The organism is Arthrobacter sp. Y3223166, assembly GCF_059090935.1.
Window position 1 is genome coordinate 1 of sequence record NZ_JBNHGE010000008.1, and the last position, 57,012, is coordinate 57,012.

A 57,012-nucleotide genomic window follows, 5' to 3' on the forward strand; every position below is an offset into this window, starting at 1 on the left:
CGGCCGCCGCGGCGAGCGCGTCCCGCTGTTCGGTGGACGGTTCGGCGTCGGCCGGGGCATCCTCGGCGGCCTGTGCCGCGGCCAGCCGCGCGGTGATGTCGGCCAGCTTCTGCTGTTCGGTGACGATGTTGGCCTCGGCGGCCTGCACCAGTTTGGCCAGCCGTTCGCTCTCCCCGGTGGCGGAGCGCAGCGCCGAGCCCAGCTGCCCCAGGCGTTCGGCGACCGCGGCCAGCCGGGCGTCGGACTCGTGCAGCTGCTCAAGGGCGGCCTCTGCCCGCAGCCTGGCCTCGTCGCGGCGCGAGGTGGCGCCGGCGATCGCGAACTTGGCCCGCTCGGCCCGGGCCGTGGCGGCTTCGAGCCTGTGCATGGTCTCGTCCACCGCTGCCTGGACCTCCAGCAGGCTGGGGCCGCCGGCGGACCCGCCGCGCGCCGAGCAGGCGGTAAAAATATCCCCGTCCCGGGTGACGGCGGTCAGCGCCGGGTCGGCCGCGATGACCCCTGCCGCCATCGGGAGGTCCGCCACGACGACGGCGGAGCCCAGCAGTGTGCGCACCGTTCCTTCGACGCCCCGCTTGGCCTGGACCAGGCCGGCCGCGGGGATCGCCCCGTCCGGGAGTTCCGCCCTGCCGCCGGCGCTTCCGCCCGCCGGCACCGGGGCGCCGGCGATGAGGAGGTCCACCTGGCCGGCGTCGTCGGCCTTCATCAGTTCCAGCGCCCGGACGGCGGCGTCGGGGTCCGCGACGGCGACGGCTTCGGCCAGCGGCCCCAGGGCGGCCGCAATCGCCGCCTCATAGCCGGGCTCCACCGTGATCAGGTCCGCCAGCGGGGCCAGCACGCCCTCGGTTCCGGAGGCCAGCAGCAGCTCACTGCCGTCCCGCCGGTTCAGCCCGACTTCCAGCGCCTCCTTGCGCGCGGCGAGGGCGTCGCGTTCGCGTTCGGCCTCGCGTTCGTCGGCCCGCAGCTGCTCCAGCTCCGCCTCAATGACGGCGAGCTCGTCGCTGGCGTCCTCGTACGCGGCGTCCAGGCCCTCTTCGCCCTGTTCCACCCCGGCCACCTGCGACTCCAGCGCGGCGAATTCGGCCTGCGCCTGGCGCCGACGTTCCTCGCCCTCGCCGATCGAGGCGCGGAGCCGGCCCAGCTCGGCCTCGGCGGACTCCACCCGGGACCTGGCTGCCCCCACCTGGCCGGCCAGCCTGGCCAGTCCCTCGCGCCGGTCCGCGGCGGCGCGCAGGATGCCGGTCAGCCGCTTTTCCTCGTCCTCGGCAGCCCGTTCGGCGGCGGCGCGGCCTTCGATCGCGTCGTCGAGGGCGGCCCGGCGGTCCTCGAGCTCGAACTCCAGCTCGGCCTGCTCCTCGCGGACCTCGGCCGCCTGCTGTTCCAGGACCTCCGGGTCCCGCCCGCCCTCCGGTTCCCGGTCCGCGGAGCCGAGCAGCCGCCGTCGTTCATTGGCCAGGCCGGCGAGGGCGCGGAAGCGTTCGCGGGTGGACGAGAGCTGGTAGCAGCGCTCGCGCGCGGCGTTGAGCTCCGGGGTGGCTTCGGCCGCCAGCCGCTCCAGCTCGGCCAGGCGCCGGCGCCCGGACTCCAGGGTCTTCTCCACCTCGGCCTGCCGGGTCTTCAGCGCGGCCTCGTCCGCCACTTCCTGGGCCAGGGAGGTGCTCAGCTCCACCAGCTCGTCGGCGAGCAGCCGGGCCCGGGCATCGCGGACCTCGAACTGGACCTGCTGGGCCCGGCGGGCCACCTCGGCCTGCTTGCCCAGCGGCGTCAGCTGCCGGCGGATCTCGCCGGTGAGGTCGGTCAGCCGCTGCAGGTTGGCCTGCATGGACTCCAGCTTCCGCACCGTTTTTTCCTTGCGGCGCCGGTGCTTGAGAATGCCGGCGGCTTCCTCCACGAAGCCCCGGCGGTCCTCCGGCGTCGCGTGCAGCACCTTGTCCAGCTGGCCCTGGCCGACGATCACGTGCATCTCCCGGCCCAGCCCGGAGTCCGAGAGCAGTTCCTGGATGTCCAGCAGCCGGCAGCTGCTGCCGTTGATGGCGTATTCGGAGCCGCCCGTGCGGAACAGGGTGCGGGAGATGGTGACTTCGGAGTATTCGATCGGCAGGGCGCCGTCGGCATTGTCGATGGTCAGCGACACGTGCGCCCGGCCCAGCGGCGGGCGGCCCGCCGTGCCGGCGAAGATGACGTCCTCCATCTTGCCGCCGCGCAGCGTCTTGGCGCCCTGCTCCCCCATCACCCAGGCGAGGGCGTCCACCACGTTGGACTTTCCCGACCCGTTCGGACCGACCACGGCGGTGACGCCGGGCTCGAAGTCGAAGGTCGTCGCCGACGCAAAAGACTTAAAGCCCCGCACAGTCAGAGATTTAAGATGCACGTTGTGTCTCCCGCGGCGGACGTTTTCCTTGCCTCAATCTACCGTGCCCGCCGCGGATACACGGGCACGACGGGCTTGTCGCGGTGGACAAACGTGTGGAGCGGCCGGCGTGTGCAGGTGCGCGCATCCCGGCGGGCGGGGTGGCAACCTTGTGTAAGGGCCACGGAGAACTACCCTGAAGGCCAGTCCACGTCCGGTGAGGAGTGCTTTCGCCAGTGTCAGATCCAGCCCGTCATCCAGGGCAGCGCATTGCCGCCATTGTCCCCTGCCACAACGAAGAACAGACAGTCGCCACCGTCATCCGGGATCTGGAGCTCGCCGTCCCGGGGATAACGGTCTATGTCTACGACAACAACAGTTCCGACCGGACCGCCGAGCTGGCGCGGGCCGCCGGCGCCATCGTCCGGACGGAAACGCGCAAGGGCAAGGGCAACGTCATCCGGCGGGCGTTTGCCGATATTGACGCCGATATCTACGTCACGATCGACGGCGACGACACGTACGAGGCAGCGGACCTGCCACGCCTGATCGACGCCCTGTTGGACGGCCCCTACGATCATGTGCTCGGCGTTCGTGCCGACACGTCGGAAACCGGGTCGTACCGCCCGGGGCACGCCATGGGGAACCGGATGTTCAACAGGGTCGTCAGCGTCCTCTTCCGATCCCAGGTTTCGGACATGTTGTCGGGATATCGCGTCTTTTCGCGCCGCTTCGTTAAGTCATTCCCCGCCGTGTCCAAGGAATTCGAAATCGAGACCGAATTCACGGTGCACGTCACGTCACTGCGGCTGCCGCAGGCCGAGGTCGAGGTCGGATTCCGCCAACGGCCCGAGGGGAGCGAAAGCAAGCTCAATACCTATTCGGACGGCTTCAAAATCCTGTCCCTCATCTTCGAGCTCGTCCGGCATGAACGGCCGGCCCTCTTCCACGGCATCATCGCCGCGGTGCTGGCACTGGCTTCGCTGGGGTTGGGGGTGCCCGTGATCGTCGAGTTTTTCGAGACCGGCCTGGTGCCCCGCTTCCCGACGGCGATCCTGGCTGCTGCCGTGATGGGCCTGGCTGTACTGGTGGGTTGTATCGGCATCATCCTCGACGGCCTAAAGCGGGGACGGCATGAAGCAGCGCGCCTGGCATACCTGCGCCTGGAGCCGCCGCAGCACCGGCAGGATGCAGGCGGGGCGTGGGCAGACCCGGCCCACGCGCGTCTGGACGGGACTGACACGTGAGCGATTCATCGGCACGTTCCCCCCGTGCCCGGGCCGGCGGCCCGAGGGGTGTGCGCACCGCTTGGACTGCGGCGGACTACTGGTGGCTTACAGTCTTGGGCGCCTCCGCTTTCCTGGCCACGGCTTTTCTGTGGGTGGCGAACCACCCCGGGCGGATGACGAATGATTCCTCCCATCAGCTCAAGCAGGTTCTCGGCCTGATTCCGCTGGACGACTGGCACCCCGCCGTCATGACCGTCGGCTGGACAGGTTTGTACAGACTGACCGGCGACGTCGGCTCGCTGGTGCTGGTGCAGGTCGCGGTGACGTTCAGTGCCGCGCTGCTCTTGGCCATCTATCTTCACGATCTCACCCGCAGCCGGCTCATGTCCTCGCTCGCCCTCGCGATTCCGTTGCTGCCGTTCACCATCACGTTCCTGGGCGTGTTGTGGAAGGACGTGCACATGATGATCGCGTTCTTCAGCGGCACCGTCCTCATCCTGCTCGCCGAGCGCTTCCCGAGGCTCCGGTATCCGTTGCTCGCCCTGTCGCTGTTGTTCCTGCTGTACGGAGCGATGGTCCGGAAAAACGCGTTCTTTGCGATCCTTCCCCTCGTCTTCCTCCTCTACCGGGCCTGGCGGAACGCATCCCCCAAGCGGCGCAGACGGCTGACAGCCAACCGGCGACGCGTGCGGGGCGGATATGTCATGGCCGCCGCGACGTTCCTGGTGTTGATACTGGGCACGGGCGGGGCGTTCAACGTCGCATTCCAGCCCAAACCCACCGGCCAGCTATCCCAAGTCTTCCTCGACGACATCATCTTCACCGTGCCCGCCGAAGAGATAAGGGACGCGGATATTCCCCAGGAACTGGAAGACAAACTGCTTGCCGCCCGCGAAAAATGCCGGGCCGAAGAAGCTATTTGGGATGCCTATTGGAAGTGCTACGGCCGCGGGGCAACCGGCAAATCCTTTGAACCGATCGCTTATCAGTCGGAGGTCCGGGACCTGTGGATTGATGAAGTGGTGACGCATCCGGCCCGCTACCTGTACTACCGCGCCGAGACGTACGCCCGGTTCCTCTTCACCAGCAAGCTGGAATTCGTCGGTACCGGCGCGGAGGTTGTCCCCGCTGAGTACCGCGTGGAGCCGTCGAAGGCGGACAACATCCTCTACGACTACGTGGTTGAGTTCGGCCTGAAGACTTTTCCCTGGTTTTTTAAGGCCTGGTTTTGGCTCGCCGCCTCGATAGCGCTGATCGTGGCCCTCCCCAAGGCACGGCAACTGCGGCCGCAGGTCGCGGCCCTGGGCTGGTCGGCGCTCCTCTACCTGGTGGGATACTTCCCCATAGTGCCGGCAGCCGACTACCGCTACAGCTATTGGCCCGCCGTCGCCTGCACACTTGCAGGGGTGCTCTTTCTGGCGGACCGCCGCTTAAACAACAAGGGAATTCCAAAGGATTCCAGCCCGCATCCAGGTGGATCCGAACGCCCCCTCGAATCACGCTCCGGGGCCCCCGAGTAACGTCTGCAAGGCGATCCGAGGCACGGGCAAAGGCAGCCGGAGAGACAATGACCACACACGCATGCCATTCTCTGCATGTGCGGAACGCTGGTTCGGGGTGCATAGTTAAGAGTTCGGGTACCAATGGGGGATTCTCCGTGTACAGGTGAACGTCCCCGAAGACGAATAAAGGCTGGATATTGATCGGTAACGCGACGTTTCGACATGACAACACGGCGCTGCTGGCCGTCTCGAGCGTGGAGGCCCCGGTAGCCGTCACTTCCGCCGACTTCGACGACCGGCTGGCACCCAGCCTGAAGCGCCTGAAGCTCTCCCGGAAGCTGCTGGAACGTGTTGCCGGCGTGACCGAACGCCGCTGGTGGTCGCCCGGTTCATCATTCGACGACGCCGCCATCGAAGCCGGCGCCAAGGCCCTCGCCGAGGCCGGCGTGGAGCCGGGCCAGATCGGCCTGCTGATCAACACCTCCGTCACCCGCAAGAACCTTGAGCCGTCCGTCGCGGTGAAGATCCACCACGGGCTGGGGCTGCCGTCGTCGGCCATGAACTTCGACCTGGCCAACGCCTGCCTGGGCTTCGTCAACGGAATAACGCTGGCCGCCAACATGATCGATGCCGGGCAGATCAAGTACGCGCTGATCGTCGCCGGCGAGGACGCGCAGCCGACCCAGGAAACCACCTTCGAGCGGCTGAACCACCCGGATTCCACCCGCGCCGACTACCTGCGCGAATTCGCCACGCTGACCCTGGGGTCCGGGGCCGCCGCGGCCGTGATCGGCCCCGCCGACGCCCACCCCGGCTCGCACCGGATCCTCGGCGGCGTCTCCCGCGCGGGCACCGAACACCACGAGCTGTGCGTCGGCGGGCCCGCCGGCATGTTCACGGACACCAAGGGCCTGCTGGAGAACGGGCTGGAACTGGTGGTCAACGCCTGGCACGAGGCCCACCGCGACGGCTGGAACTGGACCGCCATGGACCGGTACGTCACGCACCAGGTCTCCACCTCGTATACCAACGCGATCATCAAGGCCGTCAACCTGGTCCGCGAGCGTGTGCCGATCACCTTCCCGAAGTGGGGCAACGTGGGGCCTGCCTCGCTGCCGATGACCCTCGCCCAGGAGGCCCAGACGCTGGGCACCGGCGACCGCGTGCTCTGCATGGGCGTGGGCTCCGGCCTGAACACCACCATGATGGAGATTGCGTGGTAGACACCCCCCTCTGGCCCGGCGTCGACCCGGCCTGGTCCCGCCGCGTCCGCGTTCGCTCCACCGCCGCCGTAGACCAGGCCGGCAGCGCCCACACCTGGCACCTTCTGGACAACGGCCCGCAGCTGGCCGAACGCGGCATCGAACCAGCCGGCACCCTGCTGTGCGTGCACGGCAACCCCACCTGGTCCTACCTGTGGCGCAGCCTGCTGGCCGCCGCCGGTGACGCCGCGGCCCCGTGGCGCGTGGTCGCCGTCGACCAGCTGGACATGGGCTTCTCCGAACGCACCGGCAGCTTCCGCCGGCTCGAGGACCGGATCACCGACCTGGGCGACCTGACCGCAGAACTGGGCATCACCGGCCCCGTCGTCACCGTCGGACACGACTGGGGCGGCGTGATCTCGCTGGGCTGGGCCACCCGGCACCGCGACCAGCTCGCCGGCGTCGTCCTGACCAACACCGCCGTCCACCCCGCCGGGTTCGGGCTGCCCGCCCCGCTCAAACTGGCGCTGCACCCCGCTGTGCATCGCTGGGGAACGACGACGTCGGCCGCCTTCCTGCGCGTCACGCACGCCCTGGCGCATCCTCCGTTGGCGAAGGACGTCAGGGCCGCGTTCATGGCCCCGTACCGGCACGCGGCCCGCCGCACCGGGGTGGGCAACTTCGTGGCCGACATCCCGGCCGACGAGGCCGCGCCCAGCTGGGACGCGCTGAACGGGGTGGCCGAGGGCATCCGCAGCCTGGACGTTCCGGCGCTGATCCTGTGGGGCCCCAGGGATCCCGTGTTCTCCGACCGCTACCTGCGCGACCTGCTGGACCGGCTGCCGCAGGCCGATGTGCACCGCTTCGAAGGCGCCGGGCACCTGCTCCCCGAAGACCGCGACATCGCCGGCCCCGTGTTCACCTGGCTCGACGCCGCCGTGGCCGGCGGCGGGCACGCGGCCGCCGCCCAAGGGCCCCGGGTTGCGGCCCCCTTCCGCTCCATGCTCGCCGAACTGGACGAACGCCGGACCGACGACTCCCCCGCCGTCGTCGACATGGCCCCGCTGGGCGCCGCGGCGGCAGGAAAGCGGACGCTGTCCTGGGCCGAGCTCGCCGGCCAGGTGGACCTGCTCGCCGGCGGCCTGGCCGGGATCGGCGTGAAAGCAGGCGACCGCGTCAACCTGCTGGTGCCGCCCGGCATCGAACTGACCAGCCTGATCTACGCCTGCCTGAAGCTCGGCGCCGTTATCGTGGTGGCGGACGCCGGGCTGGGACCCGCCGGCCTGAGCCGTGCCATCAAGGGGGCCGGCCCCCGGTTCATCATCGGCATCGAACGCGCCTTCGCGGCCGCGCGGCTGTTCGACTGGCCGGGCGAGCGGATCAGCGTGACCGAAATGGGCGGGGCCAAGCGCCGGCTCTACGGGGTCGCTTACACCGTGCCCGAACTGCTCGAATCCGCCGCCGCTGCTGCGGCTGGCCCGGCCGGCGGCCGCGCCGGGCGCACCGCCCCCGAGCCCGACGACGACGCCGCCATCCTCTTCACCTCCGGCTCCACCGGGCCGGCCAAGGGCGTCGTCTATACGCACCGCCGGCTGGCCGCCATGCGGGACACCCTCAAGGAGACCTACGGGCTGGAAGCCGGCACCTCGCTGGTGGCCGGCTTTGCGCCGTTCGCCCTGCTGGGCCCGGCGCTGGGGGCCACCTCGGTGACCCCGGACATGGACGTCACCGCGCCCAAGACGCTCACCGCCGCGGCCCTGGCCGATGCTGCCGCGGCGGTCAGCGCCACCGCCGTCTTCGCCTCGCCGGCCGCCCTCGCGAACGTGCTCGCCACCGCCGACGGCCTCACGGACGAACACCGGGTGGCCCTGGCCGACGTGAAGCTGCTGCTCTCGGCCGGCGCGCCGATCCCCGAGCCGCTGCTGGCCAAGGTGCAGTCGCTGATGCCGTCCGCCCAGCTGCACACCCCCTACGGCATGACCGAAGCGCTGCCGGTGACGGACATCAGCCTGGCGGAAATCCGCGCGGCCGGTTTCGGGAACGGCGTCTGCGTCGGCACCCCCGTGGCCGGGGCCACGGTGGCCATCGCTGCGGTGGCCCCGGACGGCAGCGTGGCGGAACTGCCGACGACCGACCCCAACGTCACCGGGGAGATCCTCGTGAGCGCCCCGCACGTCAAGGACCGGTACGACCGGCTCTGGGTCACGCAACGGCACAGCGCGTCCGTGCCCGGCTGGCACCGCACCGGCGATGTGGGCCATCTCGACGCCCATGGGCGCCTGTGGGTCGAGGGCCGGCTGGCGCACATCATCACGACGGCGAACGGCGTCGCAACCCCGGTGGCCGCCGAGCAGGCCGCGGAAACGCACGACGGCGTCCGGCTTGCCGCCGTCGTCGGCGTCGGTCCCGCGGGCGCCCAGGTCCCGGTCGCGGTGCTGGAGACCGCGCCGCCGTCCTCGAAGCCGGACACCGCGCCGTACGCCCTCGGCGCCGAGGTGCGCACCGCCGTCGCCCGCGCCACGGGTCTGGAGCTGGCCGCCGTCCTGGTGCTGCCCGAGCTGCCCACCGACATCCGGCACAACTCCAAGCTCGACCGCGCCGGGCTGGCCGTGTGGGCCGGCAAGGCGCTGGCCGGCGGACGGATCACCACACCATGAGCGCCGCCGAAACCCGGACCGTCCTCGTCACGGGTGCCAGCGGGATGCTCGGCGCCGCCGTGGCCCGGCTGCTGCTGGCGGAGGGCCACGGCGTCCGCACCTTCCAGCGCCGCCCCGCCGCCGGCGTGGGCTCCGCCGTCGGGACCGTCCTCGGTTCGCTGACGGACGCCGGCGCCGTCGCCCGGGCCGTCGAGGGAGTCGACGCCGTGATCCACCTGGCGGCGAAAGTTTCGTTCACCGGCCAGTGGAGCGAGTTCGTGGCCACCAACATCGACGGCACGCGGACCCTGCTGGACGCGGCGAGGTCGGCGGGCGTGCGCGACGTGGTGTTCGTGTCCTCCCCCTCGGTCGCCCATGTCGGCGAGGCCATCGCCGGCGCCGGCGCGGGGACGGCGGACCCGGACCGTGCCCGCGGCAACTACGCCCGGTCCAAGGCCGCCGCCGAGCTGCTCGCGCTGGCCGCGGACTCCCCCGGCTTCCGGGTCGCGGCCGTGCGCCCCCACATCGTCTGGGGCCCCGGCGACACCCAGCTGGTGGAACGCGTCATTGCGCGGGCCAGTGCCGGCCGGCTGCCGCTGCTGGACAACGGCGCCGCGCTGATCGACACCACCTATATCGACAACGCCGCGGCAGCCATTGTCCGTGCGCTCGAACGGATGGACCAGGCGCACGGCCAGGCCCTGGTGGTCACCAACGGCCAGCCCCGGCCGGTCGGCGAACTGATCGCCGGCATCTGCCGGGCCGCCGGCGTGATGGCGCCCGCTTGGTCGGTTCCCGGCTGGCTGGCCCGCGGCGCCGGCTCGGTTATCGAACGGGCCTGGACGGCCGCCGGAGCCCGCGGGCTGGTCCGCGACGAACCGCCCATGACGCGCTTCCTCGCCGAGCAGCTGTCGACCGCGCACTGGTTCGACCAGCGCCGCACCCGCGAGGTGCTGGACTGGGTGCCCGAGGTCAGCATCGAAGAAGGGCTGCGACGGTTGGCAGCCCATTACGGCGGAACGACGAGGTAGGAGCAAGCATTGGAAAGCGTGAAGCTGATCGATTCCTGGCCGGTGGACAACGCGGCCACCGCCGTCGTCGCGGCCGACGGCGCCGTCGTTGCCTCCCATGGCGACCAGCAGCGGCGCTTCCCGCTGGCGTCCGTGACCAAGCTGCTCAGCGCCTATGCGGTGCTGCTGGCCGTCGAGGAAGGCGCGCTGGAACTGGACCAGGCGGCGGGCCCCGAGGGCGCCACCGTCCGCCACCTGCTGGCGCACAGCGCCGGCTACGACTTCGGCGACCGCACCGTGCGGTTCTCCCCCGGCGACCGGCGGCTCTACTCCAACGCCGGCTTCGAGGTGCTCGGAGAGACGCTTGAGGCCGCGGCGGGCATGGCCTTCGCGGACTACCTGCGCGAGGGCGTGCTCGTTCCCCTCGGCATGAAGGACACCAGCCTGGACGGCTCCCCCGCGGCCGGGGCGACCTCCACGTCCGCCGACCTGTCCCGTTTCGCAGCGGAACTGCAGCGGCCGTCGCTGCTGGCCGCCGCCACGGTCCAGGAGGCGACGCAGGTGGCCTACCCGGGGCTGGCGGGTGTGCTGCCGGGGTTCGGCCGCCAGCAGAACAACGACTGGGGCCTGGGTTTCGAGATCCGCGGCCACAAGGAGCCGCACTGGACCGGCAGCAAGAGCTCGCCGAAAACGTTCGGGCACTTCGGCCAGTCCGGCACCTTCCTATGGGTGGATCCGGAGGCCGGCGCCGCCTGCATCGCGCTCACCGACCGCGACTTCGGGCCCTGGGCCGCAGACGCGTGGCCCGATTACACGGACGCGGTGCTGGCGGAGCTGGGAAGGTAGCCCGTTACCAGCGGCCGTTCCGGGGCCTCGGCTGGCAGGCCGGGCAGGTGTAGGACGACCGGTTCATGAAGGTGTCCCGGCGTATCTTCGTGGACAGACCCAGGGCGCTGCAGCGGTGGCAGGGCCCGCCCTCCCGGCCGTAGGCGTTCAGCGACCGTTCGAAGTATCCGGAGGCGCCGTTGACGTTCACGTAGAGGGAATCGAAGCTGGTGCCGCCGGCCTCGAGCGCCCTGCTCATGACGTCCCGGCACGCGCTGAGCAGCCGCTCCGCTTCCTTGCGGCGCAGGGTGTCGGTCGGGCGGGCGTAGTGCAGTTTCGCGGCCCAGAGGGCTTCGTCGGCGTAGATGTTGCCGATGCCGGAGACCAAGGCCTGGTCCAGGATGGCGCGCTTGATGCCGGTCTTGCGGGCACGCAGGCGCTGGTAGAACGCCTCGAAGGAGAAGGCGGGGTCGAGCGGGTCGCGGGCGATGTGGGCGGCCTCGACCGGGATCAGCGGCAGGCCGGTCTCGGACATCCCGCCGGCATGGCCGTCGGGAGTGGGCATCAGGTCGGCCAGGAACATGCCGCCGAATATCCGCTGGTCCACGAACCGCAGCTCGGCCGGCATCGGCGGGCCGTCGGGTTCGCCGGCCGGACTGAGCGTCAACCGGACCTTCAGGTGCTTCTCGTCGGGCTGCCCGCTGTCTTCGACCAGCAGTTGGCCGCTCATGCCGAGGTGCGCCATCAGGGCGAGTTTGGGCTCGTCGGGCACGGCGTTAACGGCGCCGGGGTGGGGCGAAGGGTCCGGCGTGGTCTCCAGCAGCGGCATCCAGAGGAATTTCCCGCGCCGGGCGACGTCGGCCACGTGGGCGCCGATGAGGTTGCCGCGCAGGTCGTCGGCTCCGAGGGCGTGGCGCCGGATGGAACGCTCGTCCAGGACGTCCACTCCGGTGATCGTCCGCCCGCGGACCCACTGGGCGAGCCCGCGGCGGACAACCTCCACCTCAGGCAGTTCAGGCATCGGAGTCGGCGGTCTCCGGCACCGATACGGGCAGCGAGGCACGCAGCGCCCGCCACGTGGTGGCGGCCGCTTCCTGCTCGGCTTCCTTCTTGGAATGTCCGGTGCCGCGGCCGTATTCGGTGGTGCCGATCAGCAGCGTGGCCACGAAGGTCCGGGCGTGGTCCGGGCCCGATCCGTCCACCCGGTAGGTCACGGTGCCCATCTTCCGGGCGGCGGCCAGCTCCTGGATGCTGGTCTTCCAGTCTGTGCCCGCGCCCAGGGCGTCGGCGTCCGCCAGGAGCGGCCCGACGAGGCGCATCACCAGCTGGCGCGCCGTATCGATGCCCTGGCACAGGTAGGCGGCGCCGAAGAGGGCCTCCATCGTGTCGGCCAGGATGGAGGACTTGTCGGCCCCGTTGGTGAGCTTTTCGCCCTGCCCGAGCAGCACATGCCGGCCGACGTCCAGGCTGCGCGCGATGCCGGCCAGCGCCCGGGTGGAGACGACGGCGGAGCGCCGCTTGGCCAGTTCGCCCTCGGGCAGGTCCGGGTTGTCCCGGTACAGCGCGTCGGTCACGGAAAAGCCCAGGATCGAGTCGCCGAGGAATTCCAGGCGCTCGTTGGTCGGCAGTCCGCCGTGCTCGTAGGCGTAGGAACGGTGGGTTAAAGCAAGACGGAGCGTCTCGGCGTCGATATCAACGCCGAGACGCTCCAAAAGCTCTTCAGTTGAAGGCATGCCGGACGTTGTTACGCGTCGGCTACCTTGCGGCCCTTGTACTCAAGGAACAGCGCGGTGCCTGCCGAGTCGGTGACAACCTTGGCCTGGTGCGGCAGGCTGTAGGTGACACGGCCGTTCTCAACGGTCTTGACCAGGTTGGGCGCAGTGGCCTTCCACTGGGACCGGCGTGCGCGCGTATTCGAGCGGGACATCTTCCGCTTGGGAACAGCCACGGCTAACTCTCTTCTCTCTCGTCTGACTCTTTACTTTCGGGCGCCTCATCGGCGGCCGTACCGGCCAACCCGGCAAGGGCTGCCCAGCGAGGATCCACGACCTCATGGTGGTGACCCGAATCCTCTTCAAGGCGCATCCCGCATTCCGGGCACAAGCCTTGGCAGTCTTCCCGGCACACCGGCTGGAACGGCAGGGCGGTCACCACTGCGTCCCGCAGCGCCGGTTCGAGATCGATCAGATCGCGCTCAACCCGCCGCTGTTCGTCCTGTTCTTCTTCCTCGAGGAGTTCAGCTTCCTCGTAGTAGAAGAGTTCCTGCACATTGACGTCGAGGTCGTACGCGATGGGATCCAGGCAACGCCCGCACTCGCCCGTGACAGCCACGGAAACGGTGCCGGAAACCAGGATTCCCTCGTGCACGGCCTCAAGCTTCAGGTCCAGCTCCATGTCGGAGCCTTCCTGAACGCCAATGAGTGCTGCCCCGAAATCCTTCGGCGCAGCGATACGTTCTTCAAGAGTCCGCATGGTGCCCGGGCTGCGCCCGAGGTCCTTGACCGCAAGGGTCAAGGCCGAACTTTGATCATGGTTCAAGACCACAGTACTGAGAACTCCTAAAGAACATACGACCGACGTATCATCTTAGCCCGGATCTCCCGCGGGCCCAAACCGGCGGCGCTGCGGGGGTGTCAGTCCCGTCCGGCGGGCTCCAACGGCCTCTCGGCCTGGATCTGTGATGCCAGGTCGACGATCCAGGAACGCAGCTCGGGTCCCAGGTCCTCGCGCTCCGTGGCCAGGGAGACGACGGCCTTGAGATAGCTGAGCTTGTCGCCGGTGTCGTAGCGGCGCCCTTTGAAGACCACGGCATAAACACCGCCGCCGGCCTCCTCGGAGCCGGCCAGCACCTGCAGCGCGTCCGTCAGCTGTATTTCTCCGCCGCGGCCCGGCGGGGTCTCCTCCAGGACGTCGAAGACCGCGGGGTGCAGGACATAACGTCCGATCACGGCCAGGTTCGACGGCGCCTCGGCGGCGTCGGGCTTCTCCACCAGGCCGTTCACCTTCACGTGCGCCGCGCCGTCGATGCGCCTGATGTCCGCGCACCCGTAGGCGCTGATCGCTTCCGGATCGACCTCCATCAGGGCAATGACGGAGCCGCCGGTCGCCTGCTGGACCGCGATCATCTCCGTGAGCAGTTCGTCGCGCTCGTCGATCAGGTCATCGCCCAGCAAGACGGCGAAGGGCTCGTTGCCCACATGCTGCCTGGCGCAGAGAACGGCGTGGCCGAGCCCCTTGGGGTCGCCCTGGCGCAGGTAGTGAATGTCGGCCAGCTGGGAAGATTCCCGGACCGCGGCCAGCTTGTCGGCGTCGCCCTTGTCCTCCAGGGTTTGCTCGATAAACGGGACCCGGTCGAAGTGGTCCTCCAGGGAACGCTTGTTGCGCCCGGTGATCATCAGCACGTCGTCCAGGCCGGCGCGCGTCGCTTCTTCGACGACATATTGGATGGCCGGCTTGTCGACGACGGGCAGCATTTCCTTCGGCATGGCCTTGGTGGCCGGCAGGAACCTGGTCCCCAGCCCGGCGGCGGGCAGAACGGCTTTTCGTACGGATTGAGCTTGAGGCATGGTCAAACGTTAGCAAACGCGGGCTCCGCCGCAACCGCCGGAAGCGATCCGGGCCGGGCTATCGGAGCTGCTCCGCGGCGCGGAAACCGGCGAGCACGGCCTTCGGCACGAACTCCGAGATATCCCCGCCCAGCGAGGCAATCTCCTTGATCAAGGTCGACGACAGGTGCGTGTAGCTGCTCTCCGCGGCGAGGAAAACCGTCTCGATGCCGGCCAGATGCCGGTTCATGTGGGCCATCGGCAGCTCGTAGTGGTAGTCCTGCGACGAGCGCAGGCCCTTGACGATGACGCCGGCGCCGTGGCTGCGGCAGTATTCGGCCAGCAGGCCTTCACCCATCGCTTCAACGCTTACGCCGCGGAGGTAGGAGAGCGTCTCGCGGGCCATGGTCAGCCGCTCGTCCAGGCTGAAGCGGTATTTCTTGGCATAGTTTGTCGAGACGGCGACGATGACCTCGTCGTACATGCTGGCGGCACGGGCAATGATTTCTACGTGGCCTTTGTGGAGCGGGTCATAGGATCCTGGGCAGACGGCACGGCGCATAGAGTCGAATCTAGTCGATCCGGGCGGGCGGTGCACCACGCTTCGGTGGTAATACTGGGAGTCATGAGCACAGCTATGCGGCAACTCGTTCACGGCCGGCGGGCCGGCGTTCCGGCGCCGTGGCAGCGGACCGCGGCCGGATCGAACCTCCTCGGCGACGACGGCGGCCTCGGCCTCACCATTTTCGAGGAAATGACGACCCTCGCCGCGCGGACCGGCGCCATCAATCTGGGGCAGGGGTTTCCCGACGAGGACGGCCCGGCGGAAATCGCCGCCGCCGCCATCGACGCCATCCGCGCCGGAGCCAACCAGTATGCTCCGGGCAAGGGAACACTCACCCTGCGCAGCGCCGTTGCCGCCCACCAGCAGCGGTTCTACGGCCTGTCACCGGACCCGGAAACCGAGATCATCGTCACGACCGGAGCGACCGAGGCGCTGGCAGCGACGTTGTTGGCCCTGAGCGGACCGGGCGACGACGTGCTGACGTTCGAGCCCTTCTATGACGCGTACGGGGCGATCATCGGCCTGGCCGGAGCCCGGCACACCACGGCCCCGCTCCTCGCCCCCGATTTCCAGCCGGACCTCGACTCACTCGAAGCGGCCTTTTCGGAGCGCACCCGCATCGTCCTGGTCAACAACCCGCACAATCCGATGGGCAGCGTTTTCTCCCGCGAGGCCCTGTTGCGCATCGTCGAGCTGGCTGAGCGCTACGACGCGCTGATCGTCACCGACGAGGTCTACGAGCATCTGACCTTCGATGCACCGCACATCCCCATCGCCACCCTGCCGGGAGCCGCCGAGCGGACGCTCACCATTTCGTCGGCCGGCAAGACGTTTTCGTTCACCGGTTGGAAGGTCGGCTGGCTCTCCGGCCCGGCGGACCTCGTAGCAGCCGTCCGCACGGTCAAGCAATTCCTCACGTACAGCTCGGGCGCACCGTTCCAGGATGCGGTGGCGGCGGGGCTGGGGCTGCCGGACTCGTTCTACGGCGGGATCGCCGCCGGCCTGAAGGCCAAGCGGGACCTGCTCAGCGACGGATTGCGGCAGGCCGGCTTCGATGTCTTCACGCCGCAGGGCACCTACTTCGTCAACGTGGACACGGCACCGCTGGGTATCACCGACGCACTCGACCTGGCCCGCCGGATGCCCGGGCTGATCGGCGTGGCCGCCATCCCGGTGCCGGTCTTCTGCCACCCCGACGGCGCCGAGCGGACCCGCTCGCTGCTGCGCTTCGCGTTCTGCAAGCGGACCGAGGTCCTGCAGGACGCCGCGCAACGCCTCGCCTCCCTGCCGGACAGGATCTGAGCCGTGGCCGAACGCTACCTGCGCGGCACCGGCCTCCACGCCGGCATCGACAAGGACGACCGGGTACCGGGATCCTACGTCCTGAGCATTGGCGGCGCCGAGCAATCGCACGTCAACCTGCGTCATCCCGGCGACGTGTTCTACGAATACCTGCGCCGGATCGCCAACGTCGTCGACCTGGCGGGCCCGGCAGGGGTCCCGCTGCGTTGCCTCCACCTGGGCGCCGGCGCCCTGACGCTGGCCCGGTACGTGCAGGCCACCCGGCCCGGTTCCCGGCAGGTCGCCGTCGAGCTGGAGCGGGAGCTGCTGGACTTCGTCCTCGAGCACCTTCCCATGCCCGACGGCACGGACCTGACGGTCCACTTCGGCGATGCCCGGCATGAACTGGCCTTCGGGGACATCGAGGGCACCTTCGATGTGATCGTGCTGGATGTTTTCGCCGGCGACGACGCCCCGGAGCACCTGACCACGGCGGACTTCTACGCGGAGATGCTGGAGGCTTTGGAACCGGACGGGGTGCTGCTGGTCAACGTCGGAGACGACCCGCCGCTGGCGTTCGCCAAGCGGCAGATCGCCGAGCTCGCGTCCGTCGCCGGTTCGGTGGCGGCGTTGGGCGAGGCCGGCATGTTCGGCAGCCGGAGGGCGGGCAACATCGTCCTGGCCGCCCGCGGCGGTTTGTGGCCGCCGGAATGGTCGGCCGCCCTGCTGGCGGCGGGCCCGCACCCGGCGGCGGTCCTCAGCGGCCCGGAGCTCGATTCATTCGCCCGCAGCTGACTGGTCCACGGCGGGTTCGGCGAACCAGAGACGCGTCTCGCCGTACTTCCGGACGGCGAACCGGACGAGGCCTTCGGGCCATTCCGGTTCGGGTGACCGCGAAGAGCGTTCGACGACGACGACGGCGCCGTCAGCGAGGAATCCGGACAAGGAGGCGAGGATGCCGGCGAGCGCGTCCTCGGCCAGCGGGTACGGCGGGTCCATCAGCACCAGGTCCCAATGGTGTCCCGGCGGAAGGTCCTTGAGGAACCGTTCCGCCTTCATCCGGTGCACCGTGGCCGTCTTCCGGCCCAGTTTGCCGTTGACCAGCTCGGCGTTGCGGCGGCAGACCCCCGCGGCTTTGTCGGCCGCTTCGACCAGGTCCACCGTGGCGGCGCCGCGGCTGGCGGTCTCGACTCCCAGAGCCCCGGAGCCGGCGAAAAGGTCGAGTACCCGGGCGCCGGCCACGACATCGTAGGACTCCAGCCGGGAAAACAACGCCTCCTTGACCCGGTCCGTCGTCGGCCGGGTGTTCTCCCCGGGCACGCTGGCCAGGGCCAGTCCCCCGGCCACGCCGGCCACGATGCGGCTCACCGGTTACCCGCGCTCAAGGAAGGCCTCCCGCTCGGGGTTCAGGTACAGCTCGATGGCGGCCGCCAGCTCGGGATACCGGGCCAGGGTAGAGTCCCGCTGCAGGATGGCCGTGGCGTCTTCCCGGGCACGGGCGATAACGGCCTCGTCCTTGATCACGCGCAGCAGCCTCAGGGTGGATTTGCCGCCGGACTGGGACGCCCCGAGGATGTCGCCTTCGCGACGCAGCTGGAGGTCTGCCTGCGAGAGTTCAAACCCGTCGGTGGTCGCGGCTACGGCCTGCAGCCGCTCGCGGCTGGGGTGCCCGGGCTCCAGCTGCGTGACCAGCAGACAGGTGCCGGGGAGCCCGCCGCGGCCCACCCGTCCGCGGAGCTGGTGGAGCTGCGAAATGCCGAAGCGGTCGGCGTCCAGGATCACCATCATGGTGGCGTTGTGCACGTCGACGCCGACCTCGATGACCGTGGTGGACACCAGGATGTCCAACGTTCCGTCGTTGAACGCCGCCATGGCAGCGGCCTTCTGCTCCGGCTCCATCCGGCCGTGCAGCATGCCGATCCGGATTCCGTCCAGGACCGGCAGCCCGCCCAGGTACTCGACCAGGGCGGCCACCGATGCCATGGGCCGCTGTTGCTCCGGCTGCCCTGACAGCTCGTCCGGCGGATCGGCCTCTTCGAGCTCGTCATCCCCGATCTTGGGGCACACGACGTAGACCTGCCGGCCGGCGGCGACCTCCTCCCGGGCCCGTTCCCAGATCCGGTCCTCCCAGGCAGGATGTTCCTGGAGGGCCACCAGGTGGGTGGTGATCGGAGCGCGGCCCGCGGGCAGCTCCGTCAGCACGGACGTTTCCAGGTCCCCGAAGACGGTCATCGCCACCGTCCGGGGAATGGGCGTGGCAGTCATGACCAGCAGGTGCGGTGGCGTGGCCGAGCGGCTCCGGAGGCGATCGCGCTGTTCCACGCCGAAGCGGTGCTGTTCGTCCACCACCACGAGGCCGAGGTCAAAAAACTGCACCGTGTCGGACAGCAGGGCATGCGTGCCGACGACGATGCCCGCCTCGCCTGCCGCCACATCGAGCAAGGCCCTGCGTTTGGCCGTTCCGGTCATCGAGCCGGTCAGCAGCACGACTTTAGTGCCGTCGGGGTCGCCGCCCAACATGCCGCCCTGCGCCAACGGGCCAAGCGTCCGGGTGATCGATGCGAAATGCTGGCCCGCCAGGACCTCGGTCGGCGCGAGCAGGACGGCCTGGCCGCCCGAGTCGACCACTTGCAGCATGGCCCGAAGGGCAACCAGGGTCTTCCCCGACCCGACTTCCCCCTGCAGCAACCGGTTCATGGGTGAATCTCCGGCCAGCTCCGCCGCGATCGTCGCGCCGACCTCGCGCTGTCCCGCGGTCAGGTCGAAGGGCAGGCGGGCGTCGAACTTGTCGGCAATACCGCCCTTCCGGCCCGGGCGTGCGGTCGCCTGTTCGGCCGCGGCGATGGCCCGCTTCCGCCCGAGGGCCGCCTGCAGGACCAGCGCTTCCTGATAGCGGAAGCGGTCGCGGGCCGCGCTGGCGGCTTCCATCGTCGAGGGCCGGTGGATCTGTTCGTAGGCCTCAGCCAGTGAGAGCATTCCGTCCCGTACGGCGATGTCGGTCGGGATGGGGTCCCCCAGGCGCCCGAAGTCCACGGCATCGAGCAACAGGTCAACGGCCGCCTTGATGCGCCAGCTGCCCAGTTTTGCCGTCGCCGAATACATGGGCACCGGGCGCAGGGCCTCCTCGGCGTCGAAGTCGAAGGCGTCTTCGAGCAACTGGTAGTCGGGGTTGGTCAAGGTGAGGTTTCCGCGGTAGGACGTCACCTTGCCGGAGAACATGGCGATGGTCCCCGGCCGCAGTTCCCGTTCCGCCTGATAGCCGTTGAAGAAGGTGAGGCTGATGTCCGAGGAATTGTCGGTCACGACGACCTCGGTCAGCGAACCGCGGCGGGCCCGCATCTTGCGTGAACTGGAGCTCAGCACCCGGGCGACCAGGGTTGCGTCCTGGTCGATCGGCAGCTCGGCGATCATGGTCAGCTCTCCGCGCTTCATGTATCGCCGCGGGAAGTAGTTGAGCAGTTCCTCGGTCACCGTCATGCCCAGGTGCTTTTCGAGTGCCGAGGCCGAGCGCTTGCCGAGCCGCCGCTCCAGCGGGACGCTCAGCTCGTCGGCTGGGTCAACCGCCATGGTTTTGCTCCGGCGGGCCGGCCAGCTCCGTCATGCTGACGTTCATCGGTTCACCCAGCTCCCGGATAACCTCCAGTGCCGCGTCGCCGTCCGGCACGTGCGCGTGGACGCGCCAACGGTACCCGCCCTCGATTTCTGTCACGGCGCTCATGATGACCGAGTCGCCCAGCTCGTCCAGTTTCAGGCGCAGCGTCGCGGCGTCGAGGGGGCTGAGGTTGACGGTGCACATGACCTCGACACCTTCGTGCACGTGGTCCAGGTGCAGGTGCGGATCCTGCACGTTGTAGCCGTGCAGGCCGTCCAGCAGTTCCGGCTGCAGTTCCACGCCCAGGGCGCTGGCCCGCAGGGTGTCCATGATGAGCAGGAACCCGACGGCGCCGGCGTCGACGATGTGCGCCGATTCAAGTGCCCCGAGCTGGGTCTCGGTCCTGACGACCGCGGCCACCGCCTCTTCCACGACCGATTCCAGCGTTGCCGCCAGGCCGTGGTTGCTGTCGTCGCCGTTCTTCGCCGCATGTACCGCCGATGCCGCCCGCGAGACCGACGCGATGACGGAGAGCATGGTGCCCTCCACGGGCTCGCTCAACGCGGACCAGCACCGGATTTCGGCACGCTGGAGGGCCGCGGCCAGCAGCGGCCCCGTCAACCGGGTCGTGCCCCGCAAGGGTTCGGCCAGGGCGGCCAGGAAAACGGACAGCAGGGTGCCCGAGTTCCCGCGCGCTTCTTCCATCGCCGCCTGGCCTGCTCCGGCCAGGAGTTCGCCGATGTCCGCCGTCCGGTTTTCGGCGGCCGACTTCGCCGCCGCCCGGACGGTCAGATAGAGGTTGGTCCCCGTGTCGCCGTCGGCCACCGGGAAGATGTTGATGGCGTTCAGGCGGTCACTGTGGTTGCCGAGGACGACCTCGGCCCTGGACAGCCAGCGGCGCAGCGCTTCGGCATTGGCAGCAATTTTCGTCTGCAAAGGGGTCCCATCTGCATGCGCCGGCGATGCCCGCCAACGATCGATCTCAGTCCTCCGGCGTTACCTGAGCCTACCGCAGCCGGCTCCGCTCACCGGCATACGGTAGCGTCGCGGCTCACTCGAGATCCGCAGTACTCAGATATTCGCCGAGGCTGTCGTTCTGCAGCGCGTCGGCTATCTCGGCGATGGCCGCCTCGTCCGGCAGGACGATCGACTGGCCGTCCGCGGAAGTGCCGGTGCCCAGGGTCGGAAGGGTGAACATCTGAACGTCGCTTGACCGTACATCCCGAAGCGAGACGCCCAGGGAGCCTGCCTTCATGGCGTCGAATTCGCTGTCAACGCTCACGAACGGGGAAAATTCGTCGACTACCTCGTTAATGCGCACGGGGTTTGTCAGTGTCTCGGCCGTCAGGAACTCGGACATCAGAGCCTTGACGAAGAGCTGTTGGTTGCGCACGCGCTGATAGTCGCCGTCGCTGAAGGCCTTGCGCTCCCGCACGAAGGACAGGGCAGACTCGCCGTCCAGAGTCTGGGTGCCCGCCGGGAAGAACTCGCCGGTCGACCCGGTTGCCGAGAAGGCCGCCGGATTGTTGATCTCCACCCCGCCCAAGGCGTCGGTCAGTTCCTTGAACCCCGAGAAGTCGATGATGGCGACGTGGTCGACGCGGGTCTCAAACAGCCCTTCGATGGTTTCGACGACAAGCGGTACCCCGCCGAACGCCATGGCGGCGTTGATCTTGTGCTCGCCCTGGCCCGGTATGTCCACCCAGGTGTCGCGCATGATCGACATGACGTAGACGTTCTCCCGATTCTCCGGGATGTGCATCAGCATCATGGTGTCGGAGCGGCTGCCGTCCGAGACCTCGGTCAGATTCTGCGTACCCGTGGCGCGGCTGTCGGAGCCCATCAGAAGAATGTTGACCGTCTTGTCGTTCGGGTCCTTCTCGGCCCGATTGTCCGGGAAGGCCGATTCTATCGTTTGGGACTTGCTGTTGAAGGAGTTGGCCAAGTTGAACAAGTAGCCACCTCCGACGATCGCAGCGACGACAACGATGCCCACGAGGGTGAAGAAGATGGTGCGGATGGGATCTTTCTTCCGCTGGCGGCGCTGCCGCCGCGGGCGGTATTCGTTGTCGTGGTCAGCAGTCAATGGGGTCACTTCCTAGGGGTGAGGCTACCTAAAAGGATAAACCCCGCGGCCGTCTCCTTACCGCAGGGCCGGTCTGGCGTGGCTGCGGTCACTGTCGCTCCGGCGGGCCGCGATGGTCGGGATACGCTGGCTGTATGACCCGCGCCTTCCCCCGACGCCGCCGTTTTGCCGTCCTTTTGTCGCTTGGAGCCCTGGGCAGCCTCACGGCGTGTTCGCCTGTTGTCGACGTTGACGCCGCTCCGGACGCGGCAAACCCCGGATGCGCCCCGATGATGGTCATCCTCCCCCAGTACGTCGCCGATTTCCCGCGCCGTGAAACGAGCAGCCAGGCGACCGCCGCGTGGGGGGACCCTTCCCAGGTCATCCTGCGGTGCGGTGTGCCGGTTCCCGGCCCGACGACGGACCAATGCGTCTCGGTCGACGGCGTCGACTGGGTACTGCGCGAAGGCGAGAACGGCTACTGGACGGCCACGACCTACGGGCGCACCCCGGCCACGGAACTGCTGTTCAAGCCCGATGACGTGGCAGAGAGCTCCGTGTTGATGGACATCTCGGCGGCGGCGTCGGAGATTCCGCAGGAACGCGAATGCCTGAGCATTTCCGACGTCCTGTAGGCGGCACGGCCGGCGATACCGCGCCGGCCGGCATGGTCAGCGGAGGCCGGTCTTGCGGTTGAGGGCCAGGTACAGCAGCTCGTCGATCAACTCGGTGTAAGGCAGTCCGGATTTCGCCCACATCTGCGGATACATGCTGATCGGCGTAAACCCGGGCATGGTGTTGATCTCATTGATAATGAGCTCGCCGTCCGGCGTGTAGAAGAAGTCGACCCGGGAGAGTCCCTCTCCCCCGAGCGCGTCGAACGCCTGTGCGGCGAGTTCGCGCACTCTTTCCGTGGCGTCGGCGGGCAAATCCGCCGGGCAGCTGAGGGCGGCGGCCGTACCGTCCAGGTATTTCGCTTCAAAATCGTAAAACTGATGCTCGCCGGGCTGGACGGCGATTTCCCCGGGCAGGCTGGTGCGCGTCGGTTCTGTTCCCCTGCCTTGCAGCACCGCTACTTCAATCTCGCGGCCGATGATGCCGGCTTCGACAACCACCTTGGGATCGTGTTCGCGGGCGGCCTCCACGGCGGCGCGCAGGCCGCCCGGCTCGGCCACCCGGGTGATTCCCATGGAAGAACCCGCCCGGGCCGGCTTGACGAAGACCGGGAACTGGAGCGTGCCCAGACGTTCGAGCACCGCGTCCGGGTCCTGCTGCCACTGACGGTCGGTGATGACCTGGTAGGGACCGACGTGGAGGCCGGCCGATTCGAAGACCACCTTCATATAGTGCTTGTCCATGCCGACGGCAGAGGCCAGTACGCCGGCGCCGACGTAGCGGACGTCGGCCATCTCCAGCAACCCCTGAAGCGTTCCGTCCTCGCCGAACGGCCCGTGCAGCAGCGGCAGCACCACGTCGACGTTGCCCAGGCTCTGCGGAACCTGCGCGGCCGGCGCGACCATGAGTTCCGGCGTGTCCCGCCTGCTGGCCAGCACAACGGGTTCGGCGGACGCACTGATCTCCGGCATTTTCCCCGAGGCGAGCGACCACTGGGCCGGATCTTCGGCGACCTGGACCCACTGGCCGTTGCGCGCAATTCCGATGGGAACGACGTCGTACTTGTCCTTGTCGATGGCCCCGAGAACCCCGGCCGCGGTGACGCAGCTGACGGAATGTTCGCTGGACCGCCCGCCGAAAAGGACGGCAACGCGGGGTTTGCGGCCCGGCGACGGGGCGTTCGCGGCGGGAATGGTCTCGTCGTTCACTGGAGTTCACCTTCGGATTTGAGTTCACGGGTCAACAGGCGTGGCGCCAGCGCCTCTACGGACACCTGTCCCTCCAGGACGGCAACCACTGCCTCGGTAATCGGCATGTCGACGCCCACCTTGGTGGCCAGATCCAGCACGGCGCGGCCGGACTTGATGCCTTCGGCCGTTTGGGTCATTCGTTCCGTCACCTGGTCCAGGGTCAGGCCTTCGCCCAAGAGCCGTCCGGCTGTATGGTTGCGCGACAGCGGCGACGCGCAGGTGGCGACCAGGTCGCCGAGCCCGGCCAGCCCGGCCATCGTCTGGACCTCTCCCCCGAGGGCAAGGGTGAGCCTGGTGGTCTCGGCCAGTCCGCGGGTGATGACCGTCGCCTTGGTGTTGTCTCCCATGCCCTTGCCGTCGCAGATTCCCACGCACAGGGCAATGATGTTCTTCACGATGCCGCCGATCTCCACCCCCGTGACGTCCGAGTTCGTGTACGGACGGAAATAGCTGGCGGTGCACAGCCGCGCAATCCACTGCGCGGTGTCGTCGTCCGTGCAGGCCACCACCGAGGCTGTCGGTTCCTTGCGCGCAATCTCGAGCGCCAGGTTGGGACCGGAAATGACGGCCACGTGGGAGTCGGACAGGCCGAGCTCTTCCTTGATGACTTCGCTCATGCGCGCATCGGTCCCGCGCTCCAGCCCCTTCATGAGCGAGACGACCACTGCCTCCGGATCGAGCAGCGGCTTCCAGGACGCCAGCTGCGGCCGGAGGGTCTGGGCGGGAACAGCGAGCACCACCAGCGGCGCGCCGCGGAGGACTTCGGCGACGTCCTCCGAAGCGACGATGTTCTCCGGCAGCGCGATGTCCCGGAGGTACTTCGCATTCCGGTGCCGGGAATTGATTTCCTCCGCCACTTCGGCGCGCCGGGCCCAGAGCCTGACCTCGACCTCGGGGTGGGCGTCCGCGACGACCTTGGCAAAGGTAGTGCCCCAGCTTCCTGCTCCGAGAACGGCGATGTTGGCAGGCAGGTCGGGGCGTGCTGTCACAACTTCTCCTCGGGCGGTAGCTCTTCTGTATGCACCGGTTCGCCGGAACCAAAGTCCCGGCCCATGGCGCTTTGACCGTGAGCAGAAGGATCCCAGCGGACGGCGGGCGCTGCCTCGCCGCGTACTTCGGCCAGCAGCGCCGTGATGCTGTCCATAATCCTATTCGTTGCGGCCTCGAGAACGGTCCTGGTGATCGGCAAGCCGCTGAATTCGCTCAGGTCCACCGGCGGTCCGGCCGTGACGTGTGCCGTCTTGCGCGGAAAAAGGCTGGGCCTTTTCGCATAACGGGGCAACAGCTGGTTGGCACCCCAGTGCGCCACCGGAATGACCGGTGCGCCGGTCTGCAGCGCGAGCCTTGCCGCCCCGGTGCGCCCGCGCATCGGCCACAGGGCCGGGTCCCGGGTCAGCGTTCCCTCCGGGTAGATGATCACGGCACCGCCTTCATCGAGCACCTCGCGTGAGACGTCAAGGGAACGGTTTGCGCCCGAACTGCTCCGCTCCACCGGTATCTGCCGGGCCGCCGTCAACAGTTGCCCGACCACCGGGATCTTGAACAGCGAGGCCTTCGCCAAAAAGTGCGGAAGGGCGCCCTGGTTGTAGACGTAATGGCCGACCACGAGCGGATCGATTTCCGTGTTGTGGTTCGGACAGACGATGAATCCCCGGTCCTTGGGGAAATTCTCCGTTCCCGTCCAGTTGCGACGGAGGACCAGGTTCAGGACTGGCCGGACAACGCCGGCGAGGACACCAATGACCACCCGCTCTTTGGAGTCTGCTCCCATGTCCGCCTACTCGACGTCGAAGTCCGCGCCGAGGCCCTCCAGCTTTGACTGGAAGCGTTCGTAGCCACGGTTGATGAGTTCGATGCCGGTCACGCGGGAGGTTCCGGCCGCCGCCAACGCGGCGATCAGGTGGCTGAAGCCGCCGCGGAGGTCGGGGATGTCTATCTCCGCCCCGGAGAGCTGTGTGGGTCCGGAAATCACGGCGGAATGCAGGAAATTTCGCTGCCCGAAGCGGCACGGAATGCTGCCGAGGCATTCGCGGTGCACCTGGATGTTCGCACCCATCCGAATCAGCGCCTCGGTGAATCCGAACCGGTTCTCGTACACGGTCTCGTGCACGATCGAGACGCCTTCGGCTTGCGTCAGGGCGACGACGAGGGGCTGCTGCCAATCCGTCATGAAGCCCGGGTGCACGTCGGTCTCGAGCACCAGCGGCGACAGGCTGCCGCCCGGGTGGTAGAAGCGGATGCCGTCGTCGTCGATGTCGAACGCCCCGCCGATCTTGCGGTAGGTGTTCAGGAAGGCGGTGAGGTCGCCCTGATGGGCACCTTCGACGTAAATGTCTCCCTGCGTCACGAGCGCCGCGGATGCCCAGGACGCGGCCTCGTTGCGGTCGGGCAGCGCGCGATGGTTGAAGCCGGACAGTTCGGTGACGCCCTCGATACGGATCACACGGTCGGTCTGGACCGTGATGATGGCACCCATCTTCTGCAGCACCGCGATGAGGTCCATGATTTCCGGCTCGATGGCGGCGCCGCTCAATTCCGTGATGCCCTCGGCACGGGTTGCCGTCAGGAGAACCTGCTCGGTGGCGCCCACGCTGGGATACGGCAGCGTGAGTTTCGCGCCCTTCAGTCCCCTGGGTGCGGAGATGGCTATGCCACCGGGCCGCTTGTCCACGATCGCGCCGAACTGCCGCAGCACGTCGAGGTGGTAGTCGATGGGCCGGTCGCCGATCCGGCAGCCGCCCAGGTCGGGGATGAAGGCCTCGCCGATCGCGTGGATCAGGGGCCCGCAGAAAAGGATTGGAATGCGGGAATCGCCGGCGTGGGCGTCGATGTCCTTCATGTGGGCCGTCTTGACCTTGGTGGGGTCAAGCGTCAGGTCACCCGTCACCGCGTCCTTGGACACCTCGACGCCGTGCAGGCGGAGCAGGCTCGTGACGATTTCCACGTCCCTGATTTCGGGCACATTCCGCAGGACCGAGGCATTGCTGCCGAGCAAGGACGCGACCATCGCTTTGGGAACCAGGTTCTTGGCGCCGCGGACGGATACCTTCCCCGCCAACGGAACGCCACCACGAATGGTCAAAACACTTGCCATGAATACCTGTTTCCTCAAGCTAGTTTAGCGCCGAACTGCGCCAGGGCCTCAGCTAAGCATATTGGCAATCCGTGACCACTCTGAAATAAACGGGCAGCGAGTCCGGCGCTTTCCGTCCCGCCGGCCGGTGCCTTGCATGAGGCAGTCGCAGGTGCAAATCGGCGCCGCCGACGGAGCCGGAACGGCTCCCTCGACGGCGCCGATTCGCGCCAGGGCGCGTGTCCTCAGACTTTTGCCGGGAGGGTCGTCGGCTTCCAGGACGGGCGGGTGGCCTCGTAGGTGGTGATTTCCGCCTCATGCTTCAGGGTCAGCCCGATATCGTCCAGGCCTTCGAGCAGCCGCCAGCGGGTGTAGTCGTCGATCTCGAACGGCGCGGTGATGGTGCCGCACGTGACGGTCTTCGACTCGAGGTCCACCGTGATTTCGGTGCCCGGGTGGTTCTCCAGTTCCTTCCAGATCAGCTCGATGTCATCCTGGGCGACCTCGGCGGCCAGCAGCCCCTGCTTGCCGGAGTTCCCGCGGAAGATGTCGGCGAACCGGGAGGAGAGGACGACGCGGAACCCGTAGTCCTTCAAAGCCCAGACCGCGTGTTCGCGCGAGGAACCGGTCCCGAAATCCGGGCCGGCCACGAGAACGGAGCCGCGGCTGAACGGCTCCTGGTTGAGGATAAAGTCCTCGTGCTTGCGCCAGGCTGCGAACAGGGCATCTTCGAAGCCTGTCCGGGTGATCCGCTTGAGGTACACCGCCGGGATGATCTGGTCGGTGTCCACGTTGGACTGCCGCAGCGGGACCCCGATGCCGGTATGGGTGGCGAACTTCTCCATGATTCTTCAGGCTCCTTAGGCGGCAGGCCGCGAGACGGCGTCGTTGTTGACCGGGTCCAGGTCCGAGGGCGAACTCAGCGTGCCCCTGACTGCGGTGGCGGCCGCCACTACCGGCGATACCAGGTGCGTCCGCCCGCCCTTGCCCTGCCGGCCCTCGAAGTTCCGGTTGGACGTGGACGCGCAGCGCTCGCCCGGGGCCAGCTGGTCCGGGTTCATGCCCAGGCACATGGAGCAGCCGGCGAACCGCCACTCGGCGCCGAACTCCTTGAACACCTTGTCCAGGCCTTCGGCCTCTGCTTCCAGGCGGACACGGGCAGACCCGGGCACCACCATCATGCGCACGTTCGGCGCCTTGGCCCGGCCGCGGATGATGTCCGCCGCGATGCGCAGGTCCTCGATGCGGCTGTTGGTGCAGGAGCCCAGGAAGACGGTGTCGACCGGGATGTCCTTCATGCGGGTGCCGGCTTCGAGACCCATGTAGGCCAGCGCACGTTCCGCGGCTGCCTTGGCGTTCTCGTCGGCGAAGTCGTCGGGCGACGGCACGGCTTCCGACAGGGAAACGCCCTGTCCGGGGTTGGTCCCCCACGTGACGAACGGCTCCAGCGTATCGGCGTCCAGGAAGACCTCGGCGTCGAACACCGCGTCGTCGTCGGTACGCAGGGTCTGCCAATTTTCGACGGCGGCGTCCCAGTCGGCGCCCTCCGGGGCGTGCGGCCGGCCCTTGAGGTAGTCGAAGGTGGTCTGGTCCGGCGCGACCATGCCGGCGCGGGCGCCCGCCTCGATGGACATGTTGCAGATGGTCATCCGGGCTTCCATGCTCAGGGCACGGATGGCGGAGCCACGGTACTCCAGCACGTAGCCCTGGCCGCCGCCGGTTCCGATCTTGGCGATGACCGCCAGGATGATGTCCTTGGCGGTCACCCCCGGGCGCAGCGTTCCCTCGACGTTGATGGCCATGGTCTTGAACGGCTTCAGCGACAGCGTCTGGGTCGCCATGACGTGCTCAACTTCGGAGGTCCCGATGCCGAATGCCAGGGCACCGAAGGCACCGTGGGTGGAGGTATGCGAGTCGCCGCACACCACCGTCATGCCGGGCTGGGTGAGTCCCAACTGGGGACCCACCACGTGCACGATCCCCTGCTCGGCGTCCCCGAGCGAGTGCAGCCGGACCCCGAATTCACGGCAGTTGGTGCGCAGCGTCTCGATCTGGGTGCGGCTGGTCGGGTCGGCGATCGGCTTGTCGATATCCAGCGTGGGGGTGTTGTGGTCCTCGGTCGCGATGGTCAGGTCCGGGCGGCGCAGCCCGCGCCCCGCCAGGCGCAGGCCCTCGAAGGCCTGCGGCGACGTGACCTCGTGTACCAGGTGAAGGTCGATGTAGAGGAGGTCGGGCTGGCGCGCCGCGCCTTCACCGTCGCCGTGGCGCACCACGTGTGCATCCCAGACTTTTTCGGCGAGCGTCTTGCCCGCAGTGTTACCGGCCATGGCCAGATCTCCTCCATCAATACCAACGCAGGCTTTTTCTCCCGCCGGGAGGCCCGCACCAAGTGTGTGCTTTAACTCTTCCAGCGAGGCTGCCCGCCCGCCAGTCAATCGACTTGCATCTCATATATTGAGATGAGAATATCAGCTTATGGACAATCCTAGCGGTGTCGGCGTCATCGACAAGGCGGCCATGGTGCTGGACACCCTGGAGGCCGGACCCACGTCCCTGGCCCAACTGGTGGCCGCCACCGGCCTGGCCCGGCCCACCGTCCACCGGCTCGCTTTGGCGCTGGTCCACCACCGGCTGGTCAGCCGGGACATGCAGGGCAGGTTTGTCCTGGGCAGCAGGCTGGTCGAATTAGCCGCGGCCGCCGGCGAAGACCGGCTCATAGCCGCCGCCGGTCCGGTGCTCATGAACCTCCGCGATGCCACGGGTGAGAGCGCCCAGGTTTTCCGCCGGCAGGGCGATTCGCGGGTATGCGTCGCCTCGGCCGAGCGGCCGATCGGATTGCGGGACACTATTCCGGTGGGGACACAGCTTTCGATGAAGGCCGGCTCCGCCGCCCAGGTGCTGTTGGCCTGGGAAGACCACGAGAGGCTGCTCGAAGGACTCCATGGGGCGCGCTTCACCCCGACAGTCCTCGCCGGCGTCCGCCGCCGCGGCTGGGGCCAGAGCCTGGGCGAGCGCGAACCCGGCGTGGCGTCGGTTTCCGCCCCGGTCCGCGGTCCGTCCGGGCGGGTCATCGCCGCGGTTTCCATTTCCGGGCCGATCGAGCGGCTCACGCGGCAACCCGGCCGGCTGCATGCCGAGGTGGTCTGCAACGCGGCCGCCCAACTGACCGAAGCCCTGCGAAAGACCAACGACTAGCAGCGCTTCAGCCCCTGAAATGGTCCCATCCCCGAACCCGGACGGGGACGCCGTCGAGGGTCACCGTATCCTTCCCGCCGCCGACCACTCCGATGGCGGCGAACCCCGCCGGCAGGGTTTGTGCTGCTGGGAAGGTACACAGCAGGCCATGGTCTTCGCCGCCGCCGAGGACCCAGTCGCTGGGCTCCGCCCCCACCAGGGCCGCTGCCTCGTCCAAGGGTGCGGCAAAGTGCCGCAACTGCGCCGACTCAAGGTTTACCGCGACACTGCTGGCGCGGGCCAACCGCGCCGCATCACGGAGCAGGCCATCCGAGATGTCCATCATGGCGGTCGCGCCACATTCGGCCGCAGCGGGGCCGGCGCTCAGCGGAGGCACCGGCCGGGACTGGATTCCGGCGAGCTCTCGCAGCGGAGCCGGGGCCCCGTCGTCGAAAACCGGGCTTTCGAGCAGCGCCAGTCCGGCCGCCGCGCGCCCCAGCGTGCCGGCCACCGCGACGGTGTCGCCGGGACGCGCGCCGCTGCGCAGGACCGGGCTGCGGCCTTCGAGGTCCCCGGTAACGGCAGCCGTGACCACGATCGACTCGCCGCGGCCAAGATCACCGCCCACGACGGAGCACCGGCCCGCCCCCAGTTTCCGCAGGGCATCGGCCACGCCGTCGGCCAGGCTCTCGACCCATGCCACCGGCGTCGCACCGGGCAGGGTCAGGCTGATGACCAGTGACGTCGGCACGGCTCCCATGGCATTTATGTCCGAGAGGTTCTGCGCGACGGATTTCCATCCGACGTCGTAGCCCGTCGTCCGGTAGCCGGAGGGCCACTCAAGCCGGAAGTCCTGGTCCTGGACCAGTGTGTCGATCGAGATGACGGTGCGGGCATCGGGTGCCTCGATCACGGCAGCGTCATCGCCCGGCCCGACCGGGACGCGGGCGGGGCCGAGGCGCGGGAAAATCCTTTCCAGAAGCGAGCCTTCGTCCAGATCGTTGACAGTCAGTTCAGCGGCCAATCTTTTGCGTTCTCCTTGTATCTCGTCTGCCGGGTCCATGGCCCCGCGGCTCCCCCGGGACGTCACTCGCCGGACGCCCTCAGCACTGCCTGCCTGAATGCCCGGTGCCGGGCCACCGCTTCTTCGACCGGCCGTGCCACCCGCTCTTCCGCGACCCGCGCAACAGCGTCCCGGAGCCGCCGCCGCGCATTTGCGGCCCGGGCACGGGCCACGAACCGCGCGATCACGCCCGATGCCAGCGCCAGCACCACCCCGGCGAGGATCCCGGCGGCCAGCAACAAGGTCGGCACCGGGAAGCCTTCGACCGTTGGTGTCTCAGGGACCGCAAACTGCAGGTAGCCCAGCGCGGCGATGCCAAGGAGCCAGAGCGCTCCGGCCAAGGCGGCTGCGAGGGCGAGCCACTGGAGCAGGCCGAAAACCGGCCACCACCACGACGCACGGTCGGAGCGCAGGTCCGTGCCCACCAGGGCCTGGTCCAAGTCGTCCGGAAGCGTTTCCTCCGCGGATCGTGCCGCCCGGCGGATGGCCGCGCGCCAGGGGGCGGCGGCGCCTTCACCGGCGCGGTCGGCGAACTGACGGATGGCCTTGTCGGCCTGCGCCCGCTGGGCGGGGCCCGGGGCCGGCATGGACGAGCGGTTCAGCAGCGGATTAACGTCCTTGCGGTCGAGGTTGAGCCGCTTGAGCGGGTCGCGGCGCAGCTTTCCGAGCCAGCGGACCGCCGGCCATCCGGTCCGGGCATGCGCCCGCCGCCGGTAGGAGGCCCCCACGGCGTCGCTGATCGCTTCCACGCCTGCCGCCTGCGCCAACTGCTCGGCCAACGTGTTCCTGGCCGCCTTGCTGACGCCTGCCGGCTCTGCCCCGGGTTCAACGGCCAGCGCTTGGGCCGCCTTCCTGACGTCGGCGAGCAGCCGCTCGGCCGCGGCCTGCCGCTTGTCGGCAAAGGCCGTGATGGCTGCCGTCAGCTCGGCAAGGCCGGTCCCCGTCGTCGCGGAGACGGGGTAGACATCCACCCGGGCGAGTCCGTCCCGCAGCAAAATCTCCCTCAGCGACCCCAGGACCGGTTGCAGCTGTCCCTCGGCCAGCCGGTCCACCTGGTTCAGCACCACCAGCGTCACCGCATCGTGCGAGGCCAACGGGCGCAAAAATCCCTGGTGCACGGCGGCATCGGCGTACTTTTGCGGATCCAGCACCCAGACCAGTACGTCGACCTGGCCGGCGAACCGTTGCACGATGGCGCGATGCTCGACGGCGGTGGAATCAAAGTCCGGCAGGTCCAGCAGGATCAGGCCGCCGTGCCCGGCGAAGGATCCGTCGTCCACCACGTGCCGGTTGGCTACCTGCAGCCAGTCCAGCAGCGGTTCGCTGCCGGCCGTTCCCCAAATTCCCGCCATTGCTTCGGACGTGGTGGGGCGGCGTGCCGCGACGGTGGCGTGGCGGGTGCCGGATACGGCGTTGAAGAGGGAGGACTTTCCGCTGCCGGTCGCACCGAAAAAGCCCACCACGGTGTGCTCGGCGGACAGGGAGCGGCGGGTGCTGGCCCGTTCCAGGACTTCGGTGACGGGTGCGAGTTCCGCTTCCGGCAGCACCCCGGCGGCGAGCTCGGCGGCCGTGTTCAAGGCATCCAGCCGTGTCTGCAGCAGGGAGGTCTCGGGCTGGCCCCGGTGGCGGCTCAATCCGGGGCTCCCGTGTCCGTCTTTGCCCCCAGCGCGTGCAGCCGCCCTTCCAGTGCGCGCATGGTCCCTGCGTCCTCCACCTCAGGGATCCGCGCCAGGAAGCGCTCCGCTTCGGCGCGCATGAGCCTGCGCGTTCGCTCCTGCAGCTCGGCGCGGGCCTTGCGCGCCAGCCTGCGTACGGCGTCCTCGCCGAAGACCGCTTCCAGCAGCTTCTGGCCCACCACGGCCGTTCCGCCCGCCACGCCGATTTCCAAGCCGGTCAGCCCTCCGGTGGCCGCGAATATCACCACCATCAGCGCTACCCCTAGGCCGTTGACTCCGAAGGAGAGCATGCGCGCGGTGAAGCGCTTGCTCTCACCCTCGCTGCGGATCAGGTCCAGCAGGTCTGCCTGCCACGCCCGGATTTCGCGGGCTACCTCGTCCGCAAAGCCCGCGCTGGGAGTCGACAGGTCTTCGCGTCCGAGCAGGCCCTGCCCGGCCGGGTCTGTCCGCCAGCGCGCGTCGGCCTCCTCCGCGCCGGCGGCCGCCGCCTCGACGACGACGGCCTGCAGCCCGGACTCGATGGCTTCCTCGACTTCGACGGAGGGAGCGGGTTTGCCGGAAAAGAACGCGCCGATCCGGTCCCGCAGCAGGCCTATGCCGCTCTCGATACCCCGGAAAAATTCTCCGGTGCCGACAAAGTCCTGCCAGCGCGCCAACACCTCGCCCCGGAGGAGCGTTCCGTCCTCCGTGGCCGCGAGAGCCCGCGTGGTCGCCGCCTCGTAGGAGTCTTCCACGACGGTGCGCAGTCGCTGGCCGACGGCAAGCTGGTCATCGACGGCATCGGCGACTGACCCGACCGTCGCGGCCAGTGAACGCACCGCCCCGCCGAGGGTGCGCCGGGCGATGTCTGCCCGGCCGGAGGCGTCGGCGGCGAGTTCCTGGAGCCACTCCCGGAGGGGATCGACGGCGCCGGCCGGGAGCATGCCCCGTTCGTCCAGCCGGGACTCGAGGATGACAAACAGGCGGGCCGCGGCGAGACCCTGCCGCTGCAGCAGACCGGCCAGGTCGGCGCGGACTTCACGCTCAACTTCTTCCGGTACCCGGTCCAGCACGACCGCCACTTCGATGTCCCGCTGTGCGGCGTCCAGGAGCAGCGCCCACGGCACGGCGTCGGCGTACCGGTTGGCGGTGGTCACGAAAATCCACAGGTCGGCGGCGGCCAGCAGTTGTCCGGCCAGCCGCCGGTTCTCGTCGGCAATCGAATCGATATCCGGTGCATCGAGCAGCGCTATGCCCGCGGGAATGCTGTTGTGGGCGAGCAACACCAGCGAGGTTCCGGCAGGTTCGCCGGCCGGTGCCGGATTGTGGGCCTGCCTGTCGGCGGTGGCCGGCGCCGGCGTTCCGGTGATTCGGCTGAGGCCGGGCAGGATCCGCCGATCCGAAAACCATGCCGCGTCGCCCGGATGATGCAGCAGGACGGGTTGGCGTGTGGTGGGCCGGATCGCCCCGGCACGGGTGGCCGGAAAGCCCGCCACCGCGTTGACGAGCGTCGATTTCCCGGCGCCGGTGGATCCCCCCACGACGGCCAGCAGCGGGGCTTCCAGCGTGCGGTAGCGGGGCAGAATGTAGTCGTTCAACTGGGCAATGGCGGCGGCGACGGCTCCGCGGGCTGCGGCGGCACCGGGAACGTTTAGCGGCAACTGGACCGCTTCAAGCGCGCCCCGGCTTTGTTCCAAGAGCACGACGGCGTCCGCCGCTCCCCTGTCCTGGCCCTCGGGCAACCTGCTTGTCACGGTTCCTATCATGCCAGCAGGAGCCGCCAACCCTGCCACGGCGGGCCGTAGGCCTGGTTCTTCGGGGCATACAAAAAGCCGGTCCGGGACGGGATGTCCGGGACCGGCTGTTGGTGACCCCAGCGGGATTCGAACCCGCGTTACCGCCGTGAGAGGGCGGCGTACTAGGCCGCTATACGATGGGGCCGCATAGCTTGCACAGTTGAAGGCCTGCACTGCCTTGTCCTTGCGGACCGTGACCCCAGCGGGATTCGAACCCGCGTTACCGCCGTGAGAGGGCGGCGTACTAGGCCGCTATACGATGGGGCCGTAGGTTTGCGCGGAGTTTTCGCTCCACACAATCCAGTCCCCGCCGGAGCGGAGACTGTAGCGCTGGGATACCAGGACTCGAACCTAGAATGACGGTACCAGAAACCGTTGTGTTGCCAATTACACCATATCCCACTGGCACTTTCGGAGCCGGTGGAAACGGGCTTTTACCCATTCCCTGGCGCCTCAGCACGAGTAATTACTTTACCGGATGCCTGCTCGAAAGTGCAAAACGAGCAACGCGCGGCAGCCGGGCGGCGCGTCGCCCGGGGCGCGCTCAGCCGCGGAAGGCCTTGATCCGCGCCAGGGAGGAGTCCTTGCCCAGGATCACCATGGACTCGAAAAGCGGCGGCGAAATCCGACGCCCGGAGACCGCGGTGCGCACCGGCCCAAAGGCCAGCCGCGGCTTCAGCCCCAGGCCCTCGACCAGGGCCGATCGCAGGGCCGCCTGGATGTTCTCTGCCGTCCACTCCTCGAGCGGCTCCAGCGCGGCCAGCGCGGCGTCCAGGGCTTCCGTCAGGTTCTCGGGCAGGCCCTTGCGCGCGTCGTCGGCGACCTCGATCTCGTCGTCGTTCTTGAAGAGGAATGCCACCATCTCCGGCGCCTCGCCCAGCAGGGTGATGCGCTCCTGGATCAGCGGCGCGGCGTCGGCCAGGATCATCTGCTCGCGTTCCGTCAACGACTCCCCGACCAGGCCGGCATGCTGCAGGTAAGGGATCAGCCGGAGCTTGAAGTCGCCGGGTTCAAGCAGGCGCACATGGGTCCCGTTGATGGCCTCGGCCTTCTTCAGGTCGAAGCGCGCCGGATTCGCCAGCACGTCGTGGATGTCGAAGGCCTCCACCATCTGGTCGATGGTGAAGATGTCCTCGTCGGCGGACAGCGACCAGCCCAGCAGCGAGAGGTAGTTGAGCAGGCCCTCCCGGATAAAACCGCGCTCCCGGTGCAGGAACAGGTTGGACTCGGGATCGCGCTTGGAAAGCTTCTTGTTGCCCTGGCCCATCACGTACGGGAGATGGCCGAACAACGGCATGTAGCGGGCCACGCCGATGTCCACCAAGGCCCGGTAGAGCGCGATCTGGCGAGGAGTCGAGGACAGCAGGTCCTCGCCGCGCAGAACGTGGGTGATGCCCATCAGTGCGTCGTCCACGGGGTTGACCAGAGTGTAGAGCGGCTTGCCGTTGGCGCGGACGACGGCGAAGTCCGGCACGCTGCCGGCCTTGAAGGTGATCTCCCCGCGCACCAGGTCCGTGAAGGTAATGTCCTCGTCCGGCATCCGCACGCGCAGCACCGGTTCGCGCCCCTCGGCCTTGAACGCGGCAATCTGGTCCTGTGTCAGGTCCCGGTCAAAGTTGTCGTAGCCCAGCTTGACGTCGCGGCCGGCGGCTTTGTGCCGGGCCTCGACTTCTTCCGGGGTGGAATAGGACTCGTAGAGGTGGCCGGCCTCCTTCAGCTTCGCGATGACGCCCTGGTAGATGCCGCCGCGCTGGGACTGGCGGTACGGCTCATGCGGCCCGCCGACCTCCACGCCCTCGTCCCACGTGATGCCCAGCCACTTCAGCGCTTCCAGGAGCTGCTGATAGCTTTCCTCGCTGTCGCGGGCGGCGTCCGTGTCCTCGATCCGGAACACCATGGTGCCGCCCGTGTGCCGGGCGTAGGCCCAGTTGAACAGGGCGGTGCGGATCAGTCCGACGTGCGGCGTGCCCGTGGGAGACGGGCAGAAGCGCACACGGACGGGAGTTTCGTCGTCAACAGTGGGGATGGCAGCAGCAGTAGTCATGATGTGCTCCAGTTTAGTCTGCCAAGCCACTGCCGCTGGCCGGGCCGGAGGCCCGGCTACTTCTTGCGCGGCTTCTTCCGGCGCGAACCGGCGGTGTATCGGTAGAGGTAATAGAGCGCCAGCAGGATGCCGACCGCCAGGAACGTCCCCGCCAGCCAGTCCGGGCCGCCCCAGTAGTGGGTGGCCCGGGCCGCCACGGAAAACGTGGCCAGCGATCCCAGCGCGAAGACTCCGAAGGAGCGGCGGCGTGCCGGCATGGGATCAGCGGCGGGCGGTGTTGGACAGGGTGCCGATGCCCTCGATCTCAACCTCGTAGCGCTGGCCGGATTCGATGGTGCCGACGCCGGAGGGGGTGCCGGTCATGATGACGTCGCCGGGGAGCAGGGTGAAGGCCTGGGAGGCGTAGGAGACCAGTTCCTTGACGCCCCAGATCATCTGCGAGGTATTGCCCTCCTGCTTCAGCTCTCCGTCGAGCCGGCCGCGGATGGCCAGGTCTTCGGTGTCCAGTTCGGTCTCGATCCACGGGCCGAGCGGGGCCGAGCCGTCGAATCCCTTGGCGCGGGCCCACTGGTTGTCGGTGCGCTGCGCGTCCCGGGCGGTCAGGTCGTTGCCGCAGGTGTAGCCGAAGATGACCTCGTCCACGCGCTCCACCGGGACGTCCTTGCAGATCCGGCCGATGATCACGCAGAGTTCGGCCTCGTAGGAGACTTCGTCGGAGAACTCAGGCAGGACCAGCGGCTCGTTCGGGCCGATCACCGAGGTGTTGGGCTTGAGGAACATCAACGGGGCGGCCGGCGTCTCGTTGCCCATTTCCTGGATGTGGTCGGCGTAGTTGCGGCCGATGCCGATCACCTTGCTGCGCGGAATGATCGGGGCGAGCAACCGCACGTCCTCGAGCTTGTGTTGGGCACCGGTGGGCTGGATGCCGTTGAAGAACGGGTCGCCGGCGATGACGGTAATCTGCTCACTCCCCTCCTCGCCTTCGACGATGCCGTACTGGGGGTCGGATTCAAGGACAAACCGGGCTATGCGCATGGGTTTAGCCTACTGGTTTCCCGCCCGCGGATTTCAAATGGGACGGGCCCGAACCTGCACCTCTCAACCGCGCAGGTATTCGAGCTGGGCGGCGACGGAGGATTCGGCGGCGAAGCGGACCGCGGGATCGACGTCGGCGTAGACATGGTCGGTCACCGCGTCGACGGTCGCGTCGGCGCCGAGGTGCTCCAGTGCGGCGCGAATCTGGTCCAGGCGGAGCCGGCGGTGGTCGGCGTACTCGCGGCAGATGGCCGACAGGTCCGGAAGCGTGCCGCCGTGCGCGGGCAAGACCTTCGCCGGACCGAGGAGTTCCAGCCGGGCCAGCGAAGCCAGGTACGGGCCGAGCCTGCCGTCCGGGTAGGCGATGATGGTGGTGCCGCGGCCCAGGATGGTGTCGCCGGTGAGCACTGAGCCGTGAGGTCCGTCGTCGGGAAGATGGAAGCTCACCGAGTCCGCCGTGTGGCCCGGTGTGGCCAGCACGCGGATGTCGACGCCGGCCGCCCGAACCACCTCGCCGTCCCGCAGCGGTTCGGCGGCGTAACAGAGTGCTTCGTCCAAGGCACGCACGGGAGCGCCGGTCAGTTCGTGGAAGCGTTCGCTCGCTTCGATGTGATCGATGTGGTGGTGGGTAATCAGGACCAGTTCCACCTTCCCCACTGCCGCCAGCTCAGCCAAGTGCTCCTCGTCCAGCGGCCCGGGATCGACAACTGCCACTCCCCCGTTCCCCGGGGCGGCGATCAGGTAGGACTGGGTGCCGTCCAGGCTCATCGGCCCCGGGTTGGGGGCCAGCCGGTACCGGGTCAGTTCACTGCTGCGGACAAGGGAGGGATTCAGTTCAGCGGTCACAGGATTCATCCTCGCACTCCCCGCCCGGCGCCGCAGGCCGGCGCCCCGGGGAGGCGGCCGTTGGTGGCCGGCGCCCCGGGAGGTTGCCACGGCCCTCATCATCCCCCGGGCCGGACGGCATCCGTCATACTTGCCGGGCCCGTACCGGTGGCTTGACCATGTTCGCTACGCTGGGCACCTGCAGTCCCGCCAACGGCGGCCGGACGAGGGCCGGGCGATGCGCGCATCTTCCCGGCCGGATGGAGGATCAGTGCTGACGGAAGTCCACTCACCGTACGACGTGCAGCTGGGCCGGGATGGCCTCCTGGTGTTGACTGTCCGGCGCGGCCTCAGCGTCGGTGCCGAGCTCGCGCAGCACGTCGTCGACCACCTCTTCGACGTCGCCGGGGACCGGCGGGTGGCGGTGCTGCTGAAAATGGCCGGCGTGCGCTGGGTGACTCCGGAGGCACGGCTGATCGCAGATACCTTCACGCCGTGCGTCGCCCTCGCGGTGCTCGGCAACGGGGCCGTCGACCGGGTGCTCGCCAGCTTCTTCGTGCGGATCTTCGCCAAGGACGACTTCCCGACGGGATATTTCGACGACGAGGCCGCGGCGCGTCAGTGGCTGGCGACGCATGCCGGACGCCTTGCCGGGGTGGAGACGGAATAAGTCCGGGCTGCGGCTGGGTTGCCCTTGATGGAACCATTTGCAGCTGCAGGATAGGAAAACCCCATGGCGGATACCCAGAACACCACGTCCCTGGCCGATTTGCTGGCCGAATATGACGTGGCCGAGCACGACCATGCGGTGGCCGAGCGCAACAGCGGGATGCAGCACATTCATAACCACGCCAACGGGGACATCGTGTGGTTCCCCACCTGGCAGAAAAACCGCGAGACGACCGACTGGGAAACCGCCGTGCAAGAGTTCTCCGCCGAGCTCGAGGCCGCCGCCGCGGGCGGCGCGGATGCCGCCGAAGCCGCAGCGGCCCTGGCGTCCTCCCGGCTGCAGGCCCTGCTGGAACAGGCTGCCGAGGCCCCGGACGCCAATGTGTTTATCCGCGAGAACCTGGCCCGCTTCCTGTCGGAGACCTGGGCCCTCGGCGACGCCTACGCGCTGAAGAGCGGGAAGAAACTCCCGGGGACGGCGGCGCCGGCCGGCATTTTCGCTTCGTTCCCGTACGAGGTCTACGCGCGGGACGGCGGCAGCTTCGCCACCGCCCTGTGGAACGACCTGGTGGATGCCCGCAAGAACCGGATCGCCGCCGAAGAGGCCGAGCGCAAAGCGCTCAAGCCCGTCTCCAAGAAGGCTCGAAAGGCCGCAGAGCGCAAGGCAGCCGCCCGGAAGGGTTAGCCGCAGCACCTTCCGGCGCTCCCCGGGGGTACGCCGGAAGGTAAGGTGGGCGGGCGTCGGAAGGTGGGCGGGCGTCGAAGGTGTGCCCCGCCGTCGTGGTCCTGCGTCAGAGGAACAACAGGAGCAGGACCGCCAGCGGCAGGAGCGACTGGGCCAGCGCACTCTGCCACAGGCGGCGTTCCGAGAACCAGAGCACGGCCCCGAGGATCACGTGGGCGATGCAGGTGAAGACGATGATGGTCTCGCCGGTGGCCGGGCTGCCGCCGGCGGCGATGATCACGCCGGCCAGGGCGCCCAGCCCCCAGGCCATGTTGTAAAAGCCCACGTTGATGGTCCACAGCCGCACCGCGCCCACGTCCTCGGGCCGGATGAGGAACAACCGGTGGAAGCGCTGGTCGCGGTAGAAGAAGGCCTCCGCCGCGCCAACGGCAATCAGCATCACTCCGAAGAGCGCCGCCAAGACGTACGCCGCCACCGTCATGGACCCAGTGTGGCCCGGCCGGGGCCCGAACGGAAGCGGCGGTCAGGCCAGGCGGCGGTCAGGCCAGGCGGGTGAGCCAGCCCCGGGAGTCCTCCACGGCGCCTGTCTGGATGCCGAGCAGCTCCTGGCGGATGGACATGGACACGTCGCCGGACCCGGCGCTCGGCGAGGCGATGCTCCAGCCGTCGGCCTTCAGCTCGCCGATCGGGGTGATCACCGCGGCGGTGCCGCAGGCGAAGGCTTCGGTGATGTCCCCCGCCGCCACGCCGTCGCGCCATTCGTCGATGGTGATCTTGCGTTCCTGCACGTCCAGGCCGCGGTCCTTGGCCAGCTCGATCACCGAGGAACGGGTGACGCCGTGCAGGATGTGGCCGTTCAGTTCCGGGGTGACCAGGCTGCCGTCCTTGAACACGAAGAACACGTTCATCCCGCCGAGTTCTTCGATGGCGTTGTCGTTGAACTTGTCCAGGAAGAGCACCTGCTGGCAGCCGTTGGCTTCGGCTTCCAGCTGCGCGGCCAGGGACGCGGCGTAGTTGCCGCCGCACTTGGCCTCCCCGGTGCCGCCCTCGCCGGCGCGGGAGTAGCGCTCGGAGAGCCAGATGGACACCGGCTTGAGCTCGCCGCCGAAGTAGTTCCCGGCCGGCGAGGCGATCACGCGGTAGGACACCTCGTGGGCGGGGCGAACGCCCAGGAACGCCTCGGTGGCGATCATGAACGGGCGCAGGTACAGGGCTTCGCCGTCGCCGGAGGGCACCCACGCCTTGTCGGTGGTGACCAGCTGGCGCAGGGACTCGATGAAGGTTTCCTCCGGCAGCTCCGGAAGGGCCAGCCGGCGCGCCGAGGTGTTCAGGCGGGCGGCGTTGGCCTCGGCCCGGAAGGTCCAGACGGACCCGTCGTCGTGCTGGTAGGCCTTCAGGCCCTCGAAGATCTCCTGGCCGTAGTGCAGCACCGCGGCGGCAGGATCCATCATGATGGGCCCGTACGGCTCGATCCGCGCATTCGACCAGCTGCCCGTGCCGTCGGCGTCGACCTTGTAGTCGACGACGGCCGTGTGGTCCGTGAAGTGCTTGCCGAAGCCCGGGTTCGCCAAGATGGCGGCGCGCTCCTCGGCGCTCTTCGGACGCTCCGAGAGCTGCTGGGTGAATTCGAGGGGTTCAGTCATGGTTCCTCCGCGGTGAGGGCACGCCCTTGTGCGTCAAATAATGATTCTGGTTAGTAACCGTTAACTACCCTACTGCCAAAGCGGCGGTGATCGCATCGCCGATTTCCGCAGTGGTGCGGGAGGCACTCCCCCGGGTTGCGACGTCGTGCTCCACCGCCTGCTGCACGCGGGCGGCCGCGCCGGCGAGGCCCAGGTGCTCCAGCAGCAGGGCCACGGACAGGATGGCCGCCGTGGGGTCGGCCTTCTGCTGGCCGGCGATGTCCGGCGCGGAGCCGTGAACCGGCTCGAACATGGACGGAGCGGTGCGGTCCATGTTGATATTCCCGGACGCCGCCAGGCCGATGCCGCCGGTGATGGCGGCGGCCAGGTCGGTGATGATGTCGCCGAACAGGTTGTCGGTGACGATCACGTCGAAGCGGGCCGGGTCCGTGACCATGAAGATGGTGGCCGCGTCGATGTGCAGGTAGTCGACGGCAACGTCCGGGAACTCGGCGCCGACCGTCTCCACGGTGCGCCGCCACAGGTGCCCGGCGTGGACCAGCACGTTGTGCTTGTGCACCAGGGTGAGCTTCTTGCGGCGGCCGGACGCGCGGCGGAAGGCATCGCGGACCACGCGCTCCACGCCGTGGGCGGTGTTGACCGAGACCTCGGTGGCGATTTCATGCGGAGTGCCCACGCGCAGCGCGCCGCCGTTGCCCACGTAGGGCCCTTCGGTTCCTTCGCGGACGACGACGAAGTCCACCTCGCCCGGGTTTGCCAGCGGGCTGGGGACGCCGGGCAGCAGCTTCGCCGGGCGCAGGTTCACGTAGTGGTCGAGGGAGAAGCGCAGCTTGAGCAGCATCTCCCGCTCGATGACGCCGGACGGAATCCGGGTGTCGCCGGGGGCGGCGCCGACGGCGCCGAAGAGGATCGCGTCATGCTTGCGGAGCCGCTCCAGCGTCTCCTCGGGCAGGGTCTCGCCGGTGGCCAGCCAGTGCTCGGCGCCCAGCGGGTACTCGGTCAGGTCGAAGGTGGCGCCGCCGTCGGCAGTGGCCGCCGTGAGGACCTTTACCGCCTCCGCCACGACCTCCGGTCCGATGCCATCGCCGGGAATGACTGCCAGGGAGAATGCCTTTGCTGCTGCGCTCATGGCTTCAAGTTTAGGAAACCATTCCACATTCTGGGCAAACCGTCCCAAAATGTGAACACCTCGGGGTTTTGTGCAGCAAGGGTGGCGACTTAAAGGTGGAACTGCGCGATGGCAACCTTTCGGCTCCGCCCTCGGCCGCGGCAGACCGGAGGGCGCCTTTCCCATCAACTGCCATGCCAGGACAAGCACCACCGGCACATGCTGCTGCGCCCCCTCCGGGCCTTGCCAAAGATTAATAAGCATGCTTAGGTTAAATCGTTAAGGGCCGCACGGATCACGCTCAACACGGGCGTCCGTACCCTCCAAAAGACATCGATCGAGAAGGAGATACCATGCTCGCCCAAGAACAAATCAACAACCTGCTCAGCCGCGGCGGAAACGTCGTTTCGACTGACGGAGACAAAATCGGCTCCATCGGCCAGGTCTACGCCGATGATGACAGCGGCCGCCCCACGTGGGTGACGGCCAAGACCGGCCTGTTCGGCTCCTCCGAAACTTTCGTCCCGCTCGAAGCGGCACGCGTGGAGGGTGACGACATTGTGGTCCCCTACACCAAGGACCAGATCAAGGACGCCCCGCGGGTCGACGTGGACGGCTACCTTGAGCCCGCAGAGGAGGACCGGCTCTACGCGCACTATCAGCTGGGCGGCGGCGGGCGGACTTATACCGACGCCACGACCGGCCGGGACACCGACTACACCGCTGCCGGCACGGGCACCGGCACTACCGGGCAGTACGGCACCGACGATACCCGCGGCACGTACACCGAGGACGCCCCGGGCACGGTGGGCCGGGACACCTCCGGTCCCACTACCGACGACGCCATGACCCGCTCCGAGGAGCGCCTGCATGTCGGTACCGAGAAGCAGGCGACGGGCCGGGCCAGGCTGCGCAAGTACGTCACCACCGAGAATGTCACCCAGACCGTGCCGGTCCAGCGCGAGGAAGTCCGCATCGAACGCGAACCGATCACCGATGCCAACCGCGGCGACGCCATGTCCGGCCCGGACCTGAGCGACGAGGAACACGAGGTCACGCTCCACGAGGAACGGCCCGTCGTGGAGAAGGAGACCGTCCCGGTCGAACGGGTCCGGCTTGAGAAGGACACCGTCACCGACGAGGTCAGGGTCGACGAAGAAGTGCGTAAGGAACGCATCGAGACTGACGGCACAGACACCGACACCCGCCGCTAGCGGGGGCTGGCCGACGCGAAAGGCCGGGGCAGGGAGCATTCCCGCCCCGGCCTTTCGCTCGCCCCGGCATGGCGGGTGGCCAGGGCCGCCTAAAGATCGCCGTCAGCGAAGGAATCGAAGATTTTGCGCGTCTTGGCATCCATGGGCAGCATGTACTGACCGTCCGCGCTGTAGCCGAAGCCGGGCTCGGGGACTTGGTGCCCGACCTTGGCCGGCTTTGTCTTGTAGACCCAGGCGCCGAGCGTCAGCGCCTGCTCCGCGCTCAGGTTGGTCTCGACCAGCGGATCGGCGGCGGTGAGCAGGTCCACCAGCCCGGCCGGTCCGCTCATCTTGGCCATGGCGGCGAATCCGAGCAACAGTACCCCCTGGTGCGCGGAGCGGCCGAAGTCGCCGTTGCGCAGGGTTTTCCGCTCCCGGGCGTAGTCCAGCGCCGTCTCACCGTCGAGCTTGCTCTTTCCCGCCTTGACGTCCAGCACCGGGATCGGGGCGTCAATGGTGACGCCGCCGATTTCATCCACCAGGTCCTCGAACTGCCTGAAACCGGTGAGGATGTAGCCCTCCACCTTCAGGCCGGTCACGTCCGCCACGACCTTCTGCTGCGCCTTGGGTCCGCCCCGCATCATGGCCGCGTTGATCTTCGCCTGGCCGCCGCCTGGCATGTCCACCCAGAGATCCCGCGGGATGCCCAGGATGCCGCCTCCGCCCTTGCCGTCCACGCCGATTACCTGGAGGGCGTCGGCGCGGGCTTCGCGAACCTTCTCGCCCTTGCTCTTCTGGGCGTCGGAGCCTATGAGCAGGACGTGGCGCTTGCCGCCCAGAACCGTCTTGTTCACGTCGAGAGAAGGCCACCAGCCGCCCACTGCAGTCCACGTTCCGTCCTTGTCTACGGCAAGGGTCACGTCGTCGCCGGAGGTCAGGACGGCCATGTCCTGCCCGTTCCATTCACCGGTCGCGGCCTTGACGGTGGTTTTGGTTTCGACCGGAGTCCGGCCGGCGAGCGCACCGGCAGCCAGCTTGTTGGCAGCCACGTCGCCGCCCTCGTAGATGGCCGTCGCCAGCTCCGCCAGGGGTTCGGGCATCTCGCCGGTCTCCACCATGCTGGGGCTGGGAGTTGCCGAATGCAGCGGACGGGGCTGCTCGGCCTTCGGCGCGCAGCCGGTCAGCAGGAGAAGGGATACGAGCGGGAGCGCTGCGAGGCGGGCAAGTTTCATGGCTTTATGTTCCCGCTTACCCGGCCGCTGTGCAAAGGTTTCACCGCGCGACGTCTGTGCGCCCGCCGAGACAGCCCTTCCCGTCGGACCGATGTTCTCCTCAAGGGGGCGTCAGCGGGTGCCCTTCCCACCGCCGCGGCTCGCCCGTGGGAGGGTACCTGCCCACTGCCATCGGGCCCGGGCCCGTGGCGGGACCAGCCCGGCGCCCCCGTCTCCGGCATGCGCCGGCGGGCAGCTACCTGGCCCATTCGGTCTGCATCTCCGCGACGGGGTGGATGTTTACCATCCTGACGCCGTCCCCGGTGGTGGCCGTGAACTCGTGCCAGGCGTACGCCGGGATGACGATCACCGTTTGCGCGCCCGCATGGCCGGACTGGCCGTCGATCGTGAAGTCGATCTCGCCGTCGAGCAGTACGAAGATTTCCTCATAGGGATGGCGGTGGCGTTCGGCACCGCGCGAGTTCACGAAGAAGGATGCGTGGGCGCCGTGTTCGCTGCCACGGAAGACGGCGGCTCCCGAGGCGGGACGCAGGCTGGCAAGGGACAGGGCTTTGTAGGTCATCGGAGCGGCCTTCCGGTCAGCGGGTAGCCGACACTCTACCGACTGCGCGCCGGCGGTCCCAGGGGAACGGCGATCCAGCCGTTCGCTTCCCCGGCGGCCGCCACGGCGGAGACAGCGGCAGGGCCTGATGCTACGTTGGCGGGACAGAGCAGTGCAGAGCGCCGTGTGGACGGAGGAAAGGCATGAGCGGTTCCACCACAACCGAAAAACAACCGGAGCTGAAACGGGCCATAGGACCCAAACTCCTGCTCCTGTTCATCGTGGGTGACATCCTGGGCACGGGCGTCTACGCGCTGACCGGACAGGTGGCCGGCGAGGTGGGCGGCGCGGCGTGGGCCCCGCTGCTGCTCGCGTTCGTCGTGGCCACCATCACCGCGTTCTCCTACCTGGAGCTCGTCACCAAGTACCCGCAGGCCGCCGGGGCCGCGCTGTACACGCACAAGGCCTTCGGCGTCCATTTCCTCACCTTCCTGGTGACGTTCGCCGTGCTCAGTTCCGGCATCACCTCTGCCTCCACCGCCGCCAAGTTCCTGGGTGAAAACTTCATCGCCGGGTTCAACCTGGACTGGAACCAGACCGGCGTGACCTGGGTGGCGATTGTCTTCATGGCCGTCCTGGCGGGAATCAACTTCCGCGGCGTCAGCGAGTCGGTGAAGTTCAACGTGGTCCTGACGGTAGTGGAGTTCACCGGGCTGCTAATCGTGATCTTCATCGGCTTCTGGGCCATGAGCCAGGGCAATGTCGACTTCAGCCGGGTCATGGTGTTCGAGACCTCGGAGGACAAGGGCGTCTTCCTGGCCATCACCGCCGCCACCTCGCTGGCGTTCTTCTCCTTCGTGGGCTTCGAGGATTCGGTGAACATGGCCGAAGAGACCAAGGACCCGGTCACCACCTTCCCCAAGGTCATGCTCACGGGTCTGGGCATCACGGTGATCGTGTACGTGCTGGTGTCCATCACCGCGGTGGCCATCGTGCCCATCGGGCAGTTGTCGGAAAGCCCGACGCCGCTGTTGGAAGTAGTGTCGGTCGGCGCGCCGGGCTTCCCGGTGGACGTCATCTACCCGTTCCTGTCCATGTTCGCCGTGGCCAACACCGCGCTGATCAACATGCTGATGGCCAGCCGCCTGCTCTACGGCATGGCCCGGCAGGACGTGCTGCCGCGGTTCCTGGGCAAGGTCCACCCCAACCGCCGCTCCCCCTGGGCCTCCATCATCTTCACCACGCTCATTGCGTTCGTCCTGATCTTTGTGGTCACCAACGTGATGGGCACCGACACCATCGCCGCGCTGGGCGGCACCACTGCCCTGCTGCTGCTGGGCGTCTTCACGATCGTGAACCTGGCGGTGCTGGTCCTGCGCCGCAAACCGGTCGACCGCAAACATTTCCGGACCCCCACCGTGCTGCCCTACCTCGGGATGGCCACCTGCCTCTTCCTGGTGGGCCCGTGGGCGCAGGATCCGATCGAATACCAGATTGCCGGCCTGCTGCTCGGTCTCGGCCTGGTGCTGTGGCTGCTCACCTGGCTCTGGAACCGCGGCGCGTACGGCAGGAAGACGAGGTTCCGCAGCCCGGAGGAACTGGGCGGTTGACGGGACCGGGCGTCCGGAGCGAACCGGGTGAATTGATCGCACAGCGATCGTCCGAAGCCGCCGATTGACGGAGCCCGGGCGATTGACCTGGGGCATGGGTGGGTAAGGACAGTGAAACAACGACGGCGGAGGCCGTCCGCGTGACGACGACGCCGGCGGCCTTCTGAGACCGGCCGCGGGCGAATGAGAGCCAGCAGGAAGGAAGGCCATGGCCGCCAAGAAACACCGGACCGGGACCCTGGACCAGGAGAACCTCGCCGCCTATCTGGACTACCATCTGCTGGGCGCGGCTGCGGGCGTGCAGCTGTTCGACGCCGTCCGCCAGTCGTGGGCGGGAACACCGGAGGAGGCCGAGTTCCGGAAGCTGCGCGACGAGGTGTCCGCAGAGCGCAAGGAATTGAAGGCCCTGCACCGCAGCTTCGGTTACCGGCGCAACAAGCTCAAGCAGCTCGGCTCGATGGCCGGCGCCATTGCCAGCAAGGTGAACCCGCTCAACCCCACGCGCGCTTCGGGCGGGGTGGGCGCCCAACTGGAACTCGAATCACTGATGTCCGCCCTGCGCGGCAAGCAGTGCATGTGGCAGGTCCTGACCGTTCTGGCGCCCAGGGACCGCCGGCTGGACGCCACCCGCTTCCAGGAACTCGAGGCCCAGGCTGCGGACCAGCAGAGACGGGTGGAGCGGATCATGGCCGCGACCGCGGCTCGGCGCTTCCAGCCGGGCGGGTAGGGCCAACCGGCCGGGGGCCAGACGGCCGGCGCTTCCAGCCGGGCGGCTAGGGCTACCCGGCTGGCGCTTCCAGCCGGGCGGCTAGGCTACCCGGCAGCCGTTTCCAGCCGGGCGGCTAGGGCTACCCGGCAGCCGCTTCCTGCCCCACGACGATCGGCTAGCCGGCCGGTTCTTCGTACTTCGGGAAGATCGGCGTGGGCGCCGGCAGCGGGGTGCCCGGCACCAAAGCCGTGCCGATGGCAGCGAAGTCGCGGGCGCCGTCGTCGTCCTGTCCCAGCACGTCCAGCAGCTTGCCGGCCGCGGTCGGCATGACCGGCTGGACCAGGATGGAAACGATGCGCAGCACCTCGAGCGTCACGTAGAGCACGGTGTTCATCCGCTCCACATCCGTCTTGCGCAGCACCCACGGGGCCTGCTCCGCGAAGTACGCGTTGGTGTCGCCAAGCACGGTCCAGATGGCTTCGAGCGACCCGTGGAAATCCTGGACCTCATAGGCCGCCCGGGACTTCTCGAGGAGGCGCTCGGCGCGGGCCAGCAGTTCATGGTCCTCGGCGGCGAGCGTCGCGGGCTGCGGGACCTTGCCCTCGCAGTTCTTCGCCACCATGGACAGCGACCGCTGGGCGAGGTTGCCCAGGTTGTTGGCCAGGTCCGCGTTCATCCGGCCGACCACGGCGTCGTGATTGTAGGAGCCGTCGGCGCCGAAGGGAACTTCGCGCAGCAGGAAGAAGCGCACCTGGTCCAGGCCGTACTGCGCCACCCATTCGGCGGGAGCGACCACGTTGCCCAGCGATTTGGACATCTTCACGCCGTTGTTGTTCAGGAAGCCGTGGATCATGACGCGCTTGGGCAGTTCCAGCCCGGCCGACATCAGGAAGGCGGGCCAGTAGACCGCGTGGAAGCGGGAGATGTCCTTGCCGATCACGTGGACGTCGGCCGGCCAGAACTTCTTAAACGATTCCGACTCCGTGTCCGGGTAGCCGACGCCGGTGAGGTAGTTGGTCAGGGCGTCGACCCAGACGTACATGACGTGCTTGTCGTTGCCCGGCACGGGCACGCCCCAGTCGAAGGTGGTCCGGGAGATCGACAGGTCCTCCAGGCCGCCCTTGACGAAGCTGATGACCTCGTTGAAGCGGCTGCGCGGGGCGCCGAAATCGGGGTGGTCTTCGTAGAGCTTGAGCAGTTTGTCCTGGTAGTTGGAGAGCCGGAAGAAGTAGCTCTCCTCCTCGGTCCAGGTCAGTTCGGTGTCGGTCTGGATGGAGTAGCGCTTGCCGTCGTCGCGGAGCTCGGTCTCGTCCTCGGCGTAGTAGGCCTCGTCGCGGACCGAGTACCAGCCCTCGTACTTGCCCAGGTAGATGTCCCCGGCCTCTTCCATCTTCTTCCAGATGGCCTGAGAGGCAGCGTAGTGGTCGGCATCGGTGGTGCGGATGAACCGGTCGTAGGAGATCTCCAGGACCTGATGGGCCGCCTTGTAGGCCGCGGTGTTCCGGTCCACCAATTCCTTCGGGGTCATGCCCTCCTTGGCGGCGGTCTGGGCGATCTTCATGCCGTGCTCGTCCGTGCCCGTCAGAAACATGACGTCGTAGCCGTCCAGTCGCTTGAAGCGGGCCATCGCGTCGGTCGCAATGTACTCGTAGGCATGGCCGATATGCGGCACGCCGTTGGGGTACGTGATGGCCGTGGTGATGTAGAACGGGGGCTTGGGCTCGGATGCGGTCACCCTATGAAATTACCCTCTGCGTTCGGCGGTGTCGAAATGTGCGACGCCCGCGGTAGGTGCGTGGTAGGTCGGTAGCCGCGGGTGAGGCGGGGCGGGGGCCGGCCTTGGCCTGGAGCGGTGCCGTAAGCACGCAGGCAGCGCGGGCCATGGCTTGGCACGGTGCCGCCGGCGGCAAGCAGCTTGGGCCGTGGCCTGGCATGGGCAGTGCCACACCCGGCGAGGCGAGGCAGCCGTCGAGGGCGGCGGCAGCGCCGCCAGGCGAGGTGCGCCGCCGTCGTGCTTTATCCACAGATGGGCCGCCGGGATCGACGGCGGGCGGGAGTTGGGGCACGTTGGTCCGATGGACGAACTCATCGGCAGTCTCGGACAGAAATGTCGCATTGACCGGCTAGTCAGCTACCGGGAACTGCGCGAACACGGGATCGAGGAACGCCAGATTACTGCCGCCGTGCGCCGCAGGATCCTGCACCGCCTGCGGCGCGGCATCTACATCTCGGAGGAATACTGGCGGGCGCAAAAACCGTGGGACCAGCAGGTGCTGATGATTAAAGCCCACCACGCGGCTTCCGACGGCAACCTTGTTTACAGCCATGCTTCGGCCGCACGGCTGTGGGGCCTGCACATCTGGAACGCGCCGCCTGAAATCCATGTGATCCAGCGCGGCCGCCGTGGCGAGAAGTCCGCTGGAACGGGGGTGGTACGGCACACCCATCAGGTTCCGGACCGAGACGTGCGGATCCTGTACGGGGGCATCCGCGTCACATCCCGCGAGCGGACGGTCCTGGACTGCGCGCGGTCGCTGCAGTTCGAGCCCGCCGTGGTCATCGCCGATTCGGCCCTCCAGCTCGGTGCGAGCCTCGAACGGATGCATGAATTGGCGGACGCCGCCCCCAGATCACGCTTCCTGACACGCGTCCGGCAAGTGCTCGACACCGTCGATGGGCGGTCCGAATCGGCGGGTGAGACCAGATTGCGGCTGAGACTGCGCAGTTGGAACTTCCCGCCGCCGGTACTTCAACACGAGATCAGGACGGCGGAGGGCACTTATCGCGCTGACTTCGCTTGGCCGGCACTGAAGCTCATCTTCGAGTTCGATGGCGACAGCAAGTACCGCGCCTATCACCCCACGGACCAAGTGATTCTGGACGAGCGGAAGCGGGAGACTCGTCTGATGGAAGACGGCTGGACGATCGTCCGTGTCCGATGGAGCCATCTCGACGACGATGATGCGCTCAGGCAGCGTTTGGTCCGGAAGTACAACGAGGCGGTTCGCAAGGCCTCAGGCCAGACGGCGGGAGCGGACGCCATCCACCAGATCCCCCTTTGGCTGCCAGATCAGGGGCTATAACCGGTGATCTGGACGCTGACCCCTGACCTCGTCTCCAGATCAGGGGCCGTGAGCGCCTAGTTCATCCGGGTGCTGCTGTCCGCGGCCTTGATGAGTTCCTGGTCGTGGGACGCCACGAGCACGGCAATGCCGTCCTTGGTGGTGTCCTTCAGGATGTGGATGATCTTGTTGGCCTGTTCGCGGTCCAGGTTGGCGGTGGGCTCGTCCACGACCAGGACCTTGGTGCCCAGGATCAGCGCCCGGGCGATGGCCACCCGCTGGCGTTCGCCGCCGGAGAGCTGGCCCGGACGGTGGCGCATGCGGCGGCCCAGCCCGACCAGGTCCAGCAGGTCCTTGGCCATCTCGGTGCGCTCTTCCACCTTGCCGTCGGGCACGGCCGGCAGCAGGACGTTCTCCAGCGCGCTCATGCCGTCGATCAGCGCGCCGCCCTGGTCCACGTAGCCGATCAGGGCCCGGCGGCGGTCGGAGATCTCGTCGTCATCCATGGCGCTGAGGGCGTCGCCCTGCCAGAACACCTCGCCGGCCGTGGGCTGCTGCAGCCCGGCGGCCACGGTGAGGATGCTGGTCTTGCCGGAGCCGCTGCGGCCGGCCAGACAGTGCATGGTGCCGGCTTCCAGGCCGAGGTCGAAGTCGTCGGCAATCACGAGCGGCTCGGCACCGCCGTCGTACCGGATGGTGATGCCCCGCAGCTCCACCGGCATGGCATGGTCGGCGGTGCGCTCCTTGGTGGCGGCGCGGGTCAGGGGTTCTTCGATCATTTCCGGGTCCTTGTCATCAAAACAAACCAAAGGAGCACGGCCGCGATGCCAGCGGCAGCGGCCCACACCGCGGTATGCGGTGCAATAAACAGGGCGGTCACGACGGCGCCGATGACCGCCAGCGGCAGGGCGACGGCGGCGGTGATGCCGGCCTCGCCGCGGCGGGCCTGCAGCAGCAGCGTGGGCGTCCAACCCATGGCGCCGAGGATGGCAAACTGTTCGCGCTTGCGGCGCGCCTCGAACCGGGTGGTCATCAGCGCCAGCAACAGCGCCGTGACCACGCCGAGCAGCGCCAGCGCGATGTTCAGGCCGCTCAGCTGTGCGGCGGCCAGCGAACCGAGCGCCGTGCTGCCGGCTGCCCGCGGAATGTCGGCCAGCACCGCCATCAGGGCTCCGGCCGCGGCCCCGAGCACCGCGACGCCCAACGCGATGGCCACGGTGTTGAACCGGTTGGTGCTCAGCTGGCGGGCGGCGAACTGCAGCGGGGTCTTCACCGACGGCACGCCGGCCGCCCCGGACGGTTCGACGTCCTTCGCCGGGTGCGGCTTGAGCATGGCGGCGGAGATGAAGGCGGAGGCACCGTAGACGACCAGCGCGATCAGCGACACCCACAGCGTCACGGCGCTGCGGCTGATGGCGCTGGCCACGACGGCTACCACCAGCACGGCGACGCCGCCGACCAGCAGCTCGTTCAGGAACCAGGAACGGATGCGCCGCCGGTTCCAGCCCATGGCCCGCAGCGTCACGGCTTCGGTCCGGCGGGAGCGGGTGAAGGCGACGGCGCTGGCGGCGGTCAACAGCGCCGCGCCGCCGACGGTCAGGGCCAGCAGCGCCGCGCTGGAGGCGCTCAGGGCGCCCTGCACCTCGCCGGCCGCGCCCTGGCGGACCCAGGACTGCTGCACGGTGCCGAGGTCGCTGACCGTGCCGGAGGCGTCCTTGTGGTAGTCCGGCACGTAGATGGACACGTCTTCGCGGGCCGAGCCGGCCACCACCTGGGTCTGCAGGCCGAGGTCCTCGATCGCGGCGGCCACGGCGTTGATCTGGTCTTCGGCGTCGGCCCACGAGCCGGCGGCGTCGACGCGGACGCGGACCGCGTCGATGACAGGCTCCTCGGCGCTCGTGCCGCGGACGGCGGCCAGTCCGGCGAAGTCGGTGATGGCGCCCGCGGACTGCACGGACAGGCCGGCGCCGCTGAGGCCCGGCTTCATCACGGTGTCGTCGACGTTGTTGCCCTCGGCGTCTTCGGTGATGGTCACCGGCGTCGGGTCGTACCCGCCCAACGGCAGGTAGTTCACGTCGCCGGCGGCCTCGCGCACCGCGGACGCGTCGAAGGTGCCGTAGACGAAGGGCAGCGGAGTGGCGGATTCGCCGCCGGAATCCACGGTGCTGCGGTAGGACTGCTCTTCCACCGGTTCCCGCTGGCTCTGGTCCGGTTCCAGCTGCCACTGGAGGGTCTTCTCCGGCAGCTTGTTGACCTGGATCCAACCCTGCGGCGTGGCGGTCTGCTCCGCGCTCCCGTCGCTGGCGGCGTCCCCGGCGGTGAACTCCGGGTTGGACATGAAGTCCGTGGTCCACACCGGCGGCTGGTGCAGGCCGGCGACCATCTGGACGCCGCCGGAGCCCAGCAGGTAGTTGTAGTCCTCGCCGCCGGGCCAGCGCAGCTGGAAGGGCTTGCTGGAGGCGAAGGGCAGGTAGCCCTCCCCCAGCTCCTTGCTGACGGTGCCGACCTCCGAGACAGTGTTGCCGGCGTCGTCCAGTTCTTCGATGGTGACCGAGTAGGTCAGGTCCAGGTCGGTGCCGGAACGGACCACCATGGGGATGACCTGGGATTCCTCGTCCAGCGTGCCGGCTTCCACCGCGTTCTGGTACTGGACAAAGAACGGGCTCCAGAACTCGAACGGGTGCCCGTCGATGGCGGCGCCTTCGCCGCCCTCGGAGAACATGCCCATGCCGAACTGCGAGGAGAAGTGCTGGCCCAGTTCCTGGGCGTTGCGGTCGGTCGGTTCCGGTGCCTGCTTGAGCGGGGCCAGGAAGTCGCCGGCCTCGCCGAGCAGCGCGGATTCGGCCGCCGGGTCCACGGCAACCACCGTCTCGGTGATCTGCGGGAGCATGGGCAGCGCGATGGTGGTGTCGAAATCGCCGTGCATGCTGCCGCCGGCCGGGTCCGGGAACTTGATGCCGGTTTCGCCCTTGGGGGCCACGGTGCGCAGGCTGGTGCCGCCGGGTACTTTCAGCTCCTCCAGCTTCGCCTGGCCCAGGGAACCCTCGGCGGCTGTTTCAAAGAGGACGGTGTCCGTCAGGCCGTCGGAGCTGACGGCCTTGGCGGTGATCCGGTAGTTCGTCGGTTCTTCGTTGAAGACGGAATCCGGCGCCGGCCACTCTTCCTTCGGCACGGCGTCCTTGATGCCCTGGCCCTTGAGGTACTGCTCGATGTTCGGGTTGTAGCCGACATAATCGGTGGCCTTCAGCTGCGGGAACTCGATGTCCTGGACCACCTTGGACACGAGCGAAATCGGGGCGGCGACGGAGACGCCGTCGATCCCCCGGACCTGCTCCAGATCCGACGCGGCGATGCCGCCGTTGCCGCTGAGGAAGTCCGGCTGGCGCAGTTCGTCGCCCGCGGTGCCCTCGGGCAGGACCAGGATGTCGTACACGCCGCGGGTGTTGGCGTCGACGATCCGGGTCAGCGATGCCTGTGCCCGACCCTGGACGAAAATGGAAAGGACCATTGCCGCGATCAGGACGGCGACCGTCACCACGAGCGAACGGCTGCGCATGAAGCGTGACGCAGCGTTGAACCGGATTTCCACAGAATCACTCCATACGGCAGCAAAAAGGCCAGAGGTCGAATTGACCCGGCATTAAGGTTCTCACGAGGTGAGCGCAGGCGAGGAATCGACCCGCGGGTCTGCGTAAAGCCCGCCCGGCCCCGGGGGGAACAGCAGGGACCGGGCGCGCTTTACCGCGCGGCGAGAGTCAGTCCTGCAGGTCGACTTCGCGGGCCACGACGGCGCCGATCTCCGCGCTGAGCCTTTCCAGCAGGTCCTGCGGCAGGGCGCTGTCCACGGTCAGCACGGCCAACGCCTGCTTGCTGGCGTCGTTGCGGGCCACCTGCATGCCGGCGATGTTGATGTCCTGCTCGCCCAGCAGCCGGCCCAGGGTGCCGATGACGCCCGGACGGTCCTCGTAGAGGAAGACGATCACGTGTTCGCTGATCGGCATTTCCACCTCGTAGCCGTTGATGGCCACGATCTTCTGGATCTGCTTGGGGCCGGTCAGCGTGCCGGAGACGGAGATCTGGGAACCGTCCGACAGGGCGCCGCGGATGGTGAGCACGTTGCGGTACTCTTCAGACTCCGTGGTGGTGATCAGGCGGGTGTTGATGCCGCGCTGCTCGGCCAGCACGGGGGCGTTGACGTAGGAGACCTGCTCGGAGACGACGTCCCGGAAGACGCCCTTGAGCGCGGCCAGTTCCAGCGCCTTCACGTCCAGCTCGGCGATCTCGCCGGCCACTTCGACGTCGATCTGGGTCACCGAATCGTGGGTCAGCGCGGTGAAGATCCGGCCGAGCTTTTCGATCAGCGGGATGCCCGGGCGGACGTCCGGGGCGATCACGCCGCCGGCCACGTTCACGGCGTCGGGCACCAGTTCCCCGGCCAGCGCCAGGCGCACGGACTTGGCCACGGAGATGCCGGCCTTCTCCTGCGCTTCCTCGGTGGAGGCGCCCAGGTGCGGGGTGACCACCACGTTCTCCAGTTCGAAGAACGGCAGGTCGGTGCTCGGCTCGGTGACGAAGACGTCGATGGCGGCGCCGGCGATCTTGCCTTCCTTCAGCGCGTCGTAGAGCGCGGCTTCGTCGATCAGGCCGCCGCGGGCCACGTTGACCACGCAGGCTGTGGGCTTCATCTTTTCGAAGGCGGCGGCACCGATCATGCCCACCGTCTCCGGGGTCTTCGGCATGTGGATGGTGATGAAGTCGGACTGCTCCAGCAGCTCGTCCAGGCTGACCAGCTGCACGCCCAGCTGGGCGGCGCGGGCGCTGGTCACGTACGGGTCGTAGGCCAGGATCTGGGTCTCGAACGCCTGCATGCGCGCGGCGATCAGGGCGCCGATGCGGCCCAGGCCGATGATGCCGATCTTCTTCTCGTAGATCTCGGTGCCGGTGTACTTGGAGCGCTTCCACTCGCCGCCCTTGAGCGAGGCGTTCGCGGCGGGGATGTGGCGGGCCAGGGCCAGGATGTGGCCGACGGTCAGTTCAGCGGCGGAGACGATGTTGGAGGTCGGGGCGTTCACGACCATGACGCCGGCCTGGGTGGCGGCCTTGATGTCCACGTTGTCCAGGCCCACGCCGGCGCGGGCGATGACCTTCAGGTTCTTGGCCGCGGCAATGGCCTCGGCGTCCACCTTGGTGGCGGAGCGGACCAGGATGGCGTCGACGTCGGCAATCGCGGCCAGCAGCTGGGACCTGTCGGCTCCATCGGTCTGCCGGATCTCGAAGTCGGGCCCGAGGGCTTCGATGGTCGCCGGGGAGAGTTCCTCCGCCAGCAGGACTACTGGTTTTTCCACAGGGGTGTTCCTTCGCTGCAAGCATGGTGATGGCCGTGCGTATAGATGGGGGTGACTCCAGTCTAGAACGGCTGCGGCCCTGTCCCCCAGTTGTTACCGGTACCGGCCGGCCGGCACCGGCCCGGCGAAACGGCGGGCCATGGGAATCGTGACGACGACGGCGGGCGCCACGGAAACATGACGACGACGACGGCGCGCCTCGGGAGCCGCGACGACGACGGCGGGGCCTTCCGGAAACGCGACGGCCGGCGCCCGCAGTGGGCGCCGGCCGTCGGACTGACCTAGCGGGCTGCTACGCCCTCGGTGTAGTCGTCGTCGGACTTGATCCAGGAGAACAGCTTGCGCAGTTCGCGGCCGGTGGCCTCGATCGGGTGGTCTTCGCCCTTCTGGCGCAGCTCCAGGAACTCCTTGGCGCCGTTGGCCTGGTCGTCCATGAACCGCTTGGCGAAGGAGCCGTTCTGGATGTCGGCCAGGACGGCCTTCATGTTCTCCTTCACCTCCGGGGTGATCACGCGCGGGCCGGAGACGTAGTCGCCGAACTCGGCGGTGTCGGAGACCGACCAGCGCTGCTTGGCGATGCCGCCTTCGACCATCAGGTCGACGATCAGCTTGAGCTCGTGCAGCACCTCGAAGTAGGCGATCTCCGGCTTGTAGCCGGCCTCGGTCAGGGTCTCGAAGCCGTACTGCACCAGCTGCGAGGCGCCGCCGCAGAGCACTGCCTGCTCGCCGAACAGGTCGGTCTCGGTCTCTTCGGTGAACGTGGTCTCGATGACGCCGGCGCGGGTGCCGCCGATGCCCTTGGCGTAGGAGAGCGCCAGGGCCTTGGCGCTGCCGGTGAAGTCCTGCTCGATGGCGATCAGGTCCGGGACACCGCGGCCGGCCTCGA

At 68.3% G+C, this 57,012-nt stretch carries 50 protein-coding genes and 3 tRNA genes (1 of these 53 only partly in view); 16 read left to right on the plus strand and 37 right to left on the minus strand.

Features of this window, described 5'->3' with window-relative positions:
- Positions 1–2,368, minus strand: a 2,368-nt coding sequence (locus AC5RUH_RS05840) for a chromosome segregation SMC family protein (RefSeq protein WP_494128129.1), incomplete at its 3' end; no start/stop codon positions are given.
- Between the two features lie 215 nt (positions 2,369–2,583).
- On the opposite strand from AC5RUH_RS05840, the gene AC5RUH_RS05845 reads away from it, so the two are divergent.
- From AC5RUH_RS05845 to AC5RUH_RS05870, 6 genes are all read left to right on the plus strand, one after another.
- Positions 2,584–3,594, plus strand: a complete 1,011-nt coding sequence (locus tag AC5RUH_RS05845; RefSeq protein WP_494022906.1) for a glycosyltransferase — start codon at positions 2,584–2,586, stop codon at positions 3,592–3,594.
- Positions 3,595–3,689: 95 nt separating this feature from the next.
- The gene (locus tag AC5RUH_RS05850; protein ID WP_494128130.1) at positions 3,690–5,096 is read left to right on the plus strand and encodes a hypothetical protein; all 1,407 of its coding nucleotides are present in this window, start codon (positions 3,690–3,692) and stop codon (positions 5,094–5,096) included.
- A gap of 179 nt (positions 5,097–5,275) precedes the next feature.
- Positions 5,276–6,301: a 3-oxoacyl-ACP synthase III gene (locus AC5RUH_RS05855; RefSeq protein WP_493999991.1), complete on the plus strand. Its 1,026-nt coding sequence runs from the start codon at positions 5,276–5,278 to the stop codon at positions 6,299–6,301.
- Positions 6,295–8,937 carry an alpha/beta fold hydrolase gene (locus tag AC5RUH_RS05860; RefSeq protein WP_494022904.1) on the plus strand — a complete coding sequence of 881 codons (2,643 nt, stop codon included), beginning with the start codon at positions 6,295–6,297 and terminating at the stop codon, positions 8,935–8,937. Before AC5RUH_RS05855 ends, AC5RUH_RS05860 begins: the two co-directional genes overlap by 7 nt.
- Positions 8,934–9,947, plus strand: coding sequence for an NAD-dependent epimerase/dehydratase family protein (locus AC5RUH_RS05865; RefSeq protein ID WP_494022903.1), 1,014 nt, complete (start codon positions 8,934–8,936; stop codon positions 9,945–9,947). Before AC5RUH_RS05860 ends, AC5RUH_RS05865 begins: the two co-directional genes overlap by 4 nt.
- Positions 9,948–9,956: 9 nt before the next feature.
- Positions 9,957–10,772 carry a serine hydrolase domain-containing protein gene (locus AC5RUH_RS05870; protein ID WP_494101509.1) on the plus strand — a complete coding sequence of 272 codons (816 nt, stop codon included), beginning with the start codon at positions 9,957–9,959 and terminating at the stop codon, positions 10,770–10,772.
- A 4-nt stretch (positions 10,773–10,776) separates the two neighbouring features.
- On the opposite strand, the gene mutM is transcribed toward AC5RUH_RS05870, so the two are convergent.
- From mutM to coaD, 6 genes are all read right to left on the minus strand, one after another.
- On the minus strand, positions 10,777–11,772 hold the full coding sequence (mutM, locus tag AC5RUH_RS05875) for a bifunctional DNA-formamidopyrimidine glycosylase/DNA-(apurinic or apyrimidinic site) lyase (RefSeq protein ID WP_494022901.1): 996 nt from the start codon (positions 11,770–11,772) through the stop codon (positions 10,777–10,779).
- The gene (gene rnc, locus AC5RUH_RS05880) at positions 11,765–12,484 is read right to left on the minus strand and encodes a ribonuclease III (protein ID WP_494128131.1); all 720 of its coding nucleotides are present in this window, start codon (positions 12,482–12,484) and stop codon (positions 11,765–11,767) included. Before rnc ends, mutM begins: the two co-directional genes overlap by 8 nt.
- An 11-nt stretch (positions 12,485–12,495) precedes the next feature.
- On the minus strand, positions 12,496–12,699 hold the full coding sequence (gene rpmF, locus AC5RUH_RS05885) for a 50S ribosomal protein L32 (RefSeq protein ID WP_127511582.1): 204 nt from the start codon (positions 12,697–12,699) through the stop codon (positions 12,496–12,498).
- A gap of 2 nt (positions 12,700–12,701) precedes the next feature.
- Complete coding sequence (locus AC5RUH_RS05890; protein WP_494128132.1) at positions 12,702–13,265, minus strand: YceD family protein; 564 nt, start codon at positions 13,263–13,265, stop codon at positions 12,702–12,704.
- 119 nt (positions 13,266–13,384) lie between these two features.
- Positions 13,385–14,317: a UTP--glucose-1-phosphate uridylyltransferase GalU gene (gene galU / locus AC5RUH_RS05895; protein ID WP_494073783.1), complete on the minus strand. Its 933-nt coding sequence runs from the start codon at positions 14,315–14,317 to the stop codon at positions 13,385–13,387.
- Between the two features lie 58 nt (positions 14,318–14,375).
- Positions 14,376–14,858, minus strand: a complete 483-nt coding sequence (coaD, locus tag AC5RUH_RS05900) for a pantetheine-phosphate adenylyltransferase (protein WP_494073782.1) — start codon at positions 14,856–14,858, stop codon at positions 14,376–14,378.
- Positions 14,859–14,921: 63 nt separating this feature from the next.
- On the opposite strand from coaD, the gene AC5RUH_RS05905 reads away from it, so the two are divergent.
- Both AC5RUH_RS05905 and AC5RUH_RS05910 read left to right on the plus strand, forming a co-directional pair.
- Complete coding sequence (locus AC5RUH_RS05905) at positions 14,922–16,163, plus strand: aminotransferase class I/II-fold pyridoxal phosphate-dependent enzyme (RefSeq protein WP_494049798.1); 1,242 nt, start codon at positions 14,922–14,924, stop codon at positions 16,161–16,163.
- Positions 16,164–16,166: 3 nt separating this feature from the next.
- Complete coding sequence (locus AC5RUH_RS05910) at positions 16,167–16,937, plus strand: spermidine synthase (RefSeq protein ID WP_494012334.1); 771 nt, start codon at positions 16,167–16,169, stop codon at positions 16,935–16,937.
- Here the strand turns inward: AC5RUH_RS05910 and rsmD are convergent.
- The 4 genes from rsmD to AC5RUH_RS05930 form a co-directional block, all read right to left on the minus strand.
- Positions 16,920–17,510, minus strand: coding sequence for a 16S rRNA (guanine(966)-N(2))-methyltransferase RsmD (gene rsmD / locus AC5RUH_RS05915; protein ID WP_494012335.1), 591 nt, complete (start codon positions 17,508–17,510; stop codon positions 16,920–16,922). The two genes, AC5RUH_RS05910 and rsmD, sit on opposite strands and share 18 nt — an antisense overlap.
- Before the next feature lie 3 nt (positions 17,511–17,513).
- Positions 17,514–19,709 (minus strand): ATP-dependent DNA helicase RecG, encoded by a 2,196-nt coding sequence (locus AC5RUH_RS05920; RefSeq protein ID WP_494128133.1) that lies wholly within the window; start codon positions 19,707–19,709, stop codon positions 17,514–17,516.
- Positions 19,699–20,637, minus strand: coding sequence for a DAK2 domain-containing protein (locus AC5RUH_RS05925; RefSeq protein WP_494001269.1), 939 nt, complete (start codon positions 20,635–20,637; stop codon positions 19,699–19,701). The genes AC5RUH_RS05920 and AC5RUH_RS05925 overlap by 11 nt, the downstream gene beginning before the upstream one ends.
- Positions 20,638–20,785: 148 nt before the next feature.
- Positions 20,786–21,829, minus strand: coding sequence for an LCP family protein (locus tag AC5RUH_RS05930; RefSeq protein WP_494128134.1), 1,044 nt, complete (start codon positions 21,827–21,829; stop codon positions 20,786–20,788).
- 125 nt (positions 21,830–21,954) lie between these two features.
- On the opposite strand from AC5RUH_RS05930, the gene AC5RUH_RS05935 reads away from it, so the two are divergent.
- Positions 21,955–22,434: a DUF3515 domain-containing protein gene (locus AC5RUH_RS05935; RefSeq protein ID WP_494000005.1), complete on the plus strand. Its 480-nt coding sequence runs from the start codon at positions 21,955–21,957 to the stop codon at positions 22,432–22,434.
- A gap of 36 nt (positions 22,435–22,470) precedes the next feature.
- On the opposite strand, the gene AC5RUH_RS05940 is transcribed toward AC5RUH_RS05935, so the two are convergent.
- The 6 genes from AC5RUH_RS05940 to leuC form a co-directional block, all read right to left on the minus strand.
- On the minus strand, positions 22,471–23,607 hold the full coding sequence (locus AC5RUH_RS05940) for a D-alanine--D-alanine ligase family protein (RefSeq protein ID WP_494128165.1): 1,137 nt from the start codon (positions 23,605–23,607) through the stop codon (positions 22,471–22,473).
- Positions 23,608–23,618: 11 nt separating this feature from the next.
- A complete protein-coding gene (locus AC5RUH_RS05945; protein WP_494022893.1) occupies positions 23,619–24,653 on the minus strand; it encodes an NAD(P)H-dependent glycerol-3-phosphate dehydrogenase in 1,035 nt (344 codons plus the stop codon).
- Positions 24,650–25,435 (minus strand): lysophospholipid acyltransferase family protein, encoded by a 786-nt coding sequence (locus tag AC5RUH_RS05950; RefSeq protein WP_494000007.1) that lies wholly within the window; start codon positions 25,433–25,435, stop codon positions 24,650–24,652. The genes AC5RUH_RS05945 and AC5RUH_RS05950 overlap by 4 nt, the downstream gene beginning before the upstream one ends.
- A 6-nt stretch (positions 25,436–25,441) precedes the next feature.
- Complete coding sequence (gene murA / locus AC5RUH_RS05955) at positions 25,442–26,758, minus strand: UDP-N-acetylglucosamine 1-carboxyvinyltransferase (RefSeq protein WP_494000008.1); 1,317 nt, start codon at positions 26,756–26,758, stop codon at positions 25,442–25,444.
- A 224-nt stretch (positions 26,759–26,982) separates the two neighbouring features.
- Positions 26,983–27,582, minus strand: coding sequence for a 3-isopropylmalate dehydratase small subunit (gene leuD, locus AC5RUH_RS05960; protein ID WP_494128135.1), 600 nt, complete (start codon positions 27,580–27,582; stop codon positions 26,983–26,985).
- 15 nt (positions 27,583–27,597) lie between these two features.
- Positions 27,598–29,064, minus strand: coding sequence for a 3-isopropylmalate dehydratase large subunit (leuC, locus tag AC5RUH_RS05965; RefSeq protein ID WP_493986902.1), 1,467 nt, complete (start codon positions 29,062–29,064; stop codon positions 27,598–27,600).
- A gap of 148 nt (positions 29,065–29,212) precedes the next feature.
- On the opposite strand from leuC, the gene AC5RUH_RS05970 reads away from it, so the two are divergent.
- On the plus strand, positions 29,213–29,932 hold the full coding sequence (locus AC5RUH_RS05970) for an IclR family transcriptional regulator (RefSeq protein WP_493977303.1): 720 nt from the start codon (positions 29,213–29,215) through the stop codon (positions 29,930–29,932).
- Between the two features lie 7 nt (positions 29,933–29,939).
- Here AC5RUH_RS05970 and AC5RUH_RS05975 read toward each other — a convergent pair whose 3' ends face one another.
- The 10 genes from AC5RUH_RS05975 to AC5RUH_RS06020 all read right to left on the minus strand — a co-directional run bounded on the left by AC5RUH_RS05975 (position 29,940) and on the right by AC5RUH_RS06020 (position 38,359).
- Positions 29,940–30,974: a thiamine-phosphate kinase gene (locus AC5RUH_RS05975; protein WP_494128136.1), complete on the minus strand. Its 1,035-nt coding sequence runs from the start codon at positions 30,972–30,974 to the stop codon at positions 29,940–29,942.
- A gap of 23 nt (positions 30,975–30,997) precedes the next feature.
- Positions 30,998–32,608 carry a GTPase gene (locus AC5RUH_RS05980; protein ID WP_494128137.1) on the minus strand — a complete coding sequence of 537 codons (1,611 nt, stop codon included), beginning with the start codon at positions 32,606–32,608 and terminating at the stop codon, positions 30,998–31,000.
- Complete coding sequence (locus tag AC5RUH_RS05985) at positions 32,605–34,395, minus strand: dynamin family protein (protein ID WP_494128138.1); 1,791 nt, start codon at positions 34,393–34,395, stop codon at positions 32,605–32,607. Before AC5RUH_RS05985 ends, AC5RUH_RS05980 begins: the two co-directional genes overlap by 4 nt.
- A 99-nt stretch (positions 34,396–34,494) precedes the next feature.
- Positions 34,495–34,570 (minus strand) — tRNA-Glu (locus AC5RUH_RS05990).
- 49 nt (positions 34,571–34,619) lie between these two features.
- Positions 34,620–34,692 (minus strand) — tRNA-Glu (locus tag AC5RUH_RS05995).
- Between the two features lie 63 nt (positions 34,693–34,755).
- Positions 34,756–34,827: transfer RNA gene (locus tag AC5RUH_RS06000), tRNA-Gln, on the minus strand.
- A gap of 142 nt (positions 34,828–34,969) precedes the next feature.
- On the minus strand, positions 34,970–36,469 hold the full coding sequence (gene gltX, locus AC5RUH_RS06005; RefSeq protein WP_494128139.1) for a glutamate--tRNA ligase: 1,500 nt from the start codon (positions 36,467–36,469) through the stop codon (positions 34,970–34,972).
- Between the two features lie 56 nt (positions 36,470–36,525).
- Entirely contained in the window at positions 36,526–36,726 is a 201-nt protein-coding gene (locus AC5RUH_RS06010) for a hypothetical protein (protein ID WP_494000015.1), read from the minus strand.
- A 4-nt stretch (positions 36,727–36,730) separates the two neighbouring features.
- Positions 36,731–37,504 (minus strand): fumarylacetoacetate hydrolase family protein, encoded by a 774-nt coding sequence (locus AC5RUH_RS06015; RefSeq protein WP_494022887.1) that lies wholly within the window; start codon positions 37,502–37,504, stop codon positions 36,731–36,733.
- A gap of 63 nt (positions 37,505–37,567) precedes the next feature.
- On the minus strand, positions 37,568–38,359 hold the full coding sequence (locus AC5RUH_RS06020) for an MBL fold metallo-hydrolase (protein ID WP_494000017.1): 792 nt from the start codon (positions 38,357–38,359) through the stop codon (positions 37,568–37,570).
- Between the two features lie 241 nt (positions 38,360–38,600).
- Here AC5RUH_RS06020 and AC5RUH_RS06025 point away from each other — a divergent pair, with 241 nt between their 5' ends.
- Together AC5RUH_RS06025 and AC5RUH_RS06030 are read left to right on the plus strand one after the other, a co-directional pair.
- Positions 38,601–38,999 (plus strand): DUF7793 family protein, encoded by a 399-nt coding sequence (locus AC5RUH_RS06025; protein ID WP_494000018.1) that lies wholly within the window; start codon positions 38,601–38,603, stop codon positions 38,997–38,999.
- A gap of 63 nt (positions 39,000–39,062) precedes the next feature.
- Complete coding sequence (locus AC5RUH_RS06030; protein ID WP_494025693.1) at positions 39,063–39,683, plus strand: hypothetical protein; 621 nt, start codon at positions 39,063–39,065, stop codon at positions 39,681–39,683.
- 106 nt (positions 39,684–39,789) lie between these two features.
- On the opposite strand, the gene AC5RUH_RS06035 is transcribed toward AC5RUH_RS06030, so the two are convergent.
- The 3 genes from AC5RUH_RS06035 to AC5RUH_RS06045 form a co-directional block, all read right to left on the minus strand.
- Positions 39,790–40,164 (minus strand): DUF1304 family protein, encoded by a 375-nt coding sequence (locus AC5RUH_RS06035; RefSeq protein WP_494073773.1) that lies wholly within the window; start codon positions 40,162–40,164, stop codon positions 39,790–39,792.
- Between the two features lie 58 nt (positions 40,165–40,222).
- Entirely contained in the window at positions 40,223–41,326 is a 1,104-nt protein-coding gene (locus AC5RUH_RS06040; protein ID WP_494022884.1) for a branched-chain amino acid aminotransferase, read from the minus strand.
- Between the two features lie 64 nt (positions 41,327–41,390).
- Positions 41,391–42,455, minus strand: coding sequence for a 3-isopropylmalate dehydrogenase (locus AC5RUH_RS06045; RefSeq protein WP_494128140.1), 1,065 nt, complete (start codon positions 42,453–42,455; stop codon positions 41,391–41,393).
- Positions 42,456–42,787: 332 nt separating this feature from the next.
- Here AC5RUH_RS06045 and AC5RUH_RS06050 point away from each other — a divergent pair, with 332 nt between their 5' ends.
- Positions 42,788–43,648: a DUF2382 domain-containing protein gene (locus tag AC5RUH_RS06050; protein ID WP_494073772.1), complete on the plus strand. Its 861-nt coding sequence runs from the start codon at positions 42,788–42,790 to the stop codon at positions 43,646–43,648.
- Between the two features lie 89 nt (positions 43,649–43,737).
- Here the strand turns inward: AC5RUH_RS06050 and AC5RUH_RS06055 are convergent, their stop codons facing one another.
- Positions 43,738–44,859, minus strand: a complete 1,122-nt coding sequence (locus AC5RUH_RS06055; RefSeq protein ID WP_494049789.1) for an LCP family protein — start codon at positions 44,857–44,859, stop codon at positions 43,738–43,740.
- A gap of 235 nt (positions 44,860–45,094) precedes the next feature.
- Positions 45,095–45,421, minus strand: coding sequence for a cupin domain-containing protein (locus AC5RUH_RS06060; protein ID WP_494128141.1), 327 nt, complete (start codon positions 45,419–45,421; stop codon positions 45,095–45,097).
- Positions 45,422–45,603: 182 nt separating this feature from the next.
- On the opposite strand from AC5RUH_RS06060, the gene AC5RUH_RS06065 reads away from it, so the two are divergent.
- Together AC5RUH_RS06065 and AC5RUH_RS06070 are read left to right on the plus strand one after the other, a co-directional pair.
- The gene (locus AC5RUH_RS06065) at positions 45,604–47,010 is read left to right on the plus strand and encodes an APC family permease (protein WP_494128142.1); all 1,407 of its coding nucleotides are present in this window, start codon (positions 45,604–45,606) and stop codon (positions 47,008–47,010) included.
- 208 nt (positions 47,011–47,218) lie between these two features.
- Entirely contained in the window at positions 47,219–47,737 is a 519-nt protein-coding gene (locus AC5RUH_RS06070; protein ID WP_494128143.1) for a hypothetical protein, read from the plus strand.
- A gap of 157 nt (positions 47,738–47,894) precedes the next feature.
- Here the strand turns inward: AC5RUH_RS06070 and metG are convergent, their stop codons facing one another.
- A complete protein-coding gene (metG, locus tag AC5RUH_RS06075) occupies positions 47,895–49,454 on the minus strand; it encodes a methionine--tRNA ligase (RefSeq protein ID WP_494128144.1) in 1,560 nt (519 codons plus the stop codon).
- Between the two features lie 340 nt (positions 49,455–49,794).
- On the opposite strand from metG, the gene AC5RUH_RS06080 reads away from it, so the two are divergent.
- Positions 49,795–50,802, plus strand: coding sequence for a hypothetical protein (locus AC5RUH_RS06080; protein ID WP_494128145.1), 1,008 nt, complete (start codon positions 49,795–49,797; stop codon positions 50,800–50,802).
- 56 nt (positions 50,803–50,858) lie between these two features.
- Here the strand turns inward: AC5RUH_RS06080 and AC5RUH_RS06085 are convergent, their stop codons facing one another.
- The 4 genes from AC5RUH_RS06085 to ilvC all read right to left on the minus strand — a co-directional run.
- Entirely contained in the window at positions 50,859–51,560 is a 702-nt protein-coding gene (locus AC5RUH_RS06085; RefSeq protein ID WP_494000030.1) for an ABC transporter ATP-binding protein, read from the minus strand.
- Positions 51,557–54,370, minus strand: a complete 2,814-nt coding sequence (locus AC5RUH_RS06090; RefSeq protein WP_494128146.1) for an ABC transporter permease — start codon at positions 54,368–54,370, stop codon at positions 51,557–51,559. The genes AC5RUH_RS06085 and AC5RUH_RS06090 overlap by 4 nt, the downstream gene beginning before the upstream one ends.
- 166 nt (positions 54,371–54,536) lie before the next feature.
- Positions 54,537–56,126, minus strand: a complete 1,590-nt coding sequence (gene serA, locus AC5RUH_RS06095) for a phosphoglycerate dehydrogenase (protein WP_494000032.1) — start codon at positions 56,124–56,126, stop codon at positions 54,537–54,539.
- Between the two features lie 281 nt (positions 56,127–56,407).
- Positions 56,408–57,012: the 3' portion of a ketol-acid reductoisomerase gene (ilvC, locus tag AC5RUH_RS06100; protein WP_494128147.1), read on the minus strand. The gene runs 421 nt beyond the window's last position; the window shows 605 of its 1,026 coding nt (coding positions 422–1,026); its start codon lies beyond the right edge, outside the window; the stop codon is at positions 56,408–56,410.

What these genes read in the sequence shown, in the direction of transcription:
- AC5RUH_RS05865 (WP_494022903.1), top strand. Translation starts at nt 8,934, where the DNA reads ATGAGCGCCGCCGAAACCCGGACCGTCCTCGTCACGGGTGCCAGCGGG.
- mutM (WP_494022901.1), bottom strand. Translation starts at nt 11,772, where the DNA reads ATGCCTGAACTGCCTGAGGTGGAGGTTGTCCGCCGCGGGCTCGCCCAG.
- rnc (WP_494128131.1), bottom strand. Translation starts at nt 12,484, where the DNA reads ATGCCTTCAACTGAAGAGCTTTTGGAGCGTCTCGGCGTTGATATCGAC.
- galU (WP_494073783.1), bottom strand. Translation starts at nt 14,317, where the DNA reads ATGCCTCAAGCTCAATCCGTACGAAAAGCCGTTCTGCCCGCCGCCGGG.
- coaD (WP_494073782.1), bottom strand. Translation starts at nt 14,858, where the DNA reads ATGCGCCGTGCCGTCTGCCCAGGATCCTATGACCCGCTCCACAAAGGC.
- AC5RUH_RS05905 (WP_494049798.1), top strand. Translation starts at nt 14,922, where the DNA reads ATGAGCACAGCTATGCGGCAACTCGTTCACGGCCGGCGGGCCGGCGTT.
- AC5RUH_RS05920 (WP_494128133.1), bottom strand. Translation starts at nt 19,709, where the DNA reads ATGGCGGTTGACCCAGCCGACGAGCTGAGCGTCCCGCTGGAGCGGCGG.
- AC5RUH_RS05935 (WP_494000005.1), top strand. Translation starts at nt 21,955, where the DNA reads ATGACCCGCGCCTTCCCCCGACGCCGCCGTTTTGCCGTCCTTTTGTCG.
- AC5RUH_RS05950 (WP_494000007.1), bottom strand. Translation starts at nt 25,435, where the DNA reads ATGGGAGCAGACTCCAAAGAGCGGGTGGTCATTGGTGTCCTCGCCGGC.
- murA (WP_494000008.1), bottom strand. Translation starts at nt 26,758, where the DNA reads ATGGCAAGTGTTTTGACCATTCGTGGTGGCGTTCCGTTGGCGGGGAAG.
- leuD (WP_494128135.1), bottom strand. Translation starts at nt 27,582, where the DNA reads ATGGAGAAGTTCGCCACCCATACCGGCATCGGGGTCCCGCTGCGGCAG.
- leuC (WP_493986902.1), bottom strand. Translation starts at nt 29,064, where the DNA reads ATGGCCGGTAACACTGCGGGCAAGACGCTCGCCGAAAAAGTCTGGGAT.
- AC5RUH_RS05970 (WP_493977303.1), top strand. Translation starts at nt 29,213, where the DNA reads ATGGACAATCCTAGCGGTGTCGGCGTCATCGACAAGGCGGCCATGGTG.
- AC5RUH_RS05975 (WP_494128136.1), bottom strand. Translation starts at nt 30,974, where the DNA reads ATGGACCCGGCAGACGAGATACAAGGAGAACGCAAAAGATTGGCCGCT.
- AC5RUH_RS05985 (WP_494128138.1), bottom strand. Translation starts at nt 34,395, where the DNA reads ATGATAGGAACCGTGACAAGCAGGTTGCCCGAGGGCCAGGACAGGGGA.
- gltX (WP_494128139.1), bottom strand. Translation starts at nt 36,469, where the DNA reads ATGACTACTGCTGCTGCCATCCCCACTGTTGACGACGAAACTCCCGTC.
- AC5RUH_RS06010 (WP_494000015.1), bottom strand. Translation starts at nt 36,726, where the DNA reads ATGCCGGCACGCCGCCGCTCCTTCGGAGTCTTCGCGCTGGGATCGCTG.
- AC5RUH_RS06015 (WP_494022887.1), bottom strand. Translation starts at nt 37,504, where the DNA reads ATGCGCATAGCCCGGTTTGTCCTTGAATCCGACCCCCAGTACGGCATC.
- AC5RUH_RS06020 (WP_494000017.1), bottom strand. Translation starts at nt 38,359, where the DNA reads ATGAATCCTGTGACCGCTGAACTGAATCCCTCCCTTGTCCGCAGCAGT.
- AC5RUH_RS06030 (WP_494025693.1), top strand. Translation starts at nt 39,063, where the DNA reads ATGGCGGATACCCAGAACACCACGTCCCTGGCCGATTTGCTGGCCGAA.
- AC5RUH_RS06035 (WP_494073773.1), bottom strand. Translation starts at nt 40,164, where the DNA reads ATGACGGTGGCGGCGTACGTCTTGGCGGCGCTCTTCGGAGTGATGCTG.
- AC5RUH_RS06040 (WP_494022884.1), bottom strand. Translation starts at nt 41,326, where the DNA reads ATGACTGAACCCCTCGAATTCACCCAGCAGCTCTCGGAGCGTCCGAAG.
- AC5RUH_RS06045 (WP_494128140.1), bottom strand. Translation starts at nt 42,455, where the DNA reads ATGAGCGCAGCAGCAAAGGCATTCTCCCTGGCAGTCATTCCCGGCGAT.
- AC5RUH_RS06050 (WP_494073772.1), top strand. Translation starts at nt 42,788, where the DNA reads ATGCTCGCCCAAGAACAAATCAACAACCTGCTCAGCCGCGGCGGAAAC.
- AC5RUH_RS06055 (WP_494049789.1), bottom strand. Translation starts at nt 44,859, where the DNA reads ATGAAACTTGCCCGCCTCGCAGCGCTCCCGCTCGTATCCCTTCTCCTG.
- AC5RUH_RS06060 (WP_494128141.1), bottom strand. Translation starts at nt 45,421, where the DNA reads ATGACCTACAAAGCCCTGTCCCTTGCCAGCCTGCGTCCCGCCTCGGGA.
- AC5RUH_RS06065 (WP_494128142.1), top strand. Translation starts at nt 45,604, where the DNA reads ATGAGCGGTTCCACCACAACCGAAAAACAACCGGAGCTGAAACGGGCC.
- AC5RUH_RS06070 (WP_494128143.1), top strand. Translation starts at nt 47,219, where the DNA reads ATGGCCGCCAAGAAACACCGGACCGGGACCCTGGACCAGGAGAACCTC.
- AC5RUH_RS06080 (WP_494128145.1), top strand. Translation starts at nt 49,795, where the DNA reads ATGGACGAACTCATCGGCAGTCTCGGACAGAAATGTCGCATTGACCGG.
- AC5RUH_RS06085 (WP_494000030.1), bottom strand. Translation starts at nt 51,560, where the DNA reads ATGATCGAAGAACCCCTGACCCGCGCCGCCACCAAGGAGCGCACCGCC.